Origin of the sequence: Mesorhizobium sp. B2-7-2 (genome assembly GCF_006440775.1) — a bacterium.
GTDB lineage: Bacteria > Pseudomonadota > Alphaproteobacteria > Rhizobiales > Rhizobiaceae > Mesorhizobium.
The window spans coordinates 1-57671 of record NZ_VFTZ01000028.1; the positions used below are offsets into that span (position 1 = coordinate 1).

The 57671-nt window shown below is 64.1% G+C and carries 46 protein-coding genes and 1 pseudogene (1 of these 47 running past the window's edge); 29 read left to right on the top strand and 18 right to left on the bottom strand.

What is annotated here, in order from left to right; translation table 11 throughout:
• The first annotated feature begins 193 nt into the window (after window positions 1-193).
• Complete coding sequence (locus FJ425_RS27110; protein WP_140727291.1) at window positions 194-1261, top strand: aldo/keto reductase; 1068 nt, start codon at window positions 194-196, stop codon at window positions 1259-1261.
• Window positions 1262-1296: 35 nt separating this feature from the next.
• Complete coding sequence (locus FJ425_RS27115; protein ID WP_140727293.1) at window positions 1297-2565, top strand: cysteine desulfurase-like protein; 1269 nt, start codon at window positions 1297-1299, stop codon at window positions 2563-2565.
• Between the two features lie 59 nt (window positions 2566-2624).
• Here the strand turns inward: FJ425_RS27115 and FJ425_RS27120 are convergent, their stop codons facing one another.
• The 4 genes from FJ425_RS27120 to FJ425_RS27140 all read right to left on the bottom strand — a co-directional run bounded on the left by FJ425_RS27120 (window position 2625) and on the right by FJ425_RS27140 (window position 7406).
• Window positions 2625-3653, bottom strand: coding sequence for a histone deacetylase family protein (locus tag FJ425_RS27120; protein WP_140627610.1), 1029 nt, complete (start codon window positions 3651-3653; stop codon window positions 2625-2627).
• Between the two features lie 2 nt (window positions 3654-3655).
• Window positions 3656-4159 (bottom strand): GNAT family N-acetyltransferase, encoded by a 504-nt coding sequence (locus tag FJ425_RS27125; protein ID WP_140627612.1) that lies wholly within the window; start codon window positions 4157-4159, stop codon window positions 3656-3658.
• A gap of 222 nt (window positions 4160-4381) precedes the next feature.
• Window positions 4382-5764, bottom strand: a complete 1383-nt coding sequence (locus tag FJ425_RS27135; RefSeq protein WP_140727295.1) for an aspartate aminotransferase family protein — start codon at window positions 5762-5764, stop codon at window positions 4382-4384.
• Window position 5765: 1 nt separating this feature from the next.
• Window positions 5766-7406 (bottom strand): N,N-dimethylformamidase beta subunit family domain-containing protein, encoded by a 1641-nt coding sequence (locus FJ425_RS27140; RefSeq protein ID WP_140727297.1) that lies wholly within the window; start codon window positions 7404-7406, stop codon window positions 5766-5768.
• A 286-nt stretch (window positions 7407-7692) separates the two neighbouring features.
• Between FJ425_RS27140 and FJ425_RS27145 the strand changes: the two genes are divergently transcribed.
• The 3 genes from FJ425_RS27145 to FJ425_RS27155 all read left to right on the top strand — a co-directional run bounded on the left by FJ425_RS27145 (window position 7693) and on the right by FJ425_RS27155 (window position 8935).
• Window positions 7693-7941, top strand: a complete 249-nt coding sequence (locus tag FJ425_RS27145; protein ID WP_140727299.1) for a ParB N-terminal domain-containing protein — start codon at window positions 7693-7695, stop codon at window positions 7939-7941.
• Window positions 7942-8060: 119 nt separating this feature from the next.
• Window positions 8061-8456, top strand: coding sequence for a GFA family protein (locus FJ425_RS27150; RefSeq protein ID WP_140727301.1), 396 nt, complete (start codon window positions 8061-8063; stop codon window positions 8454-8456).
• A gap of 266 nt (window positions 8457-8722) precedes the next feature.
• Entirely contained in the window at window positions 8723-8935 is a 213-nt protein-coding gene (locus tag FJ425_RS27155; protein ID WP_140727303.1) for a hypothetical protein, read from the top strand.
• Window positions 8936-8954: 19 nt separating this feature from the next.
• Here the strand turns inward: FJ425_RS27155 and FJ425_RS27160 are convergent, their stop codons facing one another.
• Window positions 8955-9884 (bottom strand): hypothetical protein, encoded by a 930-nt coding sequence (locus FJ425_RS27160; protein ID WP_140627625.1) that lies wholly within the window; start codon window positions 9882-9884, stop codon window positions 8955-8957.
• 205 nt (window positions 9885-10089) lie between these two features.
• On the opposite strand from FJ425_RS27160, the gene FJ425_RS27165 reads away from it, so the two are divergent.
• The 3 genes from FJ425_RS27165 to FJ425_RS27175 all read left to right on the top strand — a co-directional run bounded on the left by FJ425_RS27165 (window position 10090) and on the right by FJ425_RS27175 (window position 13067).
• Window positions 10090-10962: an undecaprenyl-diphosphate phosphatase gene (locus FJ425_RS27165; RefSeq protein WP_140627627.1), complete on the top strand. Its 873-nt coding sequence runs from the start codon at window positions 10090-10092 to the stop codon at window positions 10960-10962.
• A 48-nt stretch (window positions 10963-11010) separates the two neighbouring features.
• Window positions 11011-11796, top strand: a complete 786-nt coding sequence (locus FJ425_RS27170) for a phosphodiester glycosidase family protein (RefSeq protein WP_140627629.1) — start codon at window positions 11011-11013, stop codon at window positions 11794-11796.
• Between the two features lie 152 nt (window positions 11797-11948).
• Window positions 11949-13067, top strand: coding sequence for a GH25 family lysozyme (locus tag FJ425_RS27175; protein ID WP_140627631.1), 1119 nt, complete (start codon window positions 11949-11951; stop codon window positions 13065-13067).
• Window positions 13068-13471: 404 nt separating this feature from the next.
• Here the strand turns inward: FJ425_RS27175 and FJ425_RS27180 are convergent.
• Both FJ425_RS27180 and FJ425_RS27185 read right to left on the bottom strand, forming a co-directional pair.
• Window positions 13472-13834, bottom strand: a pseudogene (locus FJ425_RS27180) (VOC family protein); the annotation flags it as partial.
• Window positions 13835-13896: 62 nt separating this feature from the next.
• Window positions 13897-14103 (bottom strand): type II toxin-antitoxin system HicB family antitoxin, encoded by a 207-nt coding sequence (locus FJ425_RS27185; RefSeq protein ID WP_140542809.1) that lies wholly within the window; start codon window positions 14101-14103, stop codon window positions 13897-13899.
• A 112-nt stretch (window positions 14104-14215) separates the two neighbouring features.
• Here FJ425_RS27185 and FJ425_RS27190 point away from each other — a divergent pair, with 112 nt between their 5' ends.
• Window positions 14216-15331 carry an Ldh family oxidoreductase gene (locus tag FJ425_RS27190; RefSeq protein ID WP_140627641.1) on the top strand — a complete coding sequence of 372 codons (1116 nt, stop codon included), beginning with the start codon at window positions 14216-14218 and terminating at the stop codon, window positions 15329-15331.
• 278 nt (window positions 15332-15609) lie between these two features.
• On the opposite strand, the gene FJ425_RS27195 is transcribed toward FJ425_RS27190, so the two are convergent.
• Entirely contained in the window at window positions 15610-19386 is a 3777-nt protein-coding gene (locus tag FJ425_RS27195; protein ID WP_140627643.1) for a vitamin B12-dependent ribonucleotide reductase, read from the bottom strand.
• Between the two features lie 711 nt (window positions 19387-20097).
• Here FJ425_RS27195 and FJ425_RS27200 point away from each other — a divergent pair.
• Window positions 20098-21471 (top strand): glutamate--tRNA ligase, encoded by a 1374-nt coding sequence (locus FJ425_RS27200; RefSeq protein WP_140627645.1) that lies wholly within the window; start codon window positions 20098-20100, stop codon window positions 21469-21471.
• Here the strand turns inward: FJ425_RS27200 and FJ425_RS27205 are convergent.
• From FJ425_RS27205 to FJ425_RS27215, 3 genes are all read right to left on the bottom strand, one after another.
• The gene (locus tag FJ425_RS27205) at window positions 21389-22594 is read right to left on the bottom strand and encodes a DUF2865 domain-containing protein (RefSeq protein WP_246678034.1); all 1206 of its coding nucleotides are present in this window, start codon (window positions 22592-22594) and stop codon (window positions 21389-21391) included. The genes FJ425_RS27200 and FJ425_RS27205 overlap by 83 nt on opposite strands.
• A gap of 119 nt (window positions 22595-22713) precedes the next feature.
• Window positions 22714-25038: an NADP-dependent malic enzyme gene (locus FJ425_RS27210; protein WP_140727307.1), complete on the bottom strand. Its 2325-nt coding sequence runs from the start codon at window positions 25036-25038 to the stop codon at window positions 22714-22716.
• Between the two features lie 162 nt (window positions 25039-25200).
• A complete protein-coding gene (locus FJ425_RS27215) occupies window positions 25201-25980 on the bottom strand; it encodes an SDR family oxidoreductase (protein WP_140727309.1) in 780 nt (259 codons plus the stop codon).
• 121 nt (window positions 25981-26101) lie between these two features.
• Between FJ425_RS27215 and FJ425_RS27220 the strand changes: the two genes are divergently transcribed.
• A complete protein-coding gene (locus FJ425_RS27220) occupies window positions 26102-26932 on the top strand; it encodes a UDP-2,3-diacylglucosamine diphosphatase (RefSeq protein ID WP_140727311.1) in 831 nt (276 codons plus the stop codon).
• 191 nt (window positions 26933-27123) lie between these two features.
• Window positions 27124-28338 carry an MFS transporter gene (locus tag FJ425_RS27225; protein ID WP_140727313.1) on the top strand — a complete coding sequence of 405 codons (1215 nt, stop codon included), beginning with the start codon at window positions 27124-27126 and terminating at the stop codon, window positions 28336-28338.
• Here FJ425_RS27225 and dgcA read toward each other — a convergent pair.
• Window positions 28309-29292 (bottom strand): N-acetyl-D-Glu racemase DgcA, encoded by a 984-nt coding sequence (gene dgcA / locus FJ425_RS27230; protein WP_140727315.1) that lies wholly within the window; start codon window positions 29290-29292, stop codon window positions 28309-28311. The two genes, FJ425_RS27225 and dgcA, sit on opposite strands and share 30 nt — an antisense overlap.
• 77 nt (window positions 29293-29369) lie before the next feature.
• On the opposite strand from dgcA, the gene FJ425_RS27235 reads away from it, so the two are divergent.
• The 4 genes from FJ425_RS27235 to FJ425_RS27250 are packed head-to-tail and all read left to right on the top strand — an operon-like array spanning window position 29370 to window position 33446.
• Window positions 29370-30554, top strand: coding sequence for an ABC transporter permease (locus tag FJ425_RS27235; RefSeq protein ID WP_140727317.1), 1185 nt, complete (start codon window positions 29370-29372; stop codon window positions 30552-30554).
• Between the two features lies 1 nt (window position 30555).
• A complete protein-coding gene (locus FJ425_RS27240) occupies window positions 30556-31368 on the top strand; it encodes an ABC transporter ATP-binding protein (RefSeq protein ID WP_140727319.1) in 813 nt (270 codons plus the stop codon).
• 14 nt (window positions 31369-31382) lie between these two features.
• A complete protein-coding gene (locus tag FJ425_RS27245; protein WP_140727321.1) occupies window positions 31383-32756 on the top strand; it encodes an MlaD family protein in 1374 nt (457 codons plus the stop codon).
• A 36-nt stretch (window positions 32757-32792) separates the two neighbouring features.
• A complete protein-coding gene (locus tag FJ425_RS27250; RefSeq protein WP_140727323.1) occupies window positions 32793-33446 on the top strand; it encodes an ABC-type transport auxiliary lipoprotein family protein in 654 nt (217 codons plus the stop codon).
• A gap of 98 nt (window positions 33447-33544) precedes the next feature.
• Here FJ425_RS27250 and FJ425_RS27255 read toward each other — a convergent pair whose 3' ends face one another.
• On the bottom strand, window positions 33545-39658 hold the full coding sequence (locus FJ425_RS27255; protein ID WP_140727325.1) for a kinesin: 6114 nt from the start codon (window positions 39656-39658) through the stop codon (window positions 33545-33547).
• Window positions 39659-39948: 290 nt separating this feature from the next.
• Here FJ425_RS27255 and FJ425_RS27260 point away from each other — a divergent pair, with 290 nt between their 5' ends.
• The 3 genes from FJ425_RS27260 to FJ425_RS27270 all read left to right on the top strand — a co-directional run bounded on the left by FJ425_RS27260 (window position 39949) and on the right by FJ425_RS27270 (window position 41862).
• Complete coding sequence (locus FJ425_RS27260) at window positions 39949-40317, top strand: Hpt domain-containing protein (protein ID WP_140542794.1); 369 nt, start codon at window positions 39949-39951, stop codon at window positions 40315-40317.
• Window positions 40318-40418: 101 nt separating this feature from the next.
• Window positions 40419-40739: a 2Fe-2S iron-sulfur cluster-binding protein gene (locus tag FJ425_RS27265; RefSeq protein ID WP_095765250.1), complete on the top strand. Its 321-nt coding sequence runs from the start codon at window positions 40419-40421 to the stop codon at window positions 40737-40739.
• A gap of 91 nt (window positions 40740-40830) precedes the next feature.
• Window positions 40831-41862 (top strand): NAD(P)/FAD-dependent oxidoreductase, encoded by a 1032-nt coding sequence (locus FJ425_RS27270; protein WP_140542793.1) that lies wholly within the window; start codon window positions 40831-40833, stop codon window positions 41860-41862.
• Between the two features lie 186 nt (window positions 41863-42048).
• On the opposite strand, the gene FJ425_RS27275 is transcribed toward FJ425_RS27270, so the two are convergent.
• Both FJ425_RS27275 and FJ425_RS27280 read right to left on the bottom strand, forming a co-directional pair.
• Entirely contained in the window at window positions 42049-43533 is a 1485-nt protein-coding gene (locus FJ425_RS27275; RefSeq protein ID WP_140627672.1) for an MDR family MFS transporter, read from the bottom strand.
• 210 nt (window positions 43534-43743) lie between these two features.
• On the bottom strand, window positions 43744-44364 hold the full coding sequence (locus tag FJ425_RS27280; RefSeq protein ID WP_140627674.1) for a DUF922 domain-containing protein: 621 nt from the start codon (window positions 44362-44364) through the stop codon (window positions 43744-43746).
• Between the two features lie 84 nt (window positions 44365-44448).
• Between FJ425_RS27280 and folP the strand changes: the two genes are divergently transcribed.
• Genes folP through folK form a run of 3 tightly spaced genes read left to right on the top strand, consistent with a single transcriptional unit; the run spans window position 44449 to window position 46161 of the window.
• Complete coding sequence (folP, locus tag FJ425_RS27285) at window positions 44449-45303, top strand: dihydropteroate synthase (RefSeq protein WP_140727327.1); 855 nt, start codon at window positions 44449-44451, stop codon at window positions 45301-45303.
• A gap of 2 nt (window positions 45304-45305) precedes the next feature.
• A complete protein-coding gene (gene folB, locus FJ425_RS27290) occupies window positions 45306-45665 on the top strand; it encodes a dihydroneopterin aldolase (protein WP_095765255.1) in 360 nt (119 codons plus the stop codon).
• A complete protein-coding gene (gene folK, locus FJ425_RS27295; protein ID WP_140727329.1) occupies window positions 45649-46161 on the top strand; it encodes a 2-amino-4-hydroxy-6-hydroxymethyldihydropteridine diphosphokinase in 513 nt (170 codons plus the stop codon). The genes folB and folK overlap by 17 nt, the downstream gene beginning before the upstream one ends.
• A 70-nt stretch (window positions 46162-46231) precedes the next feature.
• On the opposite strand, the gene FJ425_RS27300 is transcribed toward folK, so the two are convergent.
• Both FJ425_RS27300 and FJ425_RS27305 read right to left on the bottom strand, forming a co-directional pair.
• Window positions 46232-46780 (bottom strand): DUF924 family protein, encoded by a 549-nt coding sequence (locus FJ425_RS27300; RefSeq protein ID WP_140542787.1) that lies wholly within the window; start codon window positions 46778-46780, stop codon window positions 46232-46234.
• Window positions 46781-46789: 9 nt separating this feature from the next.
• Window positions 46790-48625: a monovalent cation:proton antiporter-2 (CPA2) family protein gene (locus tag FJ425_RS27305; RefSeq protein WP_140727331.1), complete on the bottom strand. Its 1836-nt coding sequence runs from the start codon at window positions 48623-48625 to the stop codon at window positions 46790-46792.
• A gap of 140 nt (window positions 48626-48765) precedes the next feature.
• Here FJ425_RS27305 and FJ425_RS27310 point away from each other — a divergent pair, with 140 nt between their 5' ends.
• Window positions 48766-49749: an AraC family transcriptional regulator gene (locus FJ425_RS27310; RefSeq protein ID WP_140727333.1), complete on the top strand. Its 984-nt coding sequence runs from the start codon at window positions 48766-48768 to the stop codon at window positions 49747-49749.
• Between the two features lie 60 nt (window positions 49750-49809).
• The gene (locus tag FJ425_RS27315) at window positions 49810-51021 is read left to right on the top strand and encodes an MFS transporter (protein WP_140727334.1); all 1212 of its coding nucleotides are present in this window, start codon (window positions 49810-49812) and stop codon (window positions 51019-51021) included.
• Window positions 51022-51112: 91 nt separating this feature from the next.
• Here FJ425_RS27315 and FJ425_RS27320 read toward each other — a convergent pair whose 3' ends face one another.
• Window positions 51113-52009 (bottom strand): LysR substrate-binding domain-containing protein, encoded by an 897-nt coding sequence (locus FJ425_RS27320; RefSeq protein WP_140694886.1) that lies wholly within the window; start codon window positions 52007-52009, stop codon window positions 51113-51115.
• A gap of 260 nt (window positions 52010-52269) precedes the next feature.
• Between FJ425_RS27320 and FJ425_RS27325 the strand changes: the two genes are divergently transcribed.
• The 5 genes in view from FJ425_RS27325 to FJ425_RS27345 are tightly spaced (at most 39 nt apart) and all read left to right on the top strand, a layout consistent with a single transcriptional unit that may run on beyond the window.
• Entirely contained in the window at window positions 52270-53784 is a 1515-nt protein-coding gene (locus FJ425_RS27325) for a leucyl aminopeptidase (RefSeq protein ID WP_140727336.1), read from the top strand.
• Window positions 53785-53822: 38 nt separating this feature from the next.
• Complete coding sequence (locus tag FJ425_RS27330) at window positions 53823-54740, top strand: proline iminopeptidase-family hydrolase (RefSeq protein ID WP_140628209.1); 918 nt, start codon at window positions 53823-53825, stop codon at window positions 54738-54740.
• 4 nt (window positions 54741-54744) lie between these two features.
• Window positions 54745-56400, top strand: a complete 1656-nt coding sequence (locus tag FJ425_RS27335) for an ABC transporter substrate-binding protein (protein ID WP_140727338.1) — start codon at window positions 54745-54747, stop codon at window positions 56398-56400.
• A gap of 39 nt (window positions 56401-56439) precedes the next feature.
• Complete coding sequence (locus tag FJ425_RS27340; protein WP_095765265.1) at window positions 56440-57456, top strand: ABC transporter permease; 1017 nt, start codon at window positions 56440-56442, stop codon at window positions 57454-57456.
• On the top strand, window positions 57456-57671 hold the beginning of the coding sequence (locus tag FJ425_RS27345) for an ABC transporter permease (RefSeq protein WP_140627694.1). The gene runs 756 nt beyond the window's last position; the window shows 216 of its 972 coding nt (coding positions 1-216); it begins with the start codon at window positions 57456-57458; the stop codon falls past the right edge of the window. The genes FJ425_RS27340 and FJ425_RS27345 overlap by 1 nt, the downstream gene beginning before the upstream one ends.

The window sequence follows — 57671 nt, forward strand, 5'->3', positions numbered from 1 at the left end:
TACATGACCGCTCCAGACTTACGCCGCTGCCGCCATTTTGCCTCTTGCCCAAAAGGGGCCGTCCATACATGACGAACTGACTGACGCTTCGGCCAATCTCGAAACTGGGCGACTTTGCAAAACGCAAGCGTTTTGCTTTATACTTGAACTTCCTCCCCGCGCTGTCCGCGCAACCTCCCGTCGGAGACATTTCATGCATAAACGCCGCCTCGGTCGGACCGATCTCCTTGTTTCGCAAATCTGTCTCGGTTCGATGACCTGGGGTCAGCAGAACACCGAGGCCGAAGGCCACGCGCAGATGGATCTGGCGTTCTCGCGCGGGGTGAATTTCATCGACACGGCCGAGCTTTACCCGATCCCGCCCAAGGCGGAGACGCAAGGGCGAACCGAGAGGATCATCGGCAGCTGGATGAAGGCCAACCGCAACCGCGACAAGATCATCCTTGCCTCGAAGGTGGTCGGCCGCACGGCCAATACGTGGTTCCGCGGCGATCGTCCGTCGAAGCTGGTCCGCGCCGACATCTTCGACGCGGTCGAGAAATCGCTGGCCAAGCTCGGCACCGACTATATCGACCTCTACCAGATCCACTGGCCGGACCGGGACATTCCGTGGGGTTCGAATCCGACGCGGATCGGAGCGGTGGCGCGCCGGGCCGATGCCGCAGCCGCGCCCGCAGACGAGACACCGGTTGCCGAGACGCTCGCCGTCTTCGATGAGCTGGTGAAAGCCGGCAAGATCCGCCATCTCGGCCTCTCGAACGAAAGCTCCTGGGGCGTCATGCGTTTTGTGTTCGAAGCAGAGAAGGGCGCCGGTCCGCGCGTTGCCTCGTTGCAGAACGCCTATAATCTCGTCAACCGCACCTTCGAGGTGAACCTTGCCGAAGTCTGCGAGCGCGAGGAGATCGCGTTTCTTCCCTATTCGCCGCTGGCGCAGGGTTATCTCACCGGAAAATACGATCATGGGGCGCGACCGCTGGGCTCGCGCTCGCAGCTCTTCAACCGCGGTCAGCGCTACGAGACGCCGAACGCGGCGGAGGTGCTGCTTCAATACAATGAACTGGCGCGTTCCTTCGGCATGGAGCCGGCGCTTTTCGCCAACGCCTATGTGGCGAGTCGGCCCTTTGTGACGGCGAACATCGTCGGTGCCACCAGCGTTGCGCAGCTCGAGACGGCGCTGTCCTCGGTCGACGTCACCTGGACGGACGAGATGCAGAAGGCGGTCGACGCCATCCACCAGCGTGTCGGCAATCCGTGTCCTTGAGCGGGAATCGTTTAGAAAACAAAGAGGTGGAGACGATGGCAGACTTTCCGATCGAGGACGTGCGCGGCAGATTTCCGGCGCTTTCTCTGACTGACGAAGGCCATCGCCGCATCTATCTAGACAATCCCGCCGGCACGCAGGTGCCGCGAGCGGTGGCCGACGCAGTCGCCCGCTGCCTGCTGACGACCAATGCCAATCTGGGCGGTTTTTTTGAGACTACGGTCGCCGCCCAAAAAGTGGTCGACGCTGCGCATGCCGCGATGGCTGATTTCCTGAACGCCGCAAGCGTCGAGGAGATCGTCATCGGCGCCAATATGACGACGCTGACCTACCACATGTCGCGCACCCTCGGCCGCACGATGCAGCCAGGCGACGAGATCATCGTCACGCGCATGGACCACGAGGGCAATGTCTCGCCCTGGCTGCAGCTTGCCGAGGATCTCGGCCTGGTCGTGCGCTTCCTGCCGTTCGACGAGCGGAGCTGGCAGGTGGAGGAGGCGGCGCTCAAGGGACTGCTTTCGGAAAAGACGCGGCTTGTCGCGCTGAACTATGCCTCCAATCTCACCGGCTCGATCAACCGGGTGAAGGCGCTGACGGCGGCAGCTAAACAGGCCGGCGCGCTGGTTTATGTCGATGCCGTGCAATTCGCGCCGCACGGGCTGGTCGACGTGCAGGCGCTCGGCTGCGATTTCCTGATCTGCTCGGCCTATAAATTCTTCGGGCCGCATATGGGCATCTTATGGGGCCGCCGCGACGTCATCGACGCGCTCCAGCCTTACAAATGCCGCTGCTCGTCGAACGTCCTGCCCGAGCGGTTCGAGCTTGGCACGCCGCAGATCGAGCTGATGGCCGGGTTGACGGCGGCAATCGACTATTTCGCCGATCTCGGCGCTGCCGCCGGCGAGAGCGGGTCGCGCCGGCAGCGGATCGCCAAGGCGTTCGAGGTCTCGATCGCTTACGAGAACGCGCTGGCCCGAGAATTGATCGAGGGCCTGTCCGACATCGAGGGCCTGGTGATCCACGGCATCACCGATCCGGAACGCCTCGCCGAGCGGGTGCCGACCGTTTCCTTCACCGTCGAAGGCATCGCGCCGGAAACGATCGTGCGGCAGATGAATGCCGAGAACATCTTCGTCTGGTCAGGCCACAATTATGCGTGGGAGGTCGTCCACCAGCTCGGATTACCCGCCGAGCAGGGCGTCGTGCGCATCGGCATCGCGCATTACAACACGGCCGCCGAGATCGACGAGACGCTGGAGAGCGTGCATCGCGTGATCGCGATGCTGCGGCAGCAGCGTTCGTAGTCCTTTAGTTTTACGCAATTCCGGACGGAAAACCGCTACACACTTTCCTGGAATTGCTTCTAACCCTGCTTGCCGCCGAAGCCGGTGAGGAATGCGGTGAGGTTGTCGCCGAGCGCATCGCAGAGATAGCCGCCTTCCTGGACAATGACCGTCGGCAGGCCGAGCCCGGCTATCGCTTCGCCGATGCGCGAGAAGCCAGGCGTCGTCACCGACAGGCCGCCGAACGGATCGCCCTCGAAAGCGTCGAGGCCGAGCGCCACGACCAGCGCTTCCGGCGCGAAGGCGCGGATGCGCTGGAAGGCCGTCGCCAACGCTCCGAGAAAGGCCGCGTCGCCGGACTTGCGCGGCAGCGGCAAGTTGAGATTGTAGCCGAGGCCGGGACCTTCGCCGCGCTCGTCTGCATATCCCCAAAAGAACGGGTAGAAGCGCACCGGATCGGCGTGCAGCGAGACGGTCAGCACGTCGGGGCGGGCATAGAAGATCCCTTGCGTGCCGTTGCCGTGGTGGAGGTCGACATCGAGGATGGCGACGCGGGCGGCGTTCTTGCGCAGCACCTGCGCTGCGACGGCAGAATTGTTGATGAAGCAGAAGCCGCCGGCGACATCGGCGAAGGCATGATGGCCGGGCGGGCGGCAGAGCGCATAGGCTGAAGGCGCGCCGGCCATCACCGCTTCGGCAGCTTCCACCGCGCTCCAGGCGCTCCACAGCGCGCTGTTCCAGGTCTCGGCCGAAATAGGGCAGGCGGTGTCGGCCATGTGGTAGCCGGCCTGGCCGACAGCAGAGGCTGGATAAGAGCCGTTGCGGGCGATCGGGTGGATGTTCGGGATGACTTCCGCCGAGGCGCCTTCGATGCGCTGCCAGCGCGCAAAAATGTGCTCGAGGAAGTCGAGATATTCAGGCGTGTGCACCGCGGCGATCGGGCCAAGCCCATGATTGCCTGGACGTTCGATCGTCAAGCCGGTTGATCTTGCGCCGGCTAACAACCGTTCGATCCGCTCCGGCTTTTCCGGGTTGGGCTGCGGTGCCCCGCTGGAGAGGAAAGCCTTGGGATGATGGCGTTTCTGCTCCTCGGCATAGAAGGCTTTCATCGTCATTCCTCCCGCGTATCGGCAAAGGCGAAAAAGGCATCGCCGACGATTTTCTGCACCTGCTCGTAGCTCGACCGGCCGATGCCCAGTCTTTCGTAGAAAGCCTTGGCCGTCTCATTGTCGGTGTCGACGGACAGCCTCAGATAGCCACCGCCCGCCGCGCGGCACTCCTTCGCCACGCGTCTAAGCAGTTTTTCGCCGATGCGGCGGCCGCGGAAGCGATCCTCGACATAAAGGTCCTGCACATAGACGCCGGGACGGCCCATCCAGGTCGAGAAGATCGGAAAATGCAGGCAAAGCCCGGCGAACTCGCCGTCGATCTCGGCGATCAGGGTCGAGAAAGCGGGATTGGCGCCGAAGCCGTAGCGGCGCAGATCCTCGGGCGTCGAGGTGATTTCCTGATGCGCGCCGATATGGGTGCCGAGGCGCAGCAGGGCGGCATGGATGATTTCGACATCGTTGATGGTGCCAGGGCGGAGGGTGACGGCTTGCGAGGGATTGCTCACTGTGAGCGTGGCGCCCAGGCGCCCCCCTCTGGCCTGCCGGCCATCTCCCCCTCAAGGGGGGAGATCAGCAGCTTCGGCGCTGCCGCCGATTCTGCAACGCTGAAAATTGGCGAAATCGAAAAACACAGCTGATCTCCCCCCTTGAGGGGGAGATGGCCGGCAGGCCAGAGGGGGGTGCGAAGGATCGCAAGCATCTCAGATTGGCTTTGCCTCAAAACGCCACTATCCCTCCACCGGCAGATCGAGTTCCTCCGCCAGAGCCGCCAGCGAATCTCCGATGATGGAAATCATCTCGCCGATCTGGTTTCTGGTGATGATCATCGGCGGCGCCACCATGAAATTGTCGCCGTCGACGCCGCCCTTGACCTTGCGGCCGTAGATGATCAGGCCGCGCGCATAGGCGTGGTCGAGCAGGCGCTGCGTCGCCTTGCTGGCCGGGTCGATGGGCTTCAAAGTCTCGGGATCGGCGACCATTTCGGCGCCGGTGAGCAGACCCTTGCCGCGCACGTCGGCGATGAATGGGAAGCGCTTTTGCAAGCCTTTCAACTCTGCCATCAGCACGTCACCCATGGCAGCGGCGTTGGCGATGAGATCGAGCCGGTCCATCTCGCCGAGCACGGCGAGGCCGGCGGCGCAGGCGAGCGGATTGCCGGCATAGGTGTGGCCATGCTGGAAACCGCCGGAGGCCAGCAGCGGCTCGACCAGGCGCATCGGCGCGGCGAGGGCGCCGAGTGGCGCGTAACCCGAGCCCAGCCCCTTCGAGAGGGCGACGATGTCGGGCCTGCAGTTCCAGTGATCGCCGCCGAGGAACTTGCCTGTCCTGCCGGCGCCGCTCATCACTTCGTCATGAATCAGAAGAATGCCGTAGCGGTCGCAGATTTCGCGGATGCGCGGATAGTAGCTGTCGGGCGCGACAAGGGCTGCGGTCGCAGCACCGCCGACCGGCTCCATGATGAAGGCCAAAACGCTTTCAGGGCCTTCTGCGACAATCTTTTCCTCCAGCATGTCGGCATAGCGGATGCCGCGCTGTTCCATCGAAAGGTTGTCGCGGTCGCGCCAGGCGGTCGGCGCGGGCACCGTCGGCATCACCCGCATCATCGGCGTGAAGGTCTCGGCGAGCGCATCGTCGCCGGTGACGGAAAGCGAGCCCAGCGTGCCGCCATGATAGGAGGGGAAGCGGGCGATCACCTTCCAGCGCTTCGGCTGGCCGGTGGCGACCGCCCATTGGCGGGCAAGCTTGATGCAGGATTCGGTCGCTTCGGAACCACCGGAAACAAAGAAGATGCGGTCCATGCCTTCGGGCAGCTTGCCGGCCAGCGCGCGCGCCAGCTCTTCGGCGGGCTCGTTCTCGAAATGCAGCCGGTAGGCAAAAGTGGTCCTGTCCATCTGCCGCTTCATGGCGTCGAGTACGTTGCGGTTGGAGTGGCCGATATTAGCGACCATCGGCCCGCTCGAGCCGTCGATGAAGCGGCGACCGTCCTTCGTCCACAAATAGATGCCCTCGGCGCGGTCGACGACCGGCCGGCGCAGGCTGGACAAATAGAACAGGTGCGACGGCGGCCGCGCATCGGCCTCTGCTGCGGGCTGGACTTCCGGTTTCGACATGTCAGGACTTTCCGAGATAGCGGTCGAGAACATTTTTGGTCACGCGTTCGACCATCGCGTCCTGCCTTAGCAGGCCGGCGACCCATTCGCAGCTTCCGGCGTGGAAGACCTCGCCCTTGCCGCGCGGGAAATTGACGATCATGCCGTTGCCGCGCTTGACCTTGTCGAGATTGGCGTCGTTCGCCTCGCCTAACAAGGTCTCGGCGGTGAAGCGTCCGTCCTCGTCGGCGAGGAACTGGTCTTCGATCGGGACGTCGGCGCTTTCCTCGACCTGGCTCGCCATGCCGACGGCCAACACCTGCAAGCCGTCCGGCGCGCCGCTGGTCGCGGTCGGGTAGGGCAGGCCGCCGCGGATCTCGAAATCCAATCCGTCGACCTCATAGCCATAGACATGGCTGTCGGCGCCGAGCAGGTCGCCATAATAGATGCCGGTGCCAGCGAAGGCCCAGTGCTCGGGCCGGTAGACCGGGAAGCCGCGCACGCCGCGCGGCGCGCAGCCGCCCCAGCCGGCATAGACGCCTCGCGTCGCATTGAGGCCGAAGGTGGCGCTGCCTGGACGGCCGATCTCAGGCGCTTCCCAGGAATTGGTGGCGCGGGTGACGTCGCCGCCGCGATAGGCGGGATCTTCCGCGCGTGCCTTGTATTTGTAGCAGACCTGACGGCGGCCTTCGTCCTCCAGCCTCGTCTGCCACATGAAATTGCCGGCGAAGCGTGCCGCATGTCCGCCGCGCTCGACATAGGTGTCGACGGCGTCGCGCATCTCCCAGGTCCAGTACTCGTCGTGGCCGACGAAGACGACACAGTCATAGCCGTCGAGGATTTCGGGCGAGAAATGCAATTCGTGCTGGCTGGCGAGATCGACCTGATAGCCGGCGCGTTCGGCGAAGCGGAAGAAATGGCTGTCATAGCTCGCCCAGCCTGAAGAGGCGTATTTCTTCGAATGCCCGGTGGCGAAAGCCCATTCCATGTGCGGGTAACGCGGCACGGTCTTCGGCGGCACCGCGACTTCCAGCGGTACGCGCGGCGCATCCTTGGGCAGCACCACGAAGCCGCGGCACCAGGGGCGCTCAATCGACACTGTCGTCGCGTACTGGTCGCGGTTCGGGCCGGTGATGCCCTGATAGTGGTTCGAGCCGCCCCACGTGTTGTAAGCGAGCCAGGTGCCGGTAGCGGCGACCTGCAGCAGGCGGCCGGCTTTTCGGCCGGGCAGGGATGTGACGATGAAGAGATGGTGGCTATGGGTCGGCGTGCCGTCGCGGCCTTCGGCCGACAGCGTCACGCGATAGGCGCCGGATGGCCAGTCGTCTCCGACGCGGAATTCGAACGAGGCCTCCCAGCCGCAGCCTTCGACCGAGCATTGGTCGGGCGTATCCTGCCAGCGCGCCGACAGGCCCGCGCCCTCGAAGACTTTTATTTCGCCGTCGCCGTCGCGGATGACGGCAAGGCTGAATTGCGGCACCGACGCGCTGACGAAGAGCGTTACCGTCTCGCCCGGACGATAGGAAAACCGGTCGCTGTAGCCCCAGATCTCGCCGCTGGAACCATCCATGCCCGGCCATTCAAAGTAATGGCCGCGCACCGCCTCGCGGCGCTGCTCGGGCGTCAGCCCGAAATCGGGGAATTCGGTGGGCAGTTGCGTCAAGGAACACCTGAGATCACGAGGCCGTCATTGAGACCATTGGCCGGCCAAGCGTCAAATGGAAAGCATCGGGCCAGGGGCGCTTGGCGATGTCCGGCAAACGAGTTACTTCATCCTCGGGTCTACCGATATTCAGGTGAGACCGGCCTGCGAATGGCAGTTCCCTGCGCTTCCGGTGCTCACGTACTTTAAGTACGCTCCGCTCCGGTTCTCGGGAACCGCCTTTCTCGGCTCGGCCTGACCTGAATCTCGACAGACCCTGGCGCAAGATTTCCCACAGGGAGCCGACATGCTGCGTGTGCAAAAGGTCAAGGTCGACGACATCTACGTGCCGACGGCACGCCGCAAGACGCTGCATCCCGAAACGGTGCGCCGTCTCGCCGAGGATATTCTCGAAAACGGCATGAAGACGCCGATACAGGTGCGGCACGACGGCAAGCGCCACATCCTGGTCGAGGGGTTGCATAGGCTCGAAGCCGCGAAATGGCTCGGTGAGACCACGATCGACGCCTATCTCGTGCAGGCCAAGCGCCACTGATTTATCGTTCGCGTCGGGCCCATCAGCGTTAGCGATCGCCTTCCATCAATGCTTTTTGATTGACGCTGCCGTACGGGCGGTTAGAGCGTCCCGACATTCCGCGAACGGGATCCTTTACCATGACCAAGTATGAGGGCGGATGCCTTTGCGGCGCGGTGCGCTACAGGGCCGAGGCCGAGCCGATCAACGAACGCGTCTGCCATTGCCGCATCTGCCAGAGAGCGATCGGCGCCGCCTTCAATGCGCGAGTTCTGTTTCGCATCGACGACGTGACCATCGAAGGACCGGTGGCGACGATCAATTCCACGCCAGACCTCAAGCGCGGCTTCTGTCCTGTTTGCGGCACGACTTTGTTCTCACGCCGCGATTCCAGGGGCATTCTCGGCGTCACCTCCGGATCGCTCGACGACCCGTCGCTGTTCAAGCCCGACATGCATTTCTGGACCGCCTCGAAGCAGCCCTGGGTGGTGCTTGACGATGGCCTGCCGCAATATGAAGGCGCGCCGCCGGCGTAGGATTTTTCCTTCCCCTTGTGGGAGAAGGTGGATCGGCGCGTAGCGCCGAGACGGAAGATGGGTGTTCCAGCGGAGTGAGACGTTGGCTTTCCCTGGAGCACCCCTCATCCGGCCGCTTCGCGGCCACCTTCTCCCACAAGGGGAGAAGGAAAAACTGCACAAAAATTTCATCTTCGATTCACGAGATAGCCGGCAAAGCGTCATTGGCGGGCCATCATTGGCTGCCTATCTAAGCGCCGTGCGGGAAGGCATCGAGGAGGCGACGGATGAGCGAGAGCATCAACACCCTGGACGAGCTTTTGAACGACCCGATGGTCCAACTCGTGATGGCGCGCGACCGCGTGCGCCCGGCCGAGCTTCGCCTGCTTCTGGAAAAGGCTCGCAAGAGGGCGAGCGAGGATTCCCGCATCGATCAGGCTTCGGTGCCGCCGGCGCATGTGGTGGCAAGAAGCTGCCTGAAGCAGTGGTTGTACCGCTGAGGCAGCTCAGCGAAATTGGTCAGCTCGAATTCGCGGGCAAGTAACTGTAATGGCTACGCAAATAGGCGAGCTTGAAGCCGAGCCGGTCGTAGTTGCGATAGGCCGGCCCGTCGCGGTCGGGGCGCGGCGCCTCGATATCGGCGACAAACAGTTTCGCGCCGGCGGCTATGCCGTCGCGGACCAGCCTTTCGCCAAGCATGGCGTCAAGATCGAAGCTCGGCGCCATGATGCCCGGCACCGGCGCGTCGATGCCGCTCCAGGCGGCCCCGTCTGAGATGAAGAGCGAGCGCACGGCGGCGACCGCGCCCCTGCGTTTCAGCATGTAATGATGCCAGCCCTTGCGGCCGACAAGCGCCATCAGCCAGGGCGAGGTAGGGAGCCTGTATTTGGCATCGATGAAAGATGCCCACTCCGAAGCTGTCCTGGGCGTGACCTCCTCGATCATCAGATCGTCAACCGGGATCAGCGGGTCGCCCGTGAAAAGCGGTTCGTCCGGCAGCGACGTCGCGTCGCGATAGATGCGCTCCCAGCCGCCTTGCTGCTGCATCCCGCGCGCTTCCAGCCAGCATCTCAGCCGCGACGGCTCGGTATGCGGGTTGGTATAGAACCAAGGCCGCATGACGCCGGCCGCGCGGTAGTGCGCGAGCAGCGCGTCGACCTGTTCTTCCGTCGCCGACCCATCGACGCCGATATTCTTCACGCAGTTGAAATGGATAAACGGGATCGTCGTGCAGGTGGTCCACACAAGGTCGCCGTCTCTTGCGATCGAAAGCCCGTGCCGCGCCGCGAAGTCCGCCGGCGCCGCTTCGTAGAGGTCGAGCCAGGCGGCGACGTCGGCGCGTTCGATGGCGCGGCTGAAATCGCGCGACACCGCCTCGATCGCGATGTCCGGGACGTGCGTTTGCGGCGGCACCGCTGGTTGCAGTTCCGAGAGGGCGGCTGTCGACATCGTGATGCTCCTCCAAATTTGCCTTACAGTGTAAGATTAGCGGATGATAATGTGGAGGCGGCCATTGTCAAGCAAGATTAGCGGCACCTTACAAATCCGTGAGTTGGAATCACGCTATCGTGAGGCTAAGCCTGTCCTCCAGGCTTTTCGAATGACGATTCACTTTTTGCCCCCAAAATGATTGGGGCACGGGGAAAGGACCGGGATGACCGACGTCTGCACTCAAGGACTGGATACCGGCTTTGTCGGCCTGGGTTATGCCAAGGTGGCATTTCTCGGCATCGTGCAAGGCATCACCGAATTGCTGCCGATTTCGTCCACGGCGCATATGCGCATCGTGCCGGCCGTTCTCGGCTGGCAGGACCCCGGTTCGGCTTTCTCCGCCGCCATGCAACTGGCGGCGCTGGCGGCGGTGGTCAGCTATTTCTGGAGCGATGTCAGGGACGTGCTGTTCGGTTCGGTTGCGGCGATCTCGCGCCGCGATTTCGGCGACCGCCATTTCCGCCTGGCGATCAGCATCGTGCTTGCCACCGTCCCGATCGTCATTGTGGGCCTCGCGCTTTCGGGCGTGCTCAACGCCTGCAATTCGCCGCTGCGGGGGCTGGCCGTCATCGGCTGGGCCTGTATCGCCATGGCGATCCTTTTGGCGCTCGCCGAGATCTTCGCCAGTCATAAGCTCGTGCTGCGCCAGGCATCGATCCTCGACGCGCTGCTGGTGGGCGTCGCTCAGGTCGGCGCGCTTATTCCCGGCGTCTCGCGCTCTGGCTCGACGCTGACGGCGGCGATGGGACTGGGCTTCGCCCGGCCAGAGGCGGCGCGTCTCTCTTTCCTGCTCGGCCTGCCGGCCATCGCGCTGGCCGGCCTCAAGGAACTCTATGAACTGCACAAGGTGCATCTCGACGCGCATGGCTGGTCGATCCTGGCCGTCGGCCTTGTCGTCGCCTCGATCTCGGCTTTCTTCGCGATTTGGGGGCTGATGCGCGTGCTCGAGCGCTTCTCCGCCTGGCCGTTCGTCATCTATCGCGGCCTGCTCGGCGTGGTGCTGCTGATCGGCGTCGCGACCGGCTGGCTTGTGTAGAGGTCTCGGCCCACTCCGCTATATCGACGCCGACGCCCGGGTGCGCTGATGGATCTGGTGACTCTGCTGCAATCCGTGCCGTTGCTGGCGACGCTGGTGAAATCGGCGGCGCCGGCGGCAATTGGCGCCGGCATGGGCCTCGGCCAATGGCTGGCGGTGCTGCCGCCGTGCCGCAATCAGGTTTTTGAGAACGCGACCTATCTGGTCTGCGAGGCCGATCCCAAGCATTTTTCCATCGAGCTGTTCTGGAAGAACAAGGACGGCGATCTCTACCGATCGCTGCACAATCTGCGCAGCGCGCAGCAGGCGACGGGGCGCACCATGCTCTTCGGCATCAATGCCGGCATGTATCATCCGAACCTCGCGCCGGTCGGGCTCTATGTCGAGCGCGGCGAGCAGGTCACGCCCGCGAAGACGGGATCGGGCACCGGCAATTTCTCCATGCAGCCCAACGGCATCTTCTATCTCAGCGCCGGCAGTGCCGGCGTTCGCGCGACCAAGGATTACCTGAAGCGCCCGCCGCGTGTCGACTATGCCACGCAGTCCGGGCCGATGCTGGTCATCGACGGCAAGCTGCATCCGAAATTCCGTTACGACGGCACCTCGCGCAAGATCCGCGATGGCGTCGGCGTGCGCGCCGACGGGGTCGCGGTCTTCGCGATCTCGAACGATGTCGTTACTTTCCACGAATTCGCGCGGCTGTTCCGCGACCGGCTCGGCTGCCCGAACGCGCTCTTCCTCGATGGCTCGATCTCGAGCCTCTATGCGCCCGGCATCGGCCGCAACGACGATTTCTGGAATCTGGGGCCGATGATCGGCGTGTTCAGGCGCTAGCCAAGAAGCTCGCCTCGGCACCATCCCGAATCATCCGCTCGCGCCAAAAGTAAATTTTGATTCAAACTTTGTTGGTAATTTCTCATTAGGAATGGCGTTTCCGGCGGCGCTGTCCCTGCCTTCGGTCTGTTTTGTTTTGCGTACAGGTCAAGATGCGGATTTTTGGCGTCGTCAGTTTCGTGCTCGCATCGCTTTGCCTTGCCGGCTGCTCGTCCACGTCGGGCGTCGATGCCTTGCAGATGCCGTCCAACGAGACGACGAGCTCGGTCGTGCGGCCGAGCTCGCCGGTGTCGAAGGGCGCGAGGACAGCCGTCACCGAAAGAACCGTCGAGACCGCATCGATGTCGGGCGCCGCGCGCATCAAGCCGCCGGCGCCGTTGCTCGACGAAAACAATGCCATCCCCGACGACGAGAATTCGCGCCCCTTCGGCCTTGCCGAGGAGGAGACGGTGAACTTCCCGGCGGCCGATCTGCCGGACAGCGTCGAGCCGCCGGTGCAGGAGGCAGCGCTAGTCTCGCCGCCGAAGCGACTGTCGCGCGCTGCGCCCGCCATGCTCGCCGGTCCGGTCACCCGCTATGCGTTCCGCGACGCCAAGCCGATCAATTTCGGCCGTTCCTCGCCGCGCCACCTTGCCGTTCACGGCGTCGACGTCTCGCGCTGGCAGGGCAACATCAACTGGCAGAAGCTACGCGCCCAGGGCGCCAATTTCGCCTATATCAAGGCGACCGACGGCGGCGACCATCTCGACCCGATGTTCATGAAGAACTGGCGCAACGCCGATGCCGCCGGGCTGAAGCGCGGCGCCTATCATTTCTTCTACTGGTGCCGCACCGCCGGCGAGCAGGCCGACTGGTTCATCCGCAACGTGCCGAAGGTCGACGGCGCGCTGCCGCCGGTCATCGACGTCGAGTGGAACGGCGAGTCCTCCTGCAAGCGGCGGCCTTCGCGTGAAAAGGTGCTGGAAAAAATGCAGGTGTTCATGGACAGGCTGGAGCGCCACTACGGTCAGCGGCCCATCATCTACACCAGCCCCGACTTCTATCGCGACAACCTGCGCGGCGCCTTCCAGGACTACCCATTCTGGCTGCGCGCGGTGGCGGCGCACCCGTCAAAGGTTTATCCGGGCCGCAGATGGCTGTTCTGGCAGTATTCCGGCTCCGGCCTGTCGCATGGCGTCAGCGGCCGCATCGACCTCAACGTCTTCCATGGCGACGAGCGCCAATGGCGCGCCTGGCTGGGCGGCGGGCAGATGATAGCCGACGCGGATTGAGGGCTCTTTCCCTTCTCCCCTTGTGGGAGAAGGTGTCGCCGAAGGCGACGGATGAGGGGTGCTCCAGCTTGACGGAAACCTTTGCCGGCTTGGGGCGCTGCAGCATGATCGCCAGCGTCTCACTCCGCTGGAACACCCCTCATCCGTCTCGGCGCTGTCGCGCCGATCCACCTTCTCCCACAAGGGGAGAAGGAGAGGGCGCGCGTCCTCCGCGTTCGTCATTCTCGGGCTTGACCCGAGAATCCATGCCGTGACCCTTATCGCAGCGCGCAACGGTGCAGAATTCTGAACCCGCTGCAACGCTTCAGAGTCACGGAATGGATTCCAGGGTCTGCGCGCGTCGCTTCGCTCCTTGCTCCGCCCTGGAATGACGAAGCGGAGGTTTTGCCGCCACCTACCCCCCCGTTGATCATCGCCTCGATATTATAACCATCGGGGTCGAGCACGAAGCAGGCGTAGTAATGCTCCGCATAATCCGGACGCGGCCCGGGCGCGCCATTGTCCGCCGCGCCCGCTTCGAGCGCCGAGCGGTAGAACGCATCCACCTCCGTCTTGCTCTTCACCCGGAAGGCGACATGCAGATGGGTGAGCGGCGGCTTCTCGCCCGTGCTCTGGATCTCGAACAGGCAGCCATTGCCGACATCGAAGGCCCAGAACACGCCTTCCTTGCCGAAGGACAGGCGATATCCCAACGGCGAAAAGGCCTTTTCGTAGAAGAGCTTGCTCTTCTCGAGGTCGTTCACTTCGATGGTGATGTGGTCGATCATTGTCGGTCAATGGGTGCGTTTGGCAGCGAGGCCTTACCCAGGGTCGGCGTGGCTGGCGGCAGCTATGCCTCTACATACTCGGCCAGGCTGACGCCTTTCGGCACACCCAGTCCGTCGGCACGCAGACTTTCGATGTGGAAGCGGATCGCATCACGGATTTCGGTTTCCACTTCAGCTACCGTCGCTCCGGTAGCGATGCAGCCTGGCAGGTCGGGCACATATGCGGAAAAGTTATTTCCGGCTTTTTCGATGATCACAGCATAAAGCATTGCGCTATTTCCGTTCACATATAGTAGGCTCCGTTGGTGGGCCGACGGTTTCATCCGTGCGATCGGCGACGGCGCCGTCCGTTGTTCGCCGCTTATCTTTGCTGAAATCTGTTTGATCGCCGACGATGACTGGAACAAAGACTGGGTTTGTAATATGGAAACCTTCGAAAATGTCCAAATTCGTCACGCAGCCTTAGAGGCATTCTGCAGCCTTGTTTTGCAAAGCCATGGTGCTTCGGAGTCCGCTGCCGCGGCCTGTGCCCGGGCACTGTCGGAAGCATCGCTTCGCGGTGTTGATACCCACGGTGTGCGTCTCCTCCCGCTTTATGTTCAGTGGATCAAGGGTGGGCGACTGAATACGTCCGCCAATATCAAATACTCGAAAGTCGCGCCAGGCTTGGGCGTTGTGGATGCAGACGGTGGGTTCGGTCATGTCGCTAGCTACCGCGCGGTTAATGAAGCGATCGTGCTCGCGAAAGAGACCGGTATTGGAGCCGTTGCCGTCCACCGCACGTCACACCATGGCGCCACAGGGACATACGCTCTCCATGGTGCGTCCCAGGGTTTCGTAACCTTCGGTTTCACGCAATCCGGTCCAGGTGTTGTCGCGCATTCCGGACGAGAGCCTTTCCATGGAACGAATCCGATTGCCTTCGCGGTTCCGCTTGAACGCGAAGAACCCGTGCTGCTGGACATGGCGACAAGCTCTATCCCTCTCAACCGGATATACCTCAGGCGCGATACCGGCACTCAATTGCCAGAGGACGTCGCGGTTGATCAAGAGGGGCGGATGACGACCGATCCGCATCGTGCGGTATCCCTACTACCGCTGGGAGGGGTCGAATATGGATACAAAGGCGCCGGACTGGCAACAATGGTTGAGTTGCTATGCACGATGTTCACGGGCAGCGCTGCAGCCGTTACCTTGCCGGCTTTAAATGATGTCAGCAGGGGCCAGCCCAGCCCATTAGGTCACTTTTTCTTGGTGCTGGACGGAGCACGCTTTCGCGGTATGGCACCGCTGCTGGAAGTCGCTTCAAGTCTCGTCACTAAGCTTCGTGCTTGTGAGAGCGTCGCCGGCGGCCAAGTTATGGCGCCGGGCGATCCCGAAAAACTTGAAAAAATGCGACGGTCCGAAACTGGCGTGCTGGTCGACCGTGCGACTTGGCTGCGGCTCAGTGAACTGGCGAACGAAAAGGCTTTGCCAGTTCCGGCAACGCTTGCGTAGCAAGGCCGGTTAATCAGGAACCAAGCACCGGCTTACCCGTCGCGACCGTCGATAACAGTGTGATAGATTCAAAAGTGTCTTCGTCCGAAGCAGAACTCCATACTGGATGGAATGCAATCCAACTCCAGCAAAGTCTGCATAACCATTCGTCGCTCGTTCTCCAATCTGAAGCCTTGAGCTTGAAAAAGATCTGATATCGCGTCGAGTCCATTTCCAATGAAAGTCCTGCGCCCTGAGCGCGGGACTAATTAGCCGTAGAAGGAATTTCGCGAAGCTTTTCAGCTGCACCCGCTCGTGCTTCCACAAGTGTCGCACTTCTCGCAGGTGCCGTTCCGCACCATGGTGAAGTTGTGGCACTCCGAGCATTCGTTGCCGGTGTAGCCCTGGAGAAGCGATTGCTGGCGCCTTGTCGCGGCGAGCTTCTTCGCCTCGGCCGCCTCATTGGCGGCAGCGTCGGTGAACAGGGCCTCGGCGCCGCCGGCGGCCTCGGCTTCTTCTTCCACCATATCCTCGGCCAGTTCCCTGGCGCGCTCCTCATAGTCGCGCTTGTAGGCGATGGCCTCGTCGCTCGCCGGCTTCAGCGCCAGCACGTTCGAGCCTGAGAAGGCGGTGGGTGCCGCGCGGGCAGGGGCGGTCGACGGCCCAGAGCCGCCGAAACCCTTCGGGTCAGAACCCGCAGCGGACACCAGCTTCACCGGCGAGGCGCCGCGATAGAGGCCCTTGGAGAAGGGCGTCGCCTTGCCTTCGGTGATGCCGCGGCCGAGCGCGGTCTTGTCGAAGTCCGACTGGTCGACATGGGCGAGGTCGTGGCGGCCGAGATAGGAGACGGCGAGCTCACGGAACACATAGTCGAGGATCGACGTCGCGTTCTTGATCGCGTCGTTGCCCTGCACCATGCCGGCCGGCTCGAACTTGGTGAAGGTGAAGGCCTCGACATATTCATCGAGCGGCACGCCGTATTGCAGGCCGAGCGAGATGGCGATGGCGAAGTTGTTCATCATCGCGCGGAATGCGGCGCCCTCCTTGTGCATGTCGATGAAGATCTCGCCCAGGCGGCCGTCGTCGAATTCGCCCGTCCGGAGATACACCTTGTGGCCGCCGACGACGGCCTTCTGGGTGTAGCCCTTGCGGCGGTTCGGCAGTTTCTCGCGGTCGCGGTAGAGCCGCTCGATGACGCGCTCGACGATCTTTTCCGTCACCTGCACGGCGCGCTGCGCGGCGGGCGCCGCGATCAGCTGCTCGACCGCCTCGTCCTCGTCCTCGTCGTCATCGACGAGCAGCGAGGCATTGAGCGGCTGCGACAGTTTCGAGCCGTCGCGATAAAGCGCGTTGGCCTTCAGCGCCAGCTTCCAGGACAGCATGTAGGCGTTCTTGGCGTCCTCGACTGTCGCCTCGTTCGGCATGTTGATGGTCTTGGAGATGGCGCCCGAGATGAAGGGCTGCGCTGCCGCCATCATCAGGATGTGGCTGTTGATCGAGAGCGAGCGCTTGCCGATCTTGCCGCAGGGGCTGGCGCAGTCGAACACCGGCAGGTGCTCGGCCTTGAGGAAGGGCGCGCCTTCCAAGGTCATCGCACCGCAGACATGGATGTTGGCTGCGTCGATGTCCTTCTTCGAGAAGCCGAGAGCCGGCAGCATCTCGAAGGAGATGTCGCCGAGCTGCTCGTCGGTGAAGCCGAGCGTCTCCTTCACCCAGTCGGCGCCGAGCGTCCACTGATTGAACACGAACTTGATGTCGAAGGCCGATTTCAGCGCCGCATTCAGCGCCGCGATCTTCTCGTCGCTAAAACCCTTGGCCTTCAGCGAGGAGGGGTTGATACCGGGCGCCTGGTTGAGATTGCCGTGGCCGACCGCATAGGCCTCTATCTCGGCGATCTGGCTTTCGGAATAGCCCAGCGTGCGCAGCGCTTCCGGCACGGCGCGGTTGATGATCTTGAAATAGCCGCCGCCGGCGAGCTTCTTGAACTTCACCAGCGCGAAGTCGGGCTCGATACCGGTTGTGTCGCAATCCATGACGAGGCCGATCGTGCCGGTCGGCGCGATGACGGTTGCCTGCGCATTGCGGTAGCCATGTTCCTCGCCGAGCTCGATGGCGCGGTCCCAGGCGGCGCGGGCATGCTCGGCCAGCGCCTGCTGCTTCAGGTCGGAGACGACCAGCGGCACCGGGTTGACGGCGAGCTTCTCGTAGCCGTCCTTGTCGCCGTAAGCGGCGCGGCGGTGATTGCGCATGACGCGCAGCATGTTCTGGGCGTTGCGGTCATAGTCCGGGAAGGCGCCGAGCTCGGCGGCCATTTCGGCCGAGGTCGAGTAGGCGACGCCGGTCATGATGGCGGTGAGCGCGGCGCAGATGGCGCGGCCCTCGTCGGAGTCGTAAGGAATGCCCGAGGTCATCAGCAGGCCGCCGATATTGGCGTAGCCGAGGCCGAGCGTGCGGTAGTCGTAGGAGAGCTTGGCGATCTCCTTGGACGGGAACTGCGCCATCATCACCGAGATTTCGAGCACGACGGTCCACAGCCGAACGGTATGCTCGTAAGCGGCGATGTCGATCGTGCCGTCTTCGCGGCGGTAGGGCAAAAGGTTGATCGAGGCGAGGTTGCAGGCCGTGTCGTCGAGGAACATGTATTCCGAGCACGGGTTGGAAGCCCGGATCGCACCGGCGGAGGCGCAGGTGTGCCAGTCGTTCATCGTCGTGTTGAAGTGCAGGCCCGGATCGGCGGAAGCCCAGGCGGCATAGCCGATCTTTTCCCAAAGGTCGCGCGCCTTCAGCGTCTTCAGCACCTTGCCGTCCTTGCGGGCGGTGAGCTGCCAGTCGCCATCGGCCTCGACGGCGCGCAGGAAGTTGTCCTTCAGCGACACCGAATTGTTGGAGTTCTGGCCGGAGACGGTGAGATAGGCGTCCGAATCCCAGTCGGTGTCGTAGGTCTTGAACGACATCGAGGTGTAGCCCTGGCGGGCGAACTGGATGACGCGGTAGATGTAGTTCTCCGGCACGGAGTCCTTCTTGGCCGCCTTGATCTCGCGCTTCAGCGCGGTATTCAGCGCCGGGTCGAAGCAGGCGTCGTCATGGCCTTCGCAATTGACGCAAGCCTTCATGATGGCTTCGAGATGCTTCTTGACGATCTTGGAGCCGGTCACCAGCGAGGCGACCTTCTGCTCCTCATTGACCTTCCAGTCGATGAAGTCCTCGATGTCCGGGTGGTCGGCGTCGACGATGACCATTTTCGCCGCGCGGCGCGTCGTGCCGCCCGACTTGATGGCGCCCGCCGCGCGGTCGCCGATCTTGAGGAAGCTCATCAGGCCGGACGAGCGGCCGCCGCCGGAAAGTTTTTCGCCCTCACCGCGCAGCATCGAGAAGTTCGAGCCGGTGCCGGAGCCGTATTTGAACAGGCGCGCTTCACGCACCCACAGGTCCATGATGCCGCCCTCGTTGACGAGGTCGTCCTGCACGCCCTGAATGAAGCAGGCATGCGGCTGCGGATGCTCGTAGGAGGACTTCGACTTGGTCAGCTTGCCGGTAAAGGGGTCGACATAGAAGTGGCCCTGGCTCGGGCCGTCAATGCCATAGGCCCAGTGCAGGCCGGTGTTGAACCATTGCGGCGAGTTCGGCGCGACGCGCTGGGTGGCGAGCATATAGGCGAGCTCGTCGCGGAAGGCGCGCGCGTCATCCTCGGACTTGAAGTAGCCGCCCTTGTATCCCCAGTAGGTCCATGTGCCGGCGAGGCGATCGAAAACCTGGCGGGCATCGGTTTCCGAACCATAGCGCTCGGCCTCGGGCAGCTTGGCGAGCTCGGCCTCGTCGGCGACCGAACGCCACAGGAAGGAGGGAACGTCGTTCTCCTCGACCTTCTTCAGGCGCGCCGGCACGCCGGCCTTGCGGAAATACTTTTGGGCCAGGATATCAGCCGCAACCTGGCTGAACTGCGCCGGCACATCGATATTGTCCAGGCGGAACACCACCGAGCCGTCGGGATTCTTGATCTCCGACAAAGCCTTGCGGAATTCGATCTCCGCATAGGCGGACTGATCTGGCTTGGTGAAACGACGCTCGATGCGCATTGGTCCCGTTCCTTTGTGTCTATATATAGCGCCTTTCCCAAGGGATTGCTGCCCCACATGGCGAAAAGCGCAGTCCGCCGTTTGCCGGCATCGCGGGCGACGCCGACACTCTCCTGGTCGCGGGCGCCACCATGCAGACAAGCAAACGCCTTTCCAGGCGCTTACCCAGGTTGCCGGCCGACCCGCGGGTCCCTCGAACTGAAACTTTTGTCGATTCCCTCCGTAGAGGGAGGTTCACACTATCTAGCGTCGAGCCTGCCTGCAAACACTAAATATAGTGTTAACAGATCATTTTTTCCAGGCCGACAATTCTCCCTTTCGCCCACCCAAGCCCTAACGATCCCAACGCTTCCGCCGGCCTCGTGAACAGGCGGAAATCCGGGCAAAACGCACAAAATCCGGGAAAAAAGACCGGCCTCAGAACTCTCCGGTCGCGCCCGCTACAGGAGCGCATGGCCTATAAAAAGCGACTCGTTCCGACCCGTCAAGGATTCGTTTGCGTAGCTTTTATGACCCCAACATCTTGTGTGTCACATATGTGGATAACGGGGACATAAGAAGCCCGGCTTTGCAGGCACTTGACGCGGTGACCGGCCAGGCGGGCAGCCGTGTCGGGCCGATGGCTTTTCATTTTAGCTGGCTTGCACTATCTGTTGCGTTCGCGCGGGGGCGCGCCTTGTCAACACCAAAAGCATCCGCTACGCCCCGCTCATGACAGTTACCGTACGTTTTGCCCCATCGCCGACCGGCCGCATCCATATCGGCAATGCGCGCACCGCGCTGTTCAACTGGCTTTTCGCCTTGAACAACAAGGGCCGTTTCATCCAGCGCTTCGACGACACCGACATTGCCCGCTCGACGCAGGAATATGCCGATTCCATTCTTTACGACCTGCATTGGCTGGGCATCTTCCCGGATGTCACCGAATACCAGTCGCGCCGCTTCGAGATTTATGACGCGGCGGTCGAGCGGCTGAAGGCGGCGCGGGTGCTTTATGCCTGCTACGAGACGCCGGAGGAGCTTGACCTGCGCCGCAAGGTGCGCCGCACGCGCGGCCTGCCGCCGGTCTATGGCCGCGAGGCGCTGATGCTGACGCCGGAGCAGGTGGCCGAATACCAGTCGGATGGCCGCCGGCCGCATTGGCGCTTCCTGCTGCCCAACTACACCAACGACCCGCTGCAGCCCGAGCGCACCGAGGTGCGCTGGAACGACCTGGTCCGCGGCGAGGAGACGGTCGACCTCGCCTCGCTGTCGGATCCTGTCCTGGTGCGCGAGGACGGCACCTATCTCTACACGCTGCCCTCGGTGGTCGACGACATCGAGATGGGTGTCAGCCATGTCATCCGCGGCGACGACCATGTCACCAACACCGGCGTGCAGATCGCCATCTTCAAGGCGCTGGGCGCCGAGCCGCCGGTCTTCGGCCACCACAACTTGCTCACCACCGTGTCGGGCGAGGGGCTGTCGAAGCGCACCGGCGCGCTGTCGATCGAAAGCCTGCGCGAGGACGGCATCGAGCCGATGGCCGTCGCTTCGCTGGCGGTGCTCGTCGGCACGTCGGAAAATGTCACCGCCGCGCATGATCTCAGCGAGCTTGCCGGCCATTTCGATCCGGCGGCGACGTCCAGGTCCGCCTCCAAATTCGACCCGGACGAGCTCTTCGTGCTCAACCGCACGCTGATGCATCGCATGTCGTTCGAGGAAGCGCGCGACCGGCTGATGGTGCTGGGGATTTCCGGCGACAAGGCCGAGCCGTTCTGGATTGCGGTGCGCGGCAATCTCGACCGCCTGTCGGACGCCGTCGCGTGGTGGCGTATCCTGAGCGAGGGTCCGCAGGAACCGGCGGAATTTTCCGGCGAGGACCGTGACTTCCTCAATCAGGCGTTCGACGTTCTCCCCGATGAGCCGTGGAACGGCACGGTGTGGAAGGACTGGACCGGCAAGATCAAGGAAGCCACCGGCCGCAAGGGCAAGCCGTTGTTCATGCCGCTGAGGTTGGCCCTTACCGGGCGGACTTCGGGGCCGGAGCTTTCAGATCTATTGCCGCTGATGGGTCGGGAAGGAACGCTGGCCCGACGACCCTGACTTTGCGCTGATCGGGCGGCAGCGCCGAGACCGGCGACACCGGCACCTTGGTGATCAGCCGCCTGATCGCGTCCTGGTCAAGCCTGCCTTCGGCATTGGCGAGTGTTTCCGGATCGGCGCCCGGATCGGGTTTGACCGCCGGCTTCGGAATGAAAGGCGCTGCCCCGCCGTTCGGCTGCGACTGTTCGGGATCGGGCGGGTTGCCGCCGATGATCGTGAAATTGCCGGCCTGCGCGTTGCAGCCGCAGGTGGGCGGGCGCGAATAATTGGCCTGTTTGTAGAGATAGGCGGTCGGCAGCTCGCTATAGGGTTGACCTGTCGCCGACGAGGTCATCGAGCCAGAGTCGTCGTCCATTCCGCGCGAATAGAAGACCTGCATCTCGGTACCTGGGCAGCTCGACTCGCAATTCTTCTGGTCGCGCTCGAAGTCGCCGATGGAAGCGGCATTCGACATCGGGAAGAAATAGCCGTCGCAGGTGCGCACGCACATCGTATGGAACTCGCCGCCCAGCCGGGGCAGGTCCATGCCGTCCGGCTGGTTGATGACGCGGCGGATGTTGCGCACGCTCGGATCATCGGGCGGCACGTCCGCCGAGCCCGGCATATCGGGGGTGTCGGGTGTTTCGAGCTGCTGGTCCTGGCGGCCGAAAAGCTGCTCGAACAGATTGCCGCCGCCATTGTCGCGGGCCGCCTCCCGAAGCGGCGCGCGGCGCGGCGCGATCTCGTCGTCGCGGCAGCCATTGGCATCGAGCGCCGCCAGGATGCGGCTGCGGTCGCGCCGCGTGCCGCCGGCGGCCAGCCGCTCGCGCTTGGCCTGCAAGGTGTCCAGATTGGCGTTCATGCGCTCAATCGAGGCGTTGATCGCCGCGCATTGGCTGACATTGCGCGAAAACAGCGTGAAGCCGCAACCGGCGTCGCTTGCCCGGCCGCGGGCCTTGGCAAGCTGCTCGCGCTGCCTGGCGATCGCGTCGTCATATCTGCGCACGATGCCGGGGCCTCCGCCACCACCGCGGGCGGTGGCGAGTTCAGCTTCGAGCTGCCGGCATATGCGAGAGGCGGCCTGGGACTCAGCGACGGCGACAGCGGAACCTGCAAGCGCTGCAAGCAGCGTCGCAAGATGCATCAGCTTCAGCCCCTTCATCCGCCTGGAATCCCGATTGCCCGTGGCCGGAAGACTATCGCGTTCGTGGTTAACTGTTCCCTAGTGTGCAACCCGACACAATTGCGCTTTGGCGCGCCGCCTCAATTCAGGTCGACCAGCGCCTGCGCCTTATGCGCCGCCTCGACCACCGCAAGCGCGGTCATGTTGACGACGCCGCGCGAGGTTACGGACGGCGTCAATATGTGCGCGGGCTTGTCCGTGCCCAGCAGGATCGGCCCGACATGCAGCGCGTCCATCATGGCGCGCAAAGCCGTCAGCGTGATGTTGGCCGAATCGAGGTTCGGGAAGACCAGAAGATTGGCTTCGCCCTTCAGCCGCGAATGCGGATAGACGCGCTGGCGCAGATGCTCCGACAGCGCGGTATCGGCATGCATCTCGCCGTCGCACTGCAAGCCGGGCGCGATGCGGCCGAGGATTTCCGCCGCGCGGCGCATCTTCAGCGCGCTCGGGGAATCGCGCGAGCCGAAATCCGAATGGGATAGAAGCGCTGCCTTCGGCTCGATGCCGAAGCGCTGGATTTCCTCCGCCGCCAGCACCGTCATCTCGGCGATCTCCTCCGCCGTCGGATCGACCGAGACATGCGTGTCGGTGAGGAAGATGATGCCGCGCTGGGAGATCAGCATCGACAGCGTCGACAGGTCCCGGTCCTTGATGCCGGCGCGGGGCCCGATGATCAGCGCGACATTGCGCAGATGCCGTTCGAAGCGGCCTTCAAGGCCGCAGACCATGGCGTCCGCGTCGCCGCGCTTCAGCGCCAGGGCCGCAATCACCGTGTTGTCGGTGCGCACCATGGTGCGGGCGGCCTCCGTCGTTATGCCGCGCCGGCCGGCCAGTTCGATCAAAAGGTCGACATAATGGCGGTAACGCGGATCGTCCTCCGGATTGATCAGGGCGAAATCGACGCCCGGACGGATGCGTAGGCCGTAACGCTTCAGCCTGACCTCGACCACATGCGGACGGCCGATCAGGGTCGGTTCAGCGATGCCTTCCTCCAGCACCACTTGCGCGGCGCGCAGCACGCGCTCGTCCTCGCCGTCGGCATAGATGACACGCTTGGCGCTCGAGGTTTTGGCGGAGGAGAAGACCGGCTTCATCACCAGGCCGGAGCGGAAGACGAAGCGGTTGAGCTTGTCGATATAGGCGGTGAAGTCGGCGATCGGCCGCGTTGCGACGCCGGTGTCGCAGGCAGCCTTCGCCACCGCCGGCGCGATGCGCAGGATAAGGCGCGGATCGAAGGGCGAGGGGATCAGGAAATCGGGGCCGAAAATCGGCGTCTCGCTGGAATAGGCGCGCGCCGCGACATCCGAAGGCTCCTCGCGGGCAAGGGCGGCGATCGCCCGCACGGCCGCCATCTTCATCTCCTCGTTGATGGCGCTGGCGCCGCAATCTAGCGCGCCGCGGAAGATATAAGGAAAGCACAGCACGTTGTTGACTTGATTGGGAAAATCCGAGCGCCCGGTGCAGATCATGGCGTCCGGCCGCGCGGCGCGCGCCACTTCCGGCATGATCTCGGGATTGGGATTGGCCAAAGCCAGGATCAGCGGTTTCGGCGCCATGTGCTGCAGCAACTCCGGCTTCAGCACGCCGGCGGCGGAAAGGCCGAGAAAGACGTCGGCGCCGGAGATGACGTCGGCCAGCGTGCGCGCCTCGGTATCCTTCACATAGGGATCTTTCCAGCGATCCATCTCTTCGACGCGACCCTTGTGGGCGACGCCGAAACGGTCGGTGACCCAGATGTTTTCCACCTTGGCGCCGAGCGAGACCAAAAGGTTGAGGCAGGCGAGCGCCGCCGCACCCGCGCCGGAGGTGACGATCTTGATGTCGGAAATCGTCTTGCCGGCCAGTTCCAGCCCGTTGAGCACCGCGGCGGCGACGATGATCGCGGTGCCATGCTGGTCGTCGTGGAAGACCGGGATGCCCATGCGGGCTTTCAGCCGCTCCTCGACCTCGAAACATTCAGGCGCCTTGATGTCCTCGAGGTTGATGCCGCCGAAGGTCGGCTCGAGCGCCGCGATCGTCTCGACCATCCGCTCAATCTCGGGCGCGTCGATCTCGATGTCGAAGACGTCGATGCCGGCGAACTTCTTGAACAGCACCGCCTTGCCTTCCATGACCGGCTTCGAGGCGAGCGGACCGATATTGCCCAACCCAAGCACGGCGGAGCCGTTGGAGACGACGCCGACGAGGTTGGCGCGGGCGGTGTAGTCGGCGGCAGTGGCCGGATCGTCGCGGATCTCGAGGCAGGGCGCCGCCACGCCCGGCGAATAGGCAAGCGCCAGGTCGCGCTGGTTGCCGAGCGGCTTCGTCGCCTGGATCTCGAGCTTCCCAGGCGTCGGGTGCTTGTGGAAGAAGAGGGCGGCCTCGTCGAGGTCCGACCGGGCCGTTTTCTTGTTCTCGCCGTCCATCCGGCCCTCCCTCTGTTCCTGATTTGGGAGCCTTTTAGCATGTGCCGGAGAGTTTTCGCGACGGCAAATAGCGGACTGCGGCCTTCACAATGCCGGAGCGAAAATAATCAATCGATTCCACATGGTTGGGCTGTAAGCCTCAAGCCTTTGGATTGGCGGCGGTCAAAACGCGCTGACGTAGAGGCCGCCGTCGACCGGGATGTTCTGGCCGGTGAGGTAGCCGGCATGGACCGAGCAGAGGAAGGCGCATATCTGGCCGAATTCCTCCGGCGTGCCGAGACGTTTTGCCGGCACGTCGGCACTGATGCGGGCCTTGCGCGCGGCGGCCGCGGCCGGGTCTTCCGGGGTGCCGGCCTCATGCGGGCCGCGCAGCCGGTCGGTATCGAGCTTGCCGGGCAGCAGGCTGTTGATGGTGACGTTGCGGTCCATGACCGTCCGCGCCACGCCGGCGAGGAACGAGGTCAGGCCGGCGCGCGCGCCGGACGACAGGTCGAGACCGGGGATCGGCACATAGACCGACAGCGAGGTGATGTTGACGATGCGGCCGAAGCCGCGCTTGGCCATGCCGTCGATCACCGCCTGGATGAGCTCGATCGGCGTGACCATGTTCTGCGTCACGCCCTCAAGGATCTTGCTGCGGTCGAGCTCGCGAAAATCGCGCAGCGGCGGGCCGCCATTGTTGTTGACCAGAATGTCGGGATCGGGGCAGGCGGCGAGCATCGTTTTCTGCACCTCGGGCTTCGACACGTCGCCGGCGACTTCGATGACATCGACGCCGAATAGATCGCGGATCTCCTTGGCGGTCTTGGCCACGAGTTCGGCGTTGCGGCCGTTGACGACGAGGTCGACGCCGGCTTCGGCAAGCGCCATGGCGCAGCCACGCCCCAGTCCCTTGCTCGAGGCGCAGACGATGGCTTTCTTGCCGCGAATGCCGAGATCCATGACGGTTTTCTCCTGATTGTGTTGCGCGCAAGCTAGCGCTTGGGCTGGACCAACCGCAACCGTCATACGGTTGTTGCATGAATCGGGGCATAGGCACGCGAAAGCAAAGGGTAAAATCGTGATGTCCGACCCAGAGCCCCGCACTTTCCGCGCCCTGTTCATTTCCGACGTGCATCTCGGCTCGAAAGCGGCCAAGGCCGATTTCCTGATCGACTTCCTGCGTCATCACGACGCCGAGATCATCTATCTGGTCGGCGATATCGTCGATGGCTGGCGGCTGCGGCGCAACTGGCATTGGCCGCAGAGCCACAACGACGTGGTGCAGAAGCTGCTGCGCAAGGCGCGCAAGGGCGCCTCGATCACCTATATCGCCGGCAATCACGACGAATTCGCCCGCCAGTTCCAGGGCGTGCATTTCGGCGGCATCGTCGTCGCCGACCGCGCCATCCACGAGACCGCCGACGGCCGGCGCCTGCTGGTCATCCATGGCGACCAATTCGACACGGTGGTGCACAACCAGCGCTGGCTGGCCTATCTCGGCGACTATGCCTATGACGCGGCGATGCTGATCAACCGCGCGGTGACCAAACTGCGCCATCTGCTCGGCCTGCCTTACTGGTCGTTCTCGTCATGGGCGAAGGTCAAGGTGAAGAAGGCGGTGAACTTCATCGGCTCGTTCCAGACCGTGCTTTCGGAAGAGGCGCGGCGCTCGCATGTCGACGGCGTGATCTGCGGCCACATCCATCACGCCGCAATCGAGAACTACGGCGACGTGCAGTACATCAACACCGGCGACTGGGTGGAAAGCTGCACGGCGGTGGTCGAGCATTTCGACGGCCGCATGGAAATCCTGACCTGGGCGCATGTGCTCCCTGAGGCGTCGGCCGGCAATGAAGCGCTGGTGCCGGTCGATATCATCGACCTCAAGGGCAGGGCGGCTCAGGCGGCTTGAGCGCAGCTGTCTTTTTCCCGGTTCAGCCTATTGTTTTCGCACTCAAGCTGGCCGCGCTCGCTTCCCCAGGCCCTTCCGTCAACAGTCTAGCCCTCGATCGATTGGTCCAGCCGGTTCCGTCGCGCTTTGCCGCATGTTAGGGATCCAGACACGTTGCATGGGAGTCGAATGCAGCGAAATTGGATCGATTCATGTCGCTGCCGCCGCTATCGCCCGAACAGCTTGTCAAGCCGAGCCATTTCGAACTGCGCATGAGCCTGATCTTCGCGACCTTGTTCGTCTCGCAAGGCACGCATCTGCCTTACTTTCCGCTCTGGCTGCAGGCGAAAGGTTTTCACGCCGAGCAGATTGCGGTCATCCTGGCCGCGCCGATGTTCCTGCGCGTGTTGACGACGCCGATGCTGACCGCGCTTGCCGACCGGGCCCGCGATCGCGCCGATGTCTATATCGCGGTGGTTGCAGCCTCCATGGTCATCTCTGCCGGCTATTTCCTGCCGGCTACCTATGCCGTCGTGCTCGCCGTGTCGCTGCTTTTGACGATCGTCTGGACGCCCCATTCGCCGATGGCCGATTCGCTGGCGCTTTCGGGCGTGCGCCGTTTCGGCTCGAATTACACGGCAATGCGCAAATGGGGCTCGATCTCGTATCTGTGCGCCAATGTCGTGGGCGGATTCATCCTGGCGGCCACGGGTCCGCAGGCGGTCCCGGTCATCATCTTTATTGCGCTCGGCGCGGCCCTGGTCGCGGCGCTGCTGTCGCCGCGCATGGGGCGGCCGCGTAAGGCCTCGCCGCTGTCGGCGACCGAGATCCAGCATAAGGCGCCGACCCTGTTCAATGCCTATTTCCTCTATTTCACACTCGGCGTCGGCATCATCACCGCCAGCCATGCCTTCCTCTACGGCTTCGTCTCGATCTACTGGAAATCGATCGGAATCGGCGATTCCGTCGTTGGCCTGCTATGGGCCTGGGGCGTGGTGTCGGAAGTGTGCATGTTTCTGTTTTTCAATCGTATTTTTGCTTCGATCTCGGTTGCCAGGGTGATGGTGATCGCCGGCATCGGTTCGATCGTGCGCTGGATCGCCTTTCCGCTGGTCTGGCCGCTCGGCCTGGGCATCGCCGGCTTCTTCGGGGTCCAGACGCTGCATTCGGTATCGGTGGCGATGGTGTTGATCGGCCTGCAGAAGATGATCGGCGAAACGGTCTCCGAGGAGCGCACGGGCGCCGCGCAAGGCATCGCCTATTTCTTCAACGGCTTCTTCATGGCGGCGGTGACGCTCGCTTCAGGCCCGCTCTATGATCGCCTGGGCGTCGACGGTTTCTGGGCGATGATCCCGATCGCGGTCGTCGGCATGGTGCTGATAGGCCTGGCTTCCCGTTCAGCCCCAAAGCACCCCGTCGGGAGGTGAAACCAGCGATCCCCGGTAGACGAGACCGGGCTCGCGATCTCGTGCCAGCAGCAGCGGACCGTCGAGGTCGACGAAGTCGGCGTCCTGCGCGAGCAGCACCGCCGGGGCCATGGCGAGCGAAGTGCCGACCATGCAGCCCACCATGATGCCGAAGCCGAGTTCGCGCGCGCGGTCGCGCAAATTCAACGCCTCGGTCAGGCCTCCGGATTTGTCGAGCTTGATGTTGACGGCGTCGTAGAGGCCGACCAGCGCATCGAGGTCCTTTGCCGCGTGCACGCTTTCGTCGGCGCAGACCGGCACCGGATGCGCGATCCGGCGCAGGATGTCGTCCTTGCCCGCCGGCAGCGGCTGTTCGACAAGCGCGACGCCGTGCTGCGCGGCGAAGGCAAGGTTCGCCTCGACATTTTCGTCGGTCCAGCCCTCGTTGGTATCCAGGATGATGCGGCTATCGGGAGCGGCTTCCGTCACCGCGTGGATCCTTGCCATGTCGCCGTCGCCGCCGATCTTGACTTTGAGCAGTGGTCGCCCGGCATTGGCGCGCGCTTGCGCCGCCATGGCGTCCGGTTCGGCGAGCGACAGCGTGTAGGCGGTTTCCAGCGGCCTCATCGGAAGGGCCCCGATTGCCGCTGCCACAGGTGTGCCGGTCAGCTTGGCCTCCAGGTCCCAAAGGGCGCAGTCGATGGCGTTTCGCGCGGCGCCCGCGGGCATGGCCGCGAGCAAGGCGGTCCGGTCGATGCCGGCGACGATCGGATCGCGCATGGCCTCGATGGTCGCGCGCACCCCCTCCATGGTCTCGCCGTAGCGCCTGTACGGCACGCACTCGCCGCGCCCGGAACGTCCCCCGTCAGCGATCGTTACGGTGATGACTTCGGCCTCGGTTTTGGATCCGCGCGAGATGGTGAAGGTGCCGGCGATCGGGAATCGCTCCATTTCGACCGAAATGACACGCGCCATAATTTTCTTCTCCGGCTGTGCGACACCGGTCTGCCGGCAAATCGACACGCCAGTCCGGTCACGCTAAACAGGACGCCATGTTGACCATCCGCAAACGCGACGCAAGCGGCGAGCCCAAGGACGCCGAGCACCGGCCTCGCATCGCCGTGGGCGAGGAAGGGGGCGTGCTGGGCTGCGCCTTTTCCGGCGTGTGGACGACGCGCACCGTGGCGCTGGTCGATGCCGACATGCGCAGGATCGAGCAGAGAAGCGGCGCAAAACAGCTGATGCTCGACCTTTCCCACATCGAAAAGATGGACACCGCCGGCGCATGGCTTATCGACCGGCTGGCCAGCGCCTTCGAGAAGAAAGGCGTCGAGGTCCATTTGCAGGGGCAGAGCGAGATCGCTTCGATTCTGCTCGGCGCGGTCGGCGATGCGGTTCGCCGGGAGCCCGAATCGGGTCCGTCCGGACCGCCCAACATCATCCTGCGCGCGCTGGAGCTGGTTGGCCGGCGTGTCTACGAGATGCGCGACGATTTCTTCGCCTCGATGAACATCCTCGGCGCCACGATCCGCGGCGCGCAGATGAAGCTCGGCCGCGGCCACGCGGTCAACCCGGCCGCGATCTTCAACCAGATCGATCGCATGGGCGTCGGCGCGATACCGGTGGTGGTGCTGATGTCGGCCATTGTCGGCGCAATCGTCGCCCAGCAGGGCGCCTACCAGCTCAGCTATTTCGGCGCCAACATCTTCGTCGTCGACCTTGTCGGCGTGCTGATCCTGCGCGAGCTCGGCGTGCTGATGACGGCGATCATGCTCGCCGGCCGTTCGGGCAGCGCCATCACCGCCGAGATCGGCTCGATGAAGATGCGCGAGGAGGTCGACGCGCTGAAGGTGATCGGCCTCAATCCGATCGGCGTGCTGGTCTTTCCGCGGCTCGTCGCGCTGGTGATCGGGCTGCCATGCCTCACGATCATCGCCAATTTTGCCGCGCTTGGCGGCGGCATCGTCGCCGCCTGGCTCTATTCCGATATCCCACCGGCCGCGTTCATCGACAGGCTGCGCGTCGCCATCGACCTCAGCACCATCTTTGCCGGCCTGATCAAGGCGCCGTTCATGGCCCTGATCATCGGCATCATCGCGTCGGTCGAGGGCATGAAGGTCGGCGGCAGCGCCGAATCGCTGGGCCTGCACGTGACCGCGTCGGTGGTGAAGTCGATCTTCGTCGTCATCATCCTCGACGGGCTTTTCGCCATGTTCTACGCAGCGATCGGGTTCTGAGATGGCGAACGGCAACGGCGCCACGGCAGCGCAGGACACGAATGACAACGAAATCGTGCTTTCGGTTCGCGATGTCACCGTCGCCATCGGCGACAAGGTGATCCTCGACAAGCTCTCGCTCGATATCAAGCGCGGGGAAATCCTCGGCTTCGTCGGCGCTTCGGGCGCCGGCAAATCCGTGCTGTTGCGCACCATATTGGGACTGATGCCGAAGCAATCGGGGACGATCAGCCTGTTCGGCGTCGACGTCGACAAGGCAAGCGACGCGGACCGTTTGCGCATCGATATGCGGCTCGGCGTCCTTTTCCAGCATGGCGCGCTGTTTTCGGCGCTGACGGTGCTGGAAAACGTGCAGGTGCCGATGCGTGAATATCTCGACCTGCCCAGGGCGCTGATGGACGAGCTTGCCATGCTCAAGATCGAGCTGGTCGGGTTGCCGGCCGATGCGGCGCAGAAATTTCCCTCCGAGCTGTCCGGCGGCATGATCAAGCGCGCGGCGCTGGCGCGCGCCCTGGCGCTCGATCCGGACATCGTCTTTCTCGACGAGCCGACCTCCGGGCTCGACCCGATCAGCGCCGCCGAGTTCGACGAGCTTGTCGTCAAGCTGCGCGACACCATGGATCTGACCGTCTACATGGTCACGCACGATCTCGACACGCTGTTCACCGCCTGCGATCACGTGGCGGTGCTCGGCAAGAAGAAGGTGCTGGTCGAAGGCACGATCGACGACATGCTGAAGAGCGACGAGCCGTGGGTGAAATCCTATTTCCGCGGAAAACGCGCCCGGCAACTTGATCTTGCGGCGCGCGCATAGCCATAAGTGGGGCGATGGAAACAAGAGCCAACTACATTATTGTCGGCATCTTCACGCTGGGTGCGATCCTGGCGGCCTTCGCCTTCGTCTATTGGACAGCGGCGATCGGCGAAAGGGGTGAAACGGCAATGCTGCGCGTGCGCATCCCAGGCTCGGCTTCCGGCCTCAGCCGCGGCAGCCTTGTGCTGTTCAACGGCGTCAGGGTGGGTGACGTGAAGAACGTCTATATCGACGGCGACGATCCGACCGTCGCCATCGCCGACACCGAAATCGCCCGTTGGACGCCGATCACCAAATCGACGCAGGCCGATATCGGACTGACGGGCCTCAGCGGCCAGGCCAATATCGAGCTCAAGGGCGCCGATCCGAAGGAGACCAGGCTGCTCGACGAAGCGGAGAAGGAAGGCAAGGTCGCCGAAATCGTCGCCAATCCGTCCGCGGTCACCAACCTTTTGCAGACGGCGCAGAACATCTTCACCCGCGCCGACAAGGTGCTTGGCGAGCTCGAAGGCTTCACCAAGGACGTTCGCGGTCCGCTGACGCAGACGGTCAAGAACGTCGAGACCTTCTCGGACGCGCTGGCCAAGAATTCCGACGGCATCGACAAGTTCCTGTCGGCGGTGAGCTCGCTTTCGGATCAGCTGAAGAATGTCTCGGGCCGGCTCGACAGCACGCTGAAGGCAGCCGAAGGCCTGCTTAATTCCGTCGACAAGGACCAGATCAAGAGCATCGTGGCCAATGTCGACACGGTGACCACGAACCTGAAAGAGACCAGCAAGCAGTTCGATACCGTCATCGACAACGTCAACACGGCGGTCAGCTCGATCAACGATTTCGCCAAGCAGACGCAAGGCACATTGGCCAAGGTCAACGGCGTGCTCGATGGCATCGACCCGGCCGACGTCAAGGCCGCTTTGGCCAACATTCAAAAGGCCAGCGCCAACGCCGACAAGGCGGCGTCCGACATCGCCAAGGTCACCGACAAGATCGCCAACCGTTCCGACGACATCAACGAGACCATCAAGGACGCCCGCCAGCTCGCGCAGCGGCTCAACGATGCCTCGGTGCGCGTCGACGGCATCCTGGTCAAGGTCGACAAGCTCCTTGGCTCCGGCGAGGCCAACGGTGTCATGGCCGATGCCAGGGCGACATTGAAATCCTTCAAGCAGGTGGCCGACACGCTGAACTCCCGCCTCGGCACAATCGTCGACAACCTGTCGCGCTTCTCCGGCCAGGGCCTGCAGAACGTCGAGGGGCTGGTGCAGGACAGCCGGCGCTCGATCAATCGCATCGAGGAAGCGGTAACCGATCTCAGCCGCAACCCGCAGCGCATTCTGTCCGGCGGCGCCGGCGAGGTCCGGCAGTTCGATGGAAGGGCACGGCGTTGACTTCGACCGCCGCGACCGTCAAGAAATGAACCGCAAATGCGGGTTGATCGTAAGATCCGGGGACAGCGGGGATCACGCGTGAAGTCGATCGGGGTGGTTGCGGGTAGTTTGAGATCGTCCGCCGCAGCGTTGCTGGTGCTTGCGGTCGCCGGCTGCGCGGCACTGGGCGGCAAGCCGGCGCCGCTCGACACATTCGAACTGTCCGCGCCGTCGCTCGATGTGCGTGCCCACAGCCGCCGCCAGATCCTGATCGCCCAGCCGTCAGCGCTCAAGGCGCTGGACAGCCAGAACATCGTCATCAGGCCTTCCGACCGGTCGATCCAGTTCCTCAAGGGCGCGCAATGGGCGGACCGGCTGCCGCTGATCGTGCAGGCGAGGCTGGCCGAAACCTTCCAGCGCTCCGGCAGCTTTGCCGGCGTCGGAAAGCCAGGCGAGGGGCTGGCGATCGACTACCAGATCATAGTCGAGGTGCGCTCCTTCGAGGTGCGCGTCAATGGCGGCGGGCATGCCGATGTCGATCTGTTCGTGCGCATCCTGAACGACCGCAACGGCGAGGTGCGTGCCTCGAAGAGCTTCACCGCGAGCGCCCCGGTCTCTGGCAGCGGCAATGCGGCTTACGTCAGCGCGCTGGACGGCGCCTTCGGCCAGGCGGCGACCGACATCGTCCACTGGACGGATTCGACGATCTGACAGTGATTGCCAAGGCGCCGGGACACCGGCTCCATCATCGACGGACAAAAGAAAAGGCGGGCCGAGGCCCGCCTTTTCTTTTCAGACTTGTCGGCCGTTCAGTGCAGCCGGCCGCTGGCGTGGGCCAACATGGTGTAGACCTTGCCGGTGTCGGACGTGAGGTAGGTCTGCGCCATGATGTTGTCGCGGTCGTTGCGCGAGACATCCTTGAGCAGCTTCTCGAAATCCTCGCAGTAACGGTCGACCGCGGCGCGGAATTCCGCCTCGGCCTGATACTTGCGGCGGATCTCGTCGAAGGTCTGCTGGCCCTTCAGCGTGTAGAGGCGACGGGTGAAGACGTCGCGCTCGCCCCGCCGGTAGCGGTTCCAGAGCTCGATCGAGGCATCATGGTCGATGGCGCGGGCGATGTCGACGGAGAGCGAGTTGAGCGATTCCATGACATGCAGCGGCGAGCGCTGGGCAGGCGTCGCGCGCGGCGCTTCCGCCGGCGTTGCCGGCCGCAGCTCTTCCTCACGCGAGGCATTGGTCAGGAGGTCGCGCACCCATCCGCCCTGCGCGGGCTTGCCGTTCGGATCGCGGCGCGGCGCCTCGGCGGGGCGTTCAAGGTCGAGCGTGCCGCGCAGCGTGGTCTCGGCGAGCGGCGCCTGCGGAGCGCGGGCCGTTGGTTGCGGTTGCTGCTGTGGCTGCGGGGCCGGGGGACGGCGCAGCGGCGGTTCGACGGCTCGGGCCGGCGCCTGCGGAGCAGGGCGCAGACCGCGTGGCTCGCTCTGTTCGCTGCTGCCGCTGCGACCGGATTTCGCAACGATATCCGACAGTTCCTTGAGCGCATTGATCTGCTCTGCGACAGCGCGACGAATGGCCGAGGTCGATTCTTTGGCCTCTTCCGGCATCTCGATCACGCCCTTCTTCAGCTCGGCGCGGGTAAGGTCGAGCTCGCTCTTGATCGAGCCTGCGGTGCGACGCATCTCTTCGGTCGCGTCGGCAAAGCGGCGTGTCGCCGAATCGACGACGTCGGCGATGGCGGTGCGGATCTTTTCCGCCGATTCCATCGTGCGGCCCTCCGCGGTCTGCATCGTCTGGCCGACGAGGTTTTCGAAGGAGCGCATCACCTTCTCGAGGTCTTCCGACTTCTTGACCAGGCCGACGGCGAGGTCTTCCAGCGAGGACTGACGCTCCAGCGTGTGCTCAAGATTGCTTTGCGCGGAGCTGAGCAAATTCGAGGCGCTGGAGAGCAATCGGCTGTGTTCGTCGAACTTGGTCGCGATCGAGGCCACCTCGCGCAGCGTCGCCGAGGACAGGTCGGTGAGCCGCGTCGTGTTGGAATCGACCAGACGCGCCGAACTGGCGAAAGTCTGGGCGGCCTTCTCCGTGGTCGTGGCGAAGCTCTGCGTGCTGCCGGAGAGCCGCTCCTCGACCTGGCCGAGATTGACGGCAGCCTGGTCGATCAATTGGCCGAGCTGCGCGCTGGAGGTGGTCATGCGGCCGATAAGATCGGCCACGCTGTCGGCAAGCGACGAGCGGGCGCCTTCGACAGCCGACAGCGTCTCGGCCGTGCGGCTGGCGAGAGCATTGACGAGGTTGGTGTTCTCGCTGCGCAGCTTCTCGGCCGCCCGTTCGGTGACCTCTTCCATGCTGCGCTGCAGCTCGGAGCCGCCCTGGGCGAAGCGCTCGACCAGCGGTTTGGCCGTCTCGTCGAGGATTTTCGCCATCTCTGCCGAACGCGCCGCGAGCATGGTGTTGAGCTCGCGGGTGTTGGCGCCGATCGTGCGCGCGGCCTCGTTGGTGCTCTGGCCGATATGCTGGCCGACCGCCGTGAAGGTCTCGGCGATGACATTGGCGCGTGAGATGAGCTGGGCCTCGGCGCTGGAGACCTGCTCGTTGAGCTTCTGGCCCATGGTCTCGGCGGTGTAGGCGAAGCGGTTTTCCACGCTCGCCACCTGATCCTCGACACGGGCGGCCGCGGCCGAGGCGCTTGCGGCCAGCCGCTCGTCGGCTCCGGCCAGCGCCTGCTCGATTTCGCGGGCATGCACGGCAAGCTCCTGCCCGGTCTGGCGGGCACGGTCGGCGACGCGCTGTTCGGTCGCCGCGAAGGCGCCGACGATCGTGTCGGCATGCTCGCCGATGGTCGAGGTGCTCGAGGCGATACGCGACACCAGACGGCTGTCGGCGTCGTCGAAGATACGGGCAATTTCGGACGCCCGCGACGACAGTGCTTCCGAGCCCTCGGCGATACGCGAGATCAGATGCTGGTCGGCGCTGTCGAAGATGCGGCCGAGGTCCGAGGCGCGGGCGGCCAGCGCTTCGGCCGATTCGCTGATGCGCATCGAAAGCCGCTCGTCGGCGCCCTCGAAGTTGCGCAGGATGTCGCCGGCGCGGGCGGCCAGCGACTGCGCCGTTTCGACGGCGCGGGCAACGAGCTTCTGGTCGGCCGCGTCGAAGGTGTTTGCGATGTCGCCGGCGCGTGCGGCCAGCTTGTCGGCGGTTTCCTCGGCGCGGGCCATGAGCGAGTTGGAGGCATCGTCGGCGCGCGCCATCAGCATGTTGGACGTATCCTGGGCGCGCTCGTGCAAGCGGCGGTCCGCCGCCTCGAAAGCCTGCGCGATGTCCTCGGCCCTGGCAAGCAGCGCGGCGGAAGTCTGCTCGGCGCGTTCGGCGATCTTGCGGTCGGCGTCGCTGAAAGCCGCACCGGCCTGCTCGTGCAGGGTGCTGGTGATTTCCATGACCTTGTCGCGCAGCGCGCCCGCCACGAAGACCGCGGTCTTTTCCAGCACGCCGCGGACATTGTCGACGCCGGTCGACAGCGCACGCTCCATGGTGCCGGCGCGCTCCTCGATGACACCGGTCTGCCGGCTGAAGGCCTGCTCGATCTTCTCGACATCGGCGGCAATCGCCGCCGAGATATCGCTGCTTCGGGCAGCGATCTGATCAATATGGCCGGAAACCGAACGGTCGACGTCCTTGCGCGCATCGGCAAGCTTGACGAGATCGTCCTCGAGGGCCTTGGCCAGCATGTTGCGGCCCTCGGACAGCTTGCCGACATGGCCGGCGATGACGTCGTCGATCTCCGAGCGGCTTTCCGTCAGCTTCTGAAGGTCCGCTTCGAGGGCGCGCTTGAGGATATCGCGGCCTTCGGCGAGCTTCTCGACCTGGCCGGCGACCAGGCCGTCGATCGAGGAACGGCTTTCGGCGAGCTTGGCGAGGTCGGCTTCCAGCGCACGCTTGAGGATGTCGCGGCCTTCCGCGAGCTTCTCGACCTGGCCGGAGACCAGGCCGTCGATGCCGGCGCGGCTCTCGGCGAGCTTGGCAAGATCGTCCTCGAGCGCCTTGGACAGCGTCGCACGGTTCTGCGACAGTTGGTCGGCATGGGTCTGCATGAGGCCGCTGGCATTAGCCATATCGGTCTCCAGCGCACGCGAAAGCTCGGCGCGGTGACCGGTGATCTTCTGCGAATGATCGACGATCGCGCCCTGGATTGTGTTGAGGTCGGCTTCCAGCGCGCGCTTGAGGATATCGCGGCCTTCAGCGAGCTTCTCGACCTGGCCGGCGACCAGCCCGTCAATGCTGGAGCGGCTCTCCGCCAGCTTGGCGAGATCGTCCTCCAGCGATTTCGACAGCACGGAACGGTCCTGAACGAGCCGGTTTTGATGGTCGGCGATGGCGCCGCTGACGGCCTGCAGGTCGGTTTCAAGCGCTTTCGAAAGCTGTGAGCGATCTTCCAGCACCCTGTCCGAATGTCCCGCGATGGCACCCTTGATGGCGTTGAGGTCGGCTTCCAGAGCACGCTTGAGGATGTCGCGGCCTTCGGCGAGCTTCTCGACCTGGCCGGCGACAAGGCCGTCGATCGAGGCGCGGCTTTCGGCGAGCTTGGCGAGGTCGGCTTCCAGCGTGTGCGACAGCAGGCTGCGGTCCTCGGCGAGCTTGCCGGCGTGGCTGTCGATCAGGCCGCGGATGCCGCTCAGATCGCTTTCAAGGGCGCGGCTGAGCTCGCCGCGGTCCTCGGCGAGCCTGGTCGAGTGGGTTTCGATCAGGCCGCGGATGCCGATGATGTCGGTTTCGAGCGCTTTGGCGAGCACGGCGCGGCCCTCGGCGATCTTCTCGACCTGACCGGCGACAAGGCCGTCGATGGAGGCGCGGCTGTCCTGCAGCTTGTTGAGATCGGCCTCCAGGGCGCGCGCCAGGATGTTGCGGCCCTCGGCCAGCTTCCCGACATGGCCGGCGACCATTTCGTCAATCATCGTACGGGCTTGGACGAGCCTGCCGGAGTCTTCGTTCAAGACCTGGGACAGGCGGTTGCGGCCTTCTTCGAGCTGCTCCAGATGGCTGCCCAGCGACGCATCGATGGCGGCGCGCGACTCGTTGACCTTGCGCAGGTCTTCTTCCAGCGCGCGCGAGATCAGGCCGCGGCCTTCGGCCAGCTTCTGCACCTGGTTGGTCACGGCGGCATCGATTGCCACGCGGCCTTCGGCGAATTTCGCCAAGTCTTCCTGCATGGCGGCCGCCATGCGCTCGCGGCTCTCCGAAAGCGCGCGGCTGTGGTTCTCGACGGCTTCCTCGATGCCGACACGGGCATCGGCCAGCCGCTGGATGTCGGAATCGAATGAGCGCGACACGACATGCCGGGCCGCTTCCATGCGCCCGGCGAAGTCGGTGGCGCGGGCTTCGAGCATGGAGGAAGTCGACGAGATGATATCCGCCATGTCGGCGCCGATCTGCGTCTTGCCCTGATCGATCATCGACGTCAGCTGGTCCTTGCTGTCGGCGAAGGTGTGCGCGATCTCGCGGGCGCGCTCGACCAGCGTCTCGTTGATCTGGCGGGCGCGGGCTTCGAGGGCGGCGTTGAGTTTCTGCGTGCCGGTGTCGAGCGCTTCGGCGCGGGTCTGGAATTCGCTGATCAGCGCCTGACCGCGTTCGGCCAGCGTCCGCTCGATACCGCTGAGGCTCGTCTCGAACTCCGAACTCAAGGTACGCGCCGCGCCGCCGAGCAGCGAGACCATGCCGTTGGTGCGGTCGTCGAGCAGGTCGGTTAGCGAGCGTGTCAGGCCGTCCGTGGTGTCGGTGAGCTTGGCGATACGGGTGTCGAGGAGGCTCGCGAAGGCCTCGCCGGAGGTCGAAAGACGGTCCGTGATGTTGTCCAGGCGCGATTCCACGGAATCGAAGATCGACGTCGAGCTTTCATTGATGCGGTCGATCAGCGTGTCGCCGGAATTGTTGATCGTCATCGACAGCTTGGTCGACGCGTTGAGGATCGAGTCGCGGATGATGTCGCTGGCCGAGCCGATCTCGTCGCGCAGCGTCTCGTGAGCGCTGGCGATGGAGGCGCGCACCCGCTCGGCATGGGTGACGACCGCCTCGCGCTCGCTGCCGAGACCGTCGACCAGCGAACGGATGCGGGCCTCGTTCTCGGAATAGGAGCGTTCGAGCTGGCTTACTTCGCCGTGGACGAGCGTTTCTAGCTCGACCGCGCGGGCCAGGGTGCGCTCGATGCCTTCGCCCATGGCCGCCACCTCGCGGCGAACGGCCTGGCCAATCATCATGACACGGTCCTGAGCGAGGTTTTCGGGCTCCGCCAGGCGGAAGGCGACCTCGGTCATGGATTGCGCGGCGAGGCGCATTTCCTGCGCGCGCCGGATCATGGCGGCGAACGCCCAGAACAGGATGACCGGAACGATCGCGGCAACCACCAGGCCGATCAGCTCGGGACGGGCGAAGAACTGGTCGAAGGTACGGATGTTCCAGATGCCGGGGCCGAACAACAGGTTGGCCAGGCCGCCGGCGCCGGCGATCCAGGCCAGCGAGATAAAGGCGATCACCCAGTAGACGGTGCTCGACGCACGGCGGTTGAGGCTGTGCAGCAGCGTCTTGTAGTCCTTCTGGCGGTCGTCATTGGCGGGCGTGAAGCCGGCGGGAGGCGTAAAGCCGGACGGCTGCCCATTGCGCGGCTCGACCGGGCGCAACTCGGCCGGCTTGGCCGCGGGCGCCCTGGGAGGCTGGGGGCTGGCAGGCTGGGGATTGTTTGCCGGCTCCGTCCTCTGGCTGCGCCCTTCGCGCGCCAGCTCGTCGGCCGCCGCCGAAATCTGCGCTTCGAGATCCTCCATCGACGCCGCCATGTCGAGGCCGCCTTCGTCGCCGTTAAGGTCAAGGTCAAGCGCCTTTTCCAGTTCCGCGGCCACGTCATTCTCGAGAGACTTCGTCGTCGTTGGTTTCTTAGCCATGCCTTCGCTACCCTGTACTAGCTGCCGCGGGACTTATGATTTTGGCCTGATTCTGGCTTGTCTATCCCGCGCAGGAGGCTGAAAAATGGACCTTCGTATCGTAATGACACACTGGGGTAAAGAAAACATGCATTCCGGGCGATACGTAAAACTTTAAATATAAGGTTAACGGAGACGTGATCCGGCTGCCTCCGTGACAACATTTTTCCTCTGCAGTCGTTAACCCGTTGGCGACCGGGAGCGCCTATTTTCGCGGGCCCGTCTGCCCGCTTGATGGAGTTGCAGTGCGTATGCGTGGCGAAAGTGGTATTGCGTTTTCCATGCCGGGGGGCGACGCCTCCGGAACGGCTGGAGCCCGACCGGTGGATCTCGGCCATCTGGCACGCCAGACAATGGGCGACCGCGACCTCGAACGCGAGGTGCTGGCGCTGTTCGTGCACCAGTCGCTGTCGGTCCGTGACCAGATCGCGGATGCCGACGCCAGGCAAAGGGTGCTTCTGGCACATGGCCTGAAAGGCTCGGCGCGCGGCATCGGCGCCTTTGCGGTGGCCGACTGCGCCGCGATCATCGAAACCCAGCCGGAAGACGTCCGGGCGCTCAAGCGGCTCAGCACGCTGATCGAGGAAGTGCGCGACTTCATCGCAGGCATCAGCCGCTAGTATCCCACCTTTCTGAAAAACGTCATTTCGTGGCGCTTTCGCGCCGCAGTTGACTTGTCCGGCAGAGTGATTATCTCGGCTGCGACTCCTCAGGTGACTTAATGACCAAGCTGACTTACATCGCCCATGACGGGACCCGGTTTGACGTGGAAGCCGAAAACGGCTCGACGGTGATGGAAAACGCGATCCGCAATGCGGTTCCGGGCATCGAAGCCGAATGCGGCGGCGCCTGTGCCTGCGCGACCTGCCATGTCTATGTCGACGAAGCCTGGACGGCGGAGGTCGGCGAGCCGGAGGCGATGGAGGAGGACATGCTGGATTTCGCCTACGAGGTCCAGCCGAACTCACGCCTCTCCTGCCAGATCAAGGTGCGCGACGCGCTGGACGGGCTGGTGGTTCGGGTCCCCGCGCGCCAGGGTTAGAGCCGACTTTCCAATTTTCTTTTGCGCCGGCAGCTTGGCAGCGGCCGACAGCTCATGCAGTCTCGCCGCTTTCCCAATCGGGGCGCAGCGCATGACCGATACCATCAAAACGGACGTTCTCATTGTCGGGGCAGGGCCGATCGGCCTGTTCGCCGTGTTCGAGCTCGGTCTGCTCGATATGAAATGCCATCTGATCGACATTCTCGATCGTCCCGGCGGCCAATGCGCCGAGCTCTATCCTGAAAAGCCGATCTACGACATTCCCGGCTGGCCGACGATCTCCGCGCAAGGCCTGGTCGACAAGCTCATGGAGCAGATCCATCCGTTCAAGCCGGACTTCACCTTCAACCGCATGGTGTCGAGCCTTGAAAAGCTGGAGGACGGCAGTTTCCGCGTCGCCACCGACGAAGGTGAATTGTTCGAGGCCAAGGTGGTGGTGATCGCCGCCGGCGGCGGCTCGTTCCAGCCCAAGCGTCCGCCCATTCCGGGCATCGAGGAGTACGAAGGCAAGAGCGTGTTCTATTCGGTCCGGCGCATGGAGGAATTTCGCGGCCACGATCTCGTCATCGTCGGCGGCGGCGATTCCGCACTCGACTGGACGCTCAACCTGCAGCCGATCGCCAAAAGCGTGACGCTGGTGCATCGCCGCCCGGAATTCCGGGCCGCGCCCGACAGCGTCAACAAGATGTATGCCATGCATGAGATGAAGCAGCTCGAATTCCTGGTCGGCCAGGTCAGCGGCCTTGCCGGCGGCGGCGGTCAGCTGTCGTCGGCGACCATCAAGGGCGGCCCGGATGGCGACGTCGAGGTGCCGTGCACCCGCATGCTGCCATTCTTCGGCCTCACCATGAAGCTCGGGCCGATCGCCGAATGGGGCCTTAACCTGCACGAGAACCTGATCCCGGTGGACACCGAGAAGTTCCAGACGTCGATCCCGGGCATCTTTGCCGTCGGCGACATCAACTGGTATCCGGGCAAGCTCAAGCTGATCCTGTCAGGCTTCCATGAAGTGGCGCTGATGGCGCAGGCCGCCAAGCGGATCGTCAGCCCGGGCGAGCGCATCGTCTTTCAGTACACGACCTCGTCGACCAGCCTGCAAAAGAAGCTCGGCGTGCATGATTAAGGCGTATTGATATTCAGGTGATGCCGGACTGCGAACGGCAGCTTCCTGCGCTTCCGGCCTTCGCCGGCCGAAGCCCTCACGAATGGCGGGGCGGCTAAAATAAGGCTACGGCCGGCGTAGGCCGGTTCTCGGAAACTGCCCTTCTCGACTCGGCCTGACCTGAATCTCAACACACCTTCAAACGATCTACTCCGCAAGCGCGGGCGCGGTTTGCTCGTCGTGGCCGCGCAGTTCCTTTTCGGGCATCAGGGCCAGCGTGATCAGCGCCAGGACGAGCGTTGCTCCGGCGGCGACGAATATCATCACGAACGGCAACGCCGATGCCGGATGGATATGCGTCTGCGAGCCTTCTGAGGACAATGGCAGGCCGTAGCCGAGCGCGACGGCGCCGAGCATGGCCACGCCGAGCGCGCCGCCCAGCGTGCGCAGGAAGGTCAGAACGCCCGTCGCGACTCCGAGATGCGCGCGATCGACGGCATTCTGGACCGAGACGGTGGCAACCGGGAATGTCGTTCCGCTGCCCAGGCCGATCAGAGTGGTCAGGATTTCCACTTCGAGCAGCGAGGCGTGTTCCGCAATGGCACTGAGCACGCCAATGCAGACGATGGCCAGGCCGACGCCGATCATGGCGATGCGCTTGTAATGGACAAAGCGCGGGATCGTGCGGCCGCTGAAGGTCGCGCCGGCGACCGTGCCGAGCAGGAGGCCGAGCATCGCGGTGCCGGATTCGCTGACCGAAAGCCCGACGACCGATTGCAGATAGACCGGCAGGTATACCGACGCGCCGATGTTCGCGGCCTGCAGCAGGAACATCGATAGTGTGCCGGCGAGCACGATCGGGTTGCCCAAGACTTCGAGCGAGATCAAAGGCTCGGCCGCCTTGAGCAGCCTGAGCGCGAAGAAGGCCCAGAACACCGCCGAACAGGCAACCAGCCCAAGGATTTCGCGGGAGAACCAGGGATAGGCGCTGCCGCCCCAGCTGAGCGCCAGGAGCAGAAGCGTCGTGGCGATAACCAGCAGCACGGCGCCCAAGCCGTCGATGCGATGGTTCTTGGCCGCGACCGGCAGCTTCTTCAACGGGTTGTTGATGATGGCCATGGCCAAGAAGCCGATCGGCAGGTTGATCCAGAAGATCAGCGACCAGTGCAGATGCTCGGCAAACACGCCGCCGAGCAGCGGGCCGGCGACGCTGGCGACCGCCCAAGTGCCTGCGATCCAGGCCGCATAGCGGGCGCGCTCGCGCGGCGGCACGAGGTCGCCGATGACCGTCTGGGCCAGCGCGAAGAGACCGCCGCCGCCGGCGCCCTGGATGGCGCGGCCGATGACCAGCACCAGCATGTTGGGAGCAAGCGCGCTGACCAGCGACCCGAGCAGGAAGACGAGGATGGCGGCGTAGATGACGGGGCGACGTCCGTAGACATCGGAAATCTTGCCGTAGAGCGGCGCCATCGCGGTTGCGGTCAGAAGATAGCCGGTGACGATCCACGGCAGATACTCGGCATGGCCGAGCGCGCCGGCGATCGTCGGCAGGGCAGGGGCTACGATGGTCTGATCAAGGGCCGCCAGCAGCATCGACAACAGCACACCGCCGATGATGGCATTCTTCTCGCTCTCGCTCATGATCGGCGCGGCTTCCGGCGCCATCGTCTGGTTCTCGACGGTCTGGTCCATGCATCATTCTTTCAAAGGCTGGTACTTGGTGCGCCAAGACGGCTTTGGCCGGTCGCACCTGTCATTTCTCATCGTGGACCCGAGGCTTTGGCGCTTCGAACCCGCATTATGTCGTTCGATATAGGCCGATTTCGACCATCACTCGAAAGTTTTTCCGGTCTGGCACCATGCTTGGATGAAATTGGCCCCGGATAGGGCTCGGCGCTCAAGTCAAGGCGGCGGCAACTGGCCGGCTTCGACACGCTCCATCCGGTAGCGCATCAGCCGAAGGATACGGCTTTCGAAATTGACGCTCTCGACGCGGTCGAAGCGGACCTGGTCCTGATCATGCATGGCGAGCTCGGCTGCCTGGACCGCGGCGGCGTTGACCTTCGCCTGCTCGCAGGTCTTTTGCGGGGGGAGTGCCTTCAGTGCATCCTCGAGCAGGCGCGCATGGTTCTTGGCGATCTCGACATGGCGCTCCTCATGCCGCTTGATGTCGGCCGAGAGCGTGTCCCAGACCAGCCTGACGCCGGGATCGGATTTGCGCGGGCGCCGCCATTCGGGGAGGATCACCTTGACCTTCACGGTGACGGCCGCGTCGGCGACACGGCAGGACCCGGCGCTCTGCGCGTAGCTGATGCGGGTGGTGAAGGCCATTTGCGTGGCGCCGGGATGCCGCGACCCGGTGCTCTTCACCTCGGGGCCGTTTTTCGAGAGCTGGTTCTGGATATCGTCGAGCGTGCGGCCGCCGACGCTGAAATAGCTGTAGGTCTTGACCAGACTGGCCGCGCCTGCCGGCATGGCGGTGATCGAGAGCATCAGGGCGCAGAGCAGGGAAGGGTTCATCATATTGCCTCTTCACGCACCTTGCTTTAGGGCCGTCGCCAGCGCAACGGAATTGATTTCGCGCGGATCACGCATGGTTGATGGACAATGACGACAAGGCGGTGGCAGCTGGCTCATGGGCGCTATCTGGACCTCGGTCCGAAGGCGGTCGTCGTTGGCATCCTCAACGTGACGCCCGACAGTTTTTCGGATGGCGGCCTGTTCGCCGCGCCCGAGAAGGCGCTGGAGCAGGCGCGCCGCATGGTCAAGGAAGGCGCGGCGATCATCGACGTCGGCGGGGAATCGACGCGGCCCGGTTTCGCCCCGATCTCCGCCGAGGAAGAGCAGGGGCGCGTGCTGCCGGTCATCGCGGCGCTCGCCGCTTCCGGCGAGGCACTGATCTCGGTCGACACCTATCGCGAGGACACCGCGCGGCTTGGCGTCGCCGCCGGCGCCCATATCGTCAACGACGTCTGGGGGCTGCAGCGTGAGCCGGGCATCGCGCGCGTCGCCGCCGAGACAGGCGCCGGGCTCGTCATCATGCATACCGGGCGCGAACGGCAGAAGCTGCCCGACGTGATCGAGGACCAGTTCCTGTTCCTGCGCAAATCGCTGGAGATCGCGCGCGCCGGCAATGTCGCCGACAGCCAGATCGTGCTCGATGCCGGCTTCGGCTTCGCCAAGGAAACGGCGGAGGAAAACCTCGACCTGATGGCGCGGTTTTCCGAGCTTCAGGCGCTCGGCTACCCGTTGATGGCCGGAACCTCGCGCAAGCGCTTCATCGGCACCGCCACCGGGCGCGGTCCCGCGGAAAGGGCTGCCGGCACGGCGGCCACCAGCGTCATCCTGCGCTTGAAGGGAGCCGACCTGTTTCGCGTCCACGATGTCGCAATCAACGTGGATGCGCTGGCGGTGACCGATGCTATGCTTCAACGCGAAACCGAGCTTCCTCCCGGACACTGATCATGTACCTCATCCGCATGAAGAACTGCGCCTTCTTCGCCCGCCACGGCGTGCTGGACGAGGAGGAGACGCTTGGCCAGCGTTTCTACGTCGATGCCGAGCTGACGGTCGAGCCGAGCCGGCCGCTGACGGAGGATTCCATCGAGGACACCGTCAATTACGGTGTGGCCTTCTCGGTCATCGAAAAGATCGTGACCGGACATCGCCGCTTCCTGATCGAGGCTCTGGCGCTGGAGGTGGCGAAGGCGCTGACGGCGCGATTCTCCCAGATCAGGAAAGCCGCGATCACCGTGCGCAAGCCGAACGCCCCGGTGCCGGGCGTGCTCGATCATGTCGAGGTGACCGTTGTCTGGCCAGAATAGCGCCGTCTACCTCAGTCTCGGCGGCAATCTCGGCGACCCGGCGAAGTCCATGGGCGCGGCATTGCGCATGCTGGACGGCGACGACGCGACGCGCGTCACCGCCGTGTCCTCGATTTACCGCACGCCGCCCTGGGGCAAGCTCGACCAGCCCGATTTCCTCAACGCCGCCGCCGCGATCGAGACGGCGCTTTCGCCACGCGCGCTGCTCGAGCTTTGCCTCGATGTCGAGCGGCGGTTGAAGCGCGTGCGCGAGGAGCGCTGGGGGCCGCGCCTAATCGATATCGACATCCTGGTGTTCGGCGACCGGGTGATCCACGAGACCGGGCTCGAAGTGCCGCATCCGCGCATGCTGGAGCGTGCCTTCGTGCTGGCGCCCCTGGCGGAGGTCGCGCCAGGGCTTTCGGTCGGTGGCAGGAGCGTGTCGGAACGGCTCAAAGCCGTCGACACGTCCGGCATCGAGCGGCTGCCTTCGGGCCGCGAATGGTGGCTCGGCTGATTTTGCATTGTCGCAATTCCGGACGGAAAACCGCTCACGCTTTTCCTGGAATTGCTCCAAAGCCGGCCGGTCAGCCGGAAAAACCGCCGCCGTCCAAAAATGCCTGCTCCTCGGCCGTCGTCGCGCGGCCAAGCATCCGGTTGCGATGCGGGAAGCGTCCGAAGCGCCGGATAATCTCCAGGTGCTCCTCGGCATATTTCAGATAGTCGGGCGCCTTGGCGATTGTGAGCTCGACCGACCTTTCCTGGTCCGCCAGCACTTCGGAATGCTCGAAGGGCAGATAGAGAAAGACGCGAAACAGTTCTTCCAGCTCGAGGTCCTGACCGGCGGCAATCGCCCTGTCGGCGAAGTATCTCGCGAGCGGATCGGTCGCGTACATGTGGCCGGTGCCGCGGAAGCAGTTGCGCGGGAACTGATCGAGCAGGATCATCAGCGCCAGCGATCCTTCGGCATGCGCATTCCAGTCGTCGCATTCGCGCCGCGCGGCGGCGTAATGCAGCTCGAGAAAGCGGCTGCGGAAATCGGCGTCGAAGGCGTCGTTCTTCTCGAACCAGGCGTCCTCGCCGGCATCGCGCCAGAATGTGATGACCGAAAGCGCTCGCGGATCAAGCTCTGCCATATTTGCCCCTCAGTTCTTCGTCTCTGCCTGGTTCAGCACGACGGCGGTTTCCTGGTTCAGCGCCCGGCCGGCGCGGCGTGGCTGCGTGAGCGGCGTCGGGATCGGCGTGCCGATATTGCCTTTGAGGAAACGCTGGCCGGCGCGCACGCCCTCGGCCAATTGCGTCTCGAAGCGCGCTTCGTCACGGCGCCGCACATCCTCCATGACTTCGGCGACCTCCTCGGGATCGACGCCCAGCGCCTCCAGCGCGGAGCCGCCGAAGACCAGCGCCGATTCGAAGGTCTCGCGCAGCTGATAGTCGACGCCGGCGCGCACGAGCTGCAGCGCGGTGCCGCGGTCGAAGGCGCGCGCCAGGATGGTGACCAGCGGGAATTCGGCCTTGATCAGCTGAGTTATGCGCACGGCGGCGTCCGGCTTGTCGACGCAGATCAGCACCGCGCGGGCGCGCCCGGCGCCGGCCGCATGCAGGATGTCCAGCCTCGTGCCGTCGCCGTAATAGACCTTGAAGCCGAAATCGGCCGCCGCCTGGATCATCTCCACCTCGTTATCGATGATCGAGACGTCCATCCCGCGCAGCAAAAGCGGCTGGCTGGCGATCTGGCCGAAGCGGCCGAAGCCGATGATCAGCACGCTGCCGGTGAGGCCGTCGGCAATGTCGACGCCGTCGAGCGACTGCTCGTCTCGCGGGGTGAGGTAACGGAGCGCTACGATCGCGAGCGGCGTCAGCACCATTGAGATGATGACGATGGCAGTCAGCGTGGCGTTGGCCTGGCCGTCGATGATGCCGACCGCGGCAGCGGAAGAATAGAGCACGAAGGCGAACTCGCCGCCCTGCGCCATGAAGACGGCGCGTTCGAGCGCCTCGCGATGGCCGCTCTTCAGAATGCGCGCGACGACGTAAATGCCGAATGCCTTCATGACCATGTAGGCGACGACATAGATGGCGATGAGCCGCCAGTTTTTGGCTACGACGCCAAGGTCGAGCGACATGCCGACGGCGAGGAAGAACAGGCCGAGGAGGATGCCGCGGAAGGGCTCGATATCGGCTTCGAGCTGGTGGCGGAAGGTCGATTCCGACAAGAGAACGCCGGCGAGGAAAGCGCCCATTGCCATCGACAGGCCGGAGAGCTGCATTGCCAGGGCCGAACCCAGCACCACCAGCAGCGCCGCGGCGGTCATGACTTCGCGGGCGCGGGCGTCGGCCAGGATGCGGAAGAGCGGATTGAGCAGGTAACGGCCGGCCACGACCAGCCCCACGATCGCGGCGATGCCGATCCCGACTTCGGTCAGCCGCTCTGAAAAACTGGTCTCGGCGCCGCCGGGCGCAAGGAACGCCACCAGCGCGAGCAGCGGCACGATCATCAGGTCTTCGAGCAGCAAGATGGAGACGATGCGCTGACCTTTCGGCGTGGCGATCTCGCCGCGCTCTTCGAGCAGTTGCATGACGATCGCCGTCGATGTCAGGACGAAGCCGGCGCCGGCGACGAAGGACTGCGCGATGGGGAAGCCTCCGGCTAGTCCGACGAGAGTGAGCAGGACCGCGCAGACGCCGACCTGCAGCGCGCCGAGTCCGAAGATCTCGCGGCGCAGGCCCCAGAGCCGCGACGGCTGCATCTCCAGCCCGATGATGAACAGGAACATGACGACGCCGAGCTCGGCGACATGGAGGATCGCTTCCGATTCGGAAAAGATGCGCAGGCCGAACGGACCGATGACCACGCCGGCGGCGAGGTAGCCGAGGATCGAGCCCAGCCCCATGCGCTTGAAGATCGGCACGGCGACGACGCCCGCGGCGAGCAGCGCCACAACCTGCACCAGATCGCTGCTCGACGCTTCAACTGCCATGCCTGTCGTCCCGTTGCTCGAAGCACTCCTTGCATGCCCCGGGAGCGAGAGGCAAGGGCGGGCGGACTGACTTGAAGGGTAGGGTGCCGTGGAAGCGGCCTCCGCTTGCCTGCCGGACGTTCGGCATATACAATAGCCGAATGCCTGACTATTCGTCCCGCCCGCCCCTACATATCCCGATGGATGCGCTCAGCGAAGTCCTACAGGACTTTCGCTTGAGTGGGGTCAACTATGGCCGCTGCGAGCTCCGGCATCCATGGAGCATCGCCTTTCCGCAACAGAAGCTGCTTCGCTTTCACTTTGTCGGCCAGGGTCCATGCTGGATCTATACCGAAGCGGAAGGCTGGCAGGAGTTGCGCGACGGCGATCTGGTGCTGCTGCCGCAAGGCATCGCCCATCGGCTGGCCAGTGCGCCGGACGTTGTCGGCGACTCGCTCGAGAGTTGCCATGTGACCAAGTTGGGGAGCAATGTCTGTGAGGTGGTGCGGGAAGGGACGGGCGCGACAAGCACCCTTTTCTGCGGCTCCATGGCCCTGGGCGCCTATGCGCTCAATCCACTGATCACGTTGATGCCATCAATTATCAAAGGGTGCGATGTGGCCGGCAACGATCCGGTCGTCGGTCCTTTGCTGGCGGCTATGACGGCCGAGGCCGCGCAACCGCAGATGGGCAGCGCCACGATTCTGTCCCGTATGGCGGACTTGCTGACGGCCCGGCTTATCCGCTGCTGGGTCAATTGCACTGGAGCTTCGACCACCGGGTGGCTTGCAGCCATCCGTGACCCCCATATCGGCCGCGCGCTGGCAGCCATGCACCGAGACCCCGGCCATAACTGGACCCTGGAAAGCCTTGCCGGCCTGGCAGGCCAATCGCGCTCGATTTTCGCCGAGCGCTTCAGCGCTGTGTTAGGGGAGGGCGCTGCCCACTATCTCGCCCGTCTGCGGATGCAACTTGCCCGCGAGCTTCTCGGGCAAAACGGCCTGTCGGTTGCCGAGGTCGCTACCCGTTTGGGCTACGATAGCGAAGCATCCTTCGCGCGCGCGTTCAAACGCATCACCAATGTCTCGCCAGGCGTTGTGCGTCGCACAATTCCCGGACGAACGGACATGAATTTCGGATTATAAGGTACATATCATCCGAGAAGACTCGTCTATTGAAGACCTCCAGACTTTGGAGATCTTTCAGTGACAGACACAACATTACAGCTTGAAGACGCGGCGATAGACCTCGACGACGCCGCGCCGGCCCCGTGGAACGCAGCCACCTGGTTTGCGGTCATTTCATTGGCGGCCACCAGCTTTGCTCTGGTCTCGGCCGAATTCCTGCCGGCAGGCCTGCTGACGCCGATGGCGCGGGACCTCGGCATCAGCGAAGGAACCGCCGGACAGGTCGTCACCGCCACGGCTTCGGTCGGCGCGGTGACGGCCATGTTGAGCAATGTTCTCATTGGCCGATTGAACCGCAAGACCGTGCTGGTTGGCCTCAGCGCCTTGGCGGTCGGTTCCAACCTCCTTGCCGCGCTGGCGCCCAATTTCTGGCTGTTGCTGCTGGGCAGGGCCGGGCTCGGAATCGCTCTCAGCGCATTCTGGGCACTCTCGGTTGCCGTCGTGGCCAGGCTGGTTGGCGCCAACGCGACAGGTCGGGGCATGGGCATCGTCACCCTCGGCGTCTCGCTCGCCACCATCGCCGCCCCGTCAATGGGAGCGTTGATCAGCGACTGGCTGGGTTGGCGCAGCGCCATGGCCATGACAGCGGGGCTGGCCGTAGTTGCCATGCTGCTGCAATTGCTGAGCCTGCCGACCTTGGCTGCGACGGCCAGCAATAGTCTGGCTGACGTATTTCGGCTGACACGGCGGCGCGGCATTCAACTCGGTATGCTGGCCATTCTTTTGCTGATGACGGGGCATTTTGCCGGCTCTGTTTATGTGCGCCCCTTCCTCGAACACGTGACGCTCCTCGCCACCGGGCCAATTGCCCTGGCCCTGCTCGGATTTGGCATCGCGGCTGTGATCGGCAACGTCGCTGGCGGCCGTATGGCCGACGCCAATATCCGCATGGCTCTCGTGGGCACCGCCGTGTTGATGGCGTTTTCGGCGCTGGCACTGGTGCTTTGGGGCGTGCACATTGGCGTCGCCTTCGGATTCGTCGCGCTTTGGGGATTGGCCTTCGGCATGGCGCCGGTCGTGCTGCCGACCAACCTGTCCCGCGCGGCACCTGATGCGCTGGAAGCTGCGGGTAGCCTGATGGTCGTCTCCTTCCAGGTTGCCATCACCATCGGCGCGGTTGTCGGCGGCTATGTCGTGGATACCCATGGCGCCACGGGACCTTTGACCCTTACCGTCGTTCTTGCCATGGCGACAGCCGCGCTGGCACTCCTACAGCCTCGCGGCGACTGAACCTTGCTCCGGCTGACCTGGGCAGCCTATATCCGGATCGCCGCGACGTTGCCGCCGCCTTTTTCTTACGCGGCGCTTCGGAGGAGACGCGCTACGCGATACCCATCGCGCGCTTATGGTCGGCGATCTCGGCGAGCAGCCAGTCCTGGAACAGGCCGGTGCCTGGCTTGTTTCCGATGCTGCGGCGCTGGTGCAGGTAGATTCCGGCGGGATAGGTATGGCGGGCGCTGAACGGGGCGACAAGCTTGCCTTGCTGCAAAAGGTCCTGCGCCATCATGGTGTCGGCCAAAGCGATCCCCGCGCCGTTTATCACCTCGCGCATGATCAAGGTGCAGTCATCGAGCGTCGTGCTGGATTTGGGCGTGGCGTCCAGAACGCCTTCCTGCTCCAGCCAGCGCCGCCAGCGCATGCTCTCGCATTCGTGGATCAGGTGATGATTGACGAGATCGGCGGGCGTTCTGAGCGGCACCGGTCCCTCAAGCAGCGACGGCGCGCAGACCGGCGTCAGAACCAGCGGGATCAGCAGCGTCAGGGCCGGGCCGGCCTTGTAGACGAACTCGTCGACAATGGCCAAATCGAAGTTGGCGCGCTTGCCCGATGTCGAGATCTCCAGGTCCACGGACGGATGCAGCTTGCGGAAATTCGGCAGCCGGTCCGCCAGCCAAAGGTTCAGGACCGCCGGCACGCAGAGCACCCTGACCCGCTGGGTCCTGCCGTGACCATGGACGAAGCTGACATCGTCGGTGGCGCGCCAGATGGCCTCGAATGCTTCGGAGAGGCCGCGCGCATAATATGAGCCCCTGATGGTCGGTGTGATCTGGCGAAAGCCGCGCTCGAACAGATCCTGGCCAAGGTTCTTCTCGAGCGCGCGGATGTGGCGGCTGACGGCCGAAGGCGTCAAATGCAGCTCCTCGGCTGCATCCTTGATGCTGCCGAGGCGCGCGGCGGCCTCGAAAGCGCGCATGCCATTGAGTGAGGGCAGGGCCATTGGCCAATCATGAAATGTCAGTTGAGTTTTTGTCAATCGACTTGGGCAAAATTGGCGTTTGATCGCCCGGCCGGTTCGGGGATACCCAAAAGGCAAGAGCGACCAAGTCGCCGTCAGAATACAATTATTTGGGTACTCCGATACCATTCCCCAACGGCGCGAACCGGCCTGACCGGTTTCCACCGGGGACCGGCGAAGCTTTGCGTATGATGTCAAGCTGAGCCTCGGCGGGGCGCCCCAGAATGGGAGAACGAGCTTTTATGCCTCAGTCGCCGGTGCCGGTCTTTGAAGCGGCTGACGAGATTTCCGCGGAAGCCTCGGTCGTCGTGATCCTGCAAACCGCTCAAACAGGTTTTGGGCCGCGGACAGGGGCACTCGATGCTGAAATGGACGGGATCTTGTCCCGCGCGTGTTCCGAGCCGGGCGCGCTTGAGGAGTCCGGCGCCTGTGTCGATGTCATCGCCCCCAAGGCCATGTCGGCCCGGCGCGTGGTGGTGCTGGCTTTGGGCAATGCCTCGGCTGTAACCACGCTTTCCCTGGCGCGGGCCGGCGGTTTGCTTGCGGCGCATCTGGAAGGCAAGGGCGAATGCGCGGCCACCCTGATGCTGGACCCGCTCGCCGGTGTCGACCTGCCCGCAGCGGAAATACTGGCGCGAGTCGCGCTCGGCATGCGGCTGCGGCGCTATCGTTTCGACCTGCGCAACCGGCGTCAGGGAGCCGGCGCCGACCGCACTTTGCGGGTGCAATTGATCGGCGCGGCCGGCCCGGAGCTGAAGGCGGCGCTGGCGCGGGTCAATGCCATCGCCGACGGCGTCGAATATGCGCGCACCCTGGTCAACCTGCCGCCGAACCATCTCCACCCCGACAATTTCCATGACCACCTGGAGCCGCTGCACGAGGCCGGCATCGATGTCGAGATCCTCGACACGGCGCGGCTGAAGGAGCTCGGCATGAATGCGATCCTGGCCGTCGGCTCCGGCTCGGCGCGACCGCCGCGCGTCGCGGTCCTGCGCTATCGCGGCAAGGGCGCTCCCGCGCAGCCGCTGGCTTTCGTCGGCAAGGGCGTCTGCTTCGATTCCGGCGGCCTGTGCATAAAGCGCGGCGAGCAGATGTTCGACATGAAGGCCGATATGGGCGGCGCGGCCGCCGTGGTCGGCCTGCTGATCGCGCTCGCCCGGCAAGGCAGTCCGGTGCATGCCGTCGGCGTGCTCGGCATTGCCGAGAACATGCCGTCCGGCACCGCGCTCAAGCCGCGCGATATCATCACGACGGCGTCGGGGCAGACCGTGGAAGTGTTCGACACGGATGCGGAAGGCCGGCTGATCCTGGCCGACTGCCTCTATTATGCCGCTTCGCGCTTCAACCCCTCGGTGATCGTCGACCTTGCCACGCTGACCTATTCGGTGATGCGCGGCCTCGGCTCGGTCTTCGCCGGCCTTTTCAGCACCGACGACACCATCGCCTCGCGCATGATCGCGGCGGGGGAAAAGGTCGGCGAGCGGTTCTGGCAGCTGCCGCTCGACCGGGCCTATGACGAGGGGCTGCAATCGCCCTTCGCCGATATCCGGCATCACGCCAAGGACATGGAAGACGGCGACGCGCCCTATGCCGCGGCCTTCCTGCGCAATTTCACCGAAGACCGCCCCTGGGTGCATCTCGACATAGCCGGCAAGGAAATGGCCGACAAGGACCGGCCGCTGGGCCGGGAGGGCGCCACGGCCTTCGGCGTGCAGATGCTGGAAGAATGGGTGCAGTCCGGCCGGGCGGCGAACTAGGCGGCAACGAAATGTCTTCAACCACTGAGGGAGCCGGGATGCCGTCCGAGATCGTCAGCAAGGAAGGGCGGGCCGGCTTCGGCGCCTACGAAACCTGGTACCGGATCAGCGGCGCGCTCGATGCCGGCAAGGCCCCGGTCGTGATCCTGCATGGTGGGCCGGGCGCCGCCCATAATTACGTCGACGCCTATAAGCTTCTTGCCAGGGACGGCCGCGCCGTCATCCACTACGACCAGTTGGGCTGCGGCAATTCCACCTTGCTGCCGGAAAAGGGCGCCGATTTCTGGACGCCCCAACTCTTCATCGATGAGCTGGAAAATCTCGTCGACCATCTCGGCATCCGCGGCGGCTTCCATGTGCTGGGTCAAAGCTGGGGCGGCATGCTGGGTGCCGAATATGGCGTGACCCGGCCGAAGGGCCTGAAGTCGCTGACCATCGCCAATTCGCCGGCGTCCATGAAGCTCTGGGTCGAGGAAGCCAACCGGCTGCGCGCCGATCTGCCCCAGGACGTGCAGGACACGTTGACCCGTCACGAACAGGCCGGCACGACGGACGATCCGGCCTACCAGGAAGCGACGATGCGGTTCTACGAACAGCATGTCTGCCGGGTCGTGCCGTTCCCGCCCGAGGTGACGGAAACCTTCGCCCAGATCGTACGCAATCCGACCGTCTACAATGTGATGAACGGGCCGAACGAATTCCACGTCATCGGCACGCTGAAGAGCTGGAGCGTCATCGACCGACTGTCGGCCATTGAGGTTCCCACACTTCTCATCTCCGGCCGTTACGACGAAGCCACGCCCGCGACCGTGCAGCCCTTCAAGGACGGCATCAAGGGATCGCTCTGGCAGATATTCGAGCATTCCAGCCACATGCCGCATGTCGAGGAGCAGGAGCTCTGCATGCGTGTGGTGGGAGACTTCCTGGACGACAACGACAACAGAAAAGGGGAATGACGACATGAAGAAACTGCTTTTGGCGGCCGCGGCATTGCTGGCCGGCTCGTGGCTCGCTCCGGCGCATGCCGAATATCTCAAGGAACACCGGGGCGGCACCATTCGCCTTCTCGCCCGGTCGGCGGCCGGAACGCTCGATCCGCACATCAACTACACGGACCAGGGCTGGCAGATGTACCAGCCGATCTATGACGGCCTGGTCGCCTTCCGCAAGGCCGAGGGCGTCGAGGGTTTTTCGATCGTTCCCGACTTGGCCGAGGCGCTGCCTGAGGTCAGCAATGACGGCAAGACCTTCACCTTCAAGCTGCGCAAGGGCATCAAGTTCTCCAACGGCCAGGACCTCGGCGTGAAGGACGTCGTCGCCTCCTTCCAGCGCATCTTCAAGATTTCCGGGCCGACCTCGGGCACCTTCTATGCCGGCATTGTCGGCGCCGACAAATGCCTGGCCGACACCAAGAGCTGCACGTTGGAAGGCGGCGTCGTCGCCGACGAGGCGGCCGGCACGATCACTCTCAATCTCATCAAGCCGGACGCCGAGATCCTCTACAAGCTTGCCTTGCCGCATGCCGTGATCTTGCCGTCGGACACGCCGGCCGAGGACATGGGCTCCAAGCCGATCCCCAGCACCGGCGCCTACATGATCTCGGCCTTCGATCCCAACAAGGGCATGACGGTTTCCCGCAACCCCAATTTCAAGCAGTGGAGCGAGGAAGCCCAGCCGGACGGCTATCCCGATGTCGTGCAGTATGATTTCGGCCTCTCGGAAGAGGCAGCCGTGACGGCGATCCAGAACGGCGAAGCGGACTGGATGTTCGACGCGCTGCCCAGCGACCGCCTCGGTGAGCTCGGCAGCAAGTCCATGGACCAGCTGCATATCTCGCCGCTTTCAGCTTGGTGGTACGCGCCGCTGAACACGCGCATGGCTCCGTTCGACAATGAAAAGGCGCGCCAGGCCGTCGCCTATGCCGTCGACCGCAACACGCTGGTCAAGCTGTTCGGCGGCAAGGTGCTGGCTTCGCCGGTCTGCCAGGTCCTGCCGCCGGACTTCCCCGGACATGAGGACTATTGCCCCTTCACCAAGAACCCGGGCGCCAAATGGTCGGCTCCGGATGTCGAGAAGGCCAAGCAGCTCGTCGAGGAATCGGGCACCAAGGGCCAGAAGGTGACCATCATCGTCGAGGATACCGCCATCTCGCGGTCGATCGGCGTCTATCTGCAGAGCGTTCTGACCAACATCGGCTATGTCGCCGACGTCAAGCCGATCTCGTCCAACCTGCAGTTCACCTATATCCAGAACACCAACAACAAAGTGCAGATGTCCGTCACCCAGTGGTACAAGGATTACCCGGCGGCGTCGGACTTCCTGAACATCCTGTTCAGCTGCGCTTCCTATCGCGAAGGCTCGGACGCCTCGATCAACATTTCCGGCTTCTGCGACAAGGACATCGACGCCCAGATGCAGAAGGCGCTGGACCTCGGCGTGACCGACCAGAAGGCGGCCGACAAATTGTGGGCGGCAATCGACAAGCAGGTCACCGACAAGGCGCCGGCGGTCGGGCTGTTCACGCCGAAGCGGCTTGATTTCGTCAGCAAGCGCATCGGCAATTTCAAATTCAACCCGCAGTTCAACTGGATTATCACCCAATCCTGGGTGCAGTAAGGGGCCTGGGTCCAGTAACGAACCGCGGAAACACATATCGTGTCCAGCCAAGTCGCCGCCATGCCGCGCAAGACGCGAGGGCCCTGGGCCGTCGCGTTTGCGAAGCTGGCAACGGACAGGGCCGCCATGGCGTCCCTGGCCGTGTTCCTCATCATCGTTCTCGCCTGTTTCAGCGCGCCGCTTTACGCAAAATGGGCGGGCACGGACCCGTTCGCCTCGACGCTCGACGCCGTCATCCAGATCGACGGCGCCGACGTTCCGGTGATGGAACAGTCGACCGAGGGGCTGGGGCTTGGCTACACGCCGATCGGTCCGACATGGCGGCTCGGCAATTATTTCCTCGGCGCCGACAGCCAGGGCCGCGACGTCATGGCAAGGTTGCTCTATGGCGGCCTGAACTCGCTTTTGATCTCGGGCGCAGCCACCATCTTCACGCTGATCGTCGGCACGATGGCGGGACTGATCGCGGGTTATTTCGGCGGCATCACCGATACGGTGCTGTCGCGCTTGCTCGACGTGCTCTGGGCGTTCCCGATCTATCTGCTAGCGATTTCGCTTTCCATCGTCACCATCGCGCAAGGCATCGCGATCGGACCGATCGAGATCCAATCGGGTAGCCTATGGTTGCCGATCATCATCATAGGTATCGTCTATATACCCTATGTCGCGCGCCCGATACGCGGCCAGGTCCTGGCGCTGCGCCACAGCGAGTTCGTGTTCGCCGCGATCAATCTCGGCGTGCCGGGCTGGCGCATCCTGTGGCGCGACATCCTGCCCAACATCACCACCACGCTCATCGTCTTCGTGCCGCTGATGATGGCGCTGAACATGCTGACGGAATCGGCGCTGTCGTTCCTGTCGATCGGCGTGCAGCCGCCGGCCGCGAGCTGGGGCACCATCATCCAGGACGGGCAGGCGCTGCTCTATACGCGACCGCTGGTGGCGCTGGTGCCTGGCCTGGCGATCGCCGTTTCCGTCATGGCTCTCAACGTCTTCGGCGACGGCCTGCGCGATGCGCTCGACCCGCGCTCCAAGGTCCGGTTGGGGCGCGACTGATGTTTTATGCCATCCTTCGCCGCTTCGGCCAGATGCTGTTCGTGATGTTCGGCATCTCGGTCATCGTCTTCCTGATCTTCTTCGCCACGCCCGGCGCCGATCCCGCCGCGCGCATCGCCGGCCGCAACGCTTCTCCCGAAGTGCTGGCCGCGGTTCGCCACAGCTTCGGCTTCGACCAGCCGCTCTACGTGCAATACACGCGCATGATGGAGAAG

What these genes read in the sequence shown, in the direction of transcription:
- FJ425_RS27110 (WP_140727291.1), top strand. Translation starts at nt 194, where the DNA reads ATGCATAAACGCCGCCTCGGTCGGACCGATCTCCTTGTTTCGCAAATC.
- FJ425_RS27115 (WP_140727293.1), top strand. Translation starts at nt 1,297, where the DNA reads ATGGCAGACTTTCCGATCGAGGACGTGCGCGGCAGATTTCCGGCGCTT.
- FJ425_RS27120 (WP_140627610.1), bottom strand. Translation starts at nt 3,653, where the DNA reads ATGAAAGCCTTCTATGCCGAGGAGCAGAAACGCCATCATCCCAAGGCT.
- FJ425_RS27135 (WP_140727295.1), bottom strand. Translation starts at nt 5,764, where the DNA reads ATGTCGAAACCGGAAGTCCAGCCCGCAGCAGAGGCCGATGCGCGGCCG.
- FJ425_RS27145 (WP_140727299.1), top strand. Translation starts at nt 7,693, where the DNA reads ATGCTGCGTGTGCAAAAGGTCAAGGTCGACGACATCTACGTGCCGACG.
- FJ425_RS27150 (WP_140727301.1), top strand. Translation starts at nt 8,061, where the DNA reads ATGACCAAGTATGAGGGCGGATGCCTTTGCGGCGCGGTGCGCTACAGG.
- FJ425_RS27155 (WP_140727303.1), top strand. Translation starts at nt 8,723, where the DNA reads ATGAGCGAGAGCATCAACACCCTGGACGAGCTTTTGAACGACCCGATG.
- FJ425_RS27160 (WP_140627625.1), bottom strand. Translation starts at nt 9,884, where the DNA reads ATGTCGACAGCCGCCCTCTCGGAACTGCAACCAGCGGTGCCGCCGCAA.
- FJ425_RS27165 (WP_140627627.1), top strand. Translation starts at nt 10,090, where the DNA reads ATGACCGACGTCTGCACTCAAGGACTGGATACCGGCTTTGTCGGCCTG.
- FJ425_RS27170 (WP_140627629.1), top strand. Translation starts at nt 11,011, where the DNA reads ATGGATCTGGTGACTCTGCTGCAATCCGTGCCGTTGCTGGCGACGCTG.
- FJ425_RS27175 (WP_140627631.1), top strand. Translation starts at nt 11,949, where the DNA reads ATGCGGATTTTTGGCGTCGTCAGTTTCGTGCTCGCATCGCTTTGCCTT.
- FJ425_RS27185 (WP_140542809.1), bottom strand. Translation starts at nt 14,103, where the DNA reads ATGCTTTATGCTGTGATCATCGAAAAAGCCGGAAATAACTTTTCCGCA.
- FJ425_RS27195 (WP_140627643.1), bottom strand. Translation starts at nt 19,386, where the DNA reads ATGCGCATCGAGCGTCGTTTCACCAAGCCAGATCAGTCCGCCTATGCG.
- FJ425_RS27200 (WP_140627645.1), top strand. Translation starts at nt 20,098, where the DNA reads ATGACAGTTACCGTACGTTTTGCCCCATCGCCGACCGGCCGCATCCAT.
- FJ425_RS27205 (WP_246678034.1), bottom strand. Translation starts at nt 22,594, where the DNA reads ATGCATCTTGCGACGCTGCTTGCAGCGCTTGCAGGTTCCGCTGTCGCC.
- FJ425_RS27210 (WP_140727307.1), bottom strand. Translation starts at nt 25,038, where the DNA reads ATGGACGGCGAGAACAAGAAAACGGCCCGGTCGGACCTCGACGAGGCC.
- FJ425_RS27215 (WP_140727309.1), bottom strand. Translation starts at nt 25,980, where the DNA reads ATGGATCTCGGCATTCGCGGCAAGAAAGCCATCGTCTGCGCCTCGAGC.
- FJ425_RS27220 (WP_140727311.1), top strand. Translation starts at nt 26,102, where the DNA reads ATGTCCGACCCAGAGCCCCGCACTTTCCGCGCCCTGTTCATTTCCGAC.
- FJ425_RS27225 (WP_140727313.1), top strand. Translation starts at nt 27,124, where the DNA reads ATGTCGCTGCCGCCGCTATCGCCCGAACAGCTTGTCAAGCCGAGCCAT.
- dgcA (WP_140727315.1), bottom strand. Translation starts at nt 29,292, where the DNA reads ATGGCGCGTGTCATTTCGGTCGAAATGGAGCGATTCCCGATCGCCGGC.
- FJ425_RS27235 (WP_140727317.1), top strand. Translation starts at nt 29,370, where the DNA reads ATGTTGACCATCCGCAAACGCGACGCAAGCGGCGAGCCCAAGGACGCC.
- FJ425_RS27240 (WP_140727319.1), top strand. Translation starts at nt 30,556, where the DNA reads ATGGCGAACGGCAACGGCGCCACGGCAGCGCAGGACACGAATGACAAC.
- FJ425_RS27245 (WP_140727321.1), top strand. Translation starts at nt 31,383, where the DNA reads ATGGAAACAAGAGCCAACTACATTATTGTCGGCATCTTCACGCTGGGT.
- FJ425_RS27250 (WP_140727323.1), top strand. Translation starts at nt 32,793, where the DNA reads ATGCGGGTTGATCGTAAGATCCGGGGACAGCGGGGATCACGCGTGAAG.
- FJ425_RS27255 (WP_140727325.1), bottom strand. Translation starts at nt 39,658, where the DNA reads ATGGCTAAGAAACCAACGACGACGAAGTCTCTCGAGAATGACGTGGCC.
- FJ425_RS27260 (WP_140542794.1), top strand. Translation starts at nt 39,949, where the DNA reads ATGCGTGGCGAAAGTGGTATTGCGTTTTCCATGCCGGGGGGCGACGCC.
- FJ425_RS27265 (WP_095765250.1), top strand. Translation starts at nt 40,419, where the DNA reads ATGACCAAGCTGACTTACATCGCCCATGACGGGACCCGGTTTGACGTG.
- FJ425_RS27270 (WP_140542793.1), top strand. Translation starts at nt 40,831, where the DNA reads ATGACCGATACCATCAAAACGGACGTTCTCATTGTCGGGGCAGGGCCG.
- FJ425_RS27275 (WP_140627672.1), bottom strand. Translation starts at nt 43,533, where the DNA reads ATGGACCAGACCGTCGAGAACCAGACGATGGCGCCGGAAGCCGCGCCG.
- FJ425_RS27280 (WP_140627674.1), bottom strand. Translation starts at nt 44,364, where the DNA reads ATGATGAACCCTTCCCTGCTCTGCGCCCTGATGCTCTCGATCACCGCC.
- folP (WP_140727327.1), top strand. Translation starts at nt 44,449, where the DNA reads ATGACGACAAGGCGGTGGCAGCTGGCTCATGGGCGCTATCTGGACCTC.
- folB (WP_095765255.1), top strand. Translation starts at nt 45,306, where the DNA reads ATGTACCTCATCCGCATGAAGAACTGCGCCTTCTTCGCCCGCCACGGC.
- FJ425_RS27300 (WP_140542787.1), bottom strand. Translation starts at nt 46,780, where the DNA reads ATGGCAGAGCTTGATCCGCGAGCGCTTTCGGTCATCACATTCTGGCGC.
- FJ425_RS27305 (WP_140727331.1), bottom strand. Translation starts at nt 48,625, where the DNA reads ATGGCAGTTGAAGCGTCGAGCAGCGATCTGGTGCAGGTTGTGGCGCTG.
- FJ425_RS27310 (WP_140727333.1), top strand. Translation starts at nt 48,766, where the DNA reads ATGCCTGACTATTCGTCCCGCCCGCCCCTACATATCCCGATGGATGCG.
- FJ425_RS27320 (WP_140694886.1), bottom strand. Translation starts at nt 52,009, where the DNA reads ATGGCCCTGCCCTCACTCAATGGCATGCGCGCTTTCGAGGCCGCCGCG.
- FJ425_RS27325 (WP_140727336.1), top strand. Translation starts at nt 52,270, where the DNA reads ATGCCTCAGTCGCCGGTGCCGGTCTTTGAAGCGGCTGACGAGATTTCC.
- FJ425_RS27330 (WP_140628209.1), top strand. Translation starts at nt 53,823, where the DNA reads ATGCCGTCCGAGATCGTCAGCAAGGAAGGGCGGGCCGGCTTCGGCGCC.
- FJ425_RS27335 (WP_140727338.1), top strand. Translation starts at nt 54,745, where the DNA reads ATGAAGAAACTGCTTTTGGCGGCCGCGGCATTGCTGGCCGGCTCGTGG.